A 52,297-nucleotide genomic window follows, 5' to 3' on the forward strand; every position below is an offset into this window, starting at 1 on the left:
CACGCGGGCTGGCCGCTGTAGAGCCGAGCCCATGCTCGGCTTGGGCCCCTGACGGCAGCCGAGCATGGGCTCGGCTCTACAAAGCAGCGCTATCGCAGCGACCTTCGATCAGGGAGAATCGACCGGTCCCTTCCAGCCGACGGGACGTCCTCACAACCCGCCGACTGGAGAGAGCGCGCGTGGAAGCTACCGTACATTTCATCAACAGCATCATCTGGAGCAAGGCGCTGATCTTCATGTGCCTGGCCGCCGGCCTGTTCTTCAGCCTGCGCACCCGCTTCATGCAGATCCGTGGTTTCGTCGAGATGTGCCGCCTCACCGTGTCCGGTGAGAAATCCGACGCCGGCGTGTCCTCGTTCCAGGCCCTGGCCATGTCGATGGCCGGCCGCATGGGCATCGGCAACATCGCCGGCGTGGCCACCGCCATCGCCTTCGGCGGCCCCGGCGCGATCTTCTGGATGTGGGTGATGGGCTTCCTCGGCGCGTCCACGTCGTACGTGGAATGCACCCTGGCGCAGATCTACAAGACCAAGGATGCCGAAGGCCGCTACCGCGGTGGCCCGGCCTACTACATCGAAAAGGCGATGGGCCTGAAGTGGTATGCCATGGCCTTCGCCATCGCCACGATCATCGCCGCCGGTTTCCTGATGCCGGGCGTGCAGGCCAACGCCATCGCCGACAGCATCATCAATGCCTGCCGCGGCACCGCGCTGTGCGGTCCGCTCGATGGCCAGGCCTTCGGCATGGAATCGGTGCAGGCGCTGAAGCTGGGCATCGGCATCGTTGTCGCCCTGCTGCTGGGCGTGGTGATCTTCGGCGGCGTCAAGCGCATCGCCAACTTCGCCGAAGTGGTGGTGCCGTTCATGGCGGCTGGTTTCATCCTGACCGCCATCGTCATCATGATCATCAACTACGACCGCGTGCCGGAAATGTTCGGCATCATCTTCAAGAGCGCCTTCGGTACCCACGCCGCGTTCGGCGCGATGATGGGCCTGGCGGTGGAATGGGGCATCAAGCGCGGCATCTACGCCAACGAGGCCGGGCAGGGCTCGGGTCCGCACGCTGCGGCGGCTTCCGAGGTCTCGCACCCGGCCAAACAGGGTTACGTGCAGGCCTTCGCCATCTACTTCGACACCATGATGGTGTGCACCGCCACGGCCTTCCTGATCCTGGCCAGCGGCACCTACAACGTGTATTCGCCGGTGGCCGGCGCTGAGCCGATCTTCCAGGGCCTGGCCGGCATTCCCGAAGGTGCGGGCTACGCGCAGGCGGGTGTGGAAGCGGTGCTGCCGGGCTGGGGCTCGGCGTTCGTGTCGGTGGCGATCTTCTTCTTCGCCTTCACCACGATCATGGCCTATTACTACATGGCCGAAACCAACCTGACCTACGTCAACCACAACAGGAAGCGGCCGCTGACCGTGCTGCTGCTGCGCCTGGGCATCATCGGCATGGTGGTGTTTGGTGCCTTCCACAACGCCACCCTGGCCTGGGCACTGGGCGACATCGGCGTAGGCCTGATGGCCTGGCTGAACATCATCGCCATCCTCATCGTGCAGAAGCCGGCCATGCTGGCCCTGCGCGATTACGAACGACAGAAGAAGCTCGGCCTGGATCCGATCTTCGACCCCGATGCCCTGGGCATCAAGAACGCCGATTTCTGGCGTCAACGCAAGCTGGAGTTGTCCCGTAGTGAATGATCCCTGGAAGAATGCCCGCCGCCCGTCGTCGCGACCGCCGCGGGCCACCCCGCTGCCACCGCGTGAGGGCGGCACCCCGCCACCACCGGGGCGCGGCAACGACGAACTGCGCCTGTATGGCTGGAACGCGGTGCAGGCCCTGTTCGCCAAGCGTCCGCAGGCGCTGCGCAAGCTGTATCTGGTGGAATCGCTGATTCCGCGCATGCAGCCGGTGCTGAAGTGGTGCGTGGCCAACCGCGTCGGCTATCGCGTGGTGGAAGAGGGTGACCTCAACAAGCTGGCCGCCACCACCCATCACGAAGGCCTGGTGGCCGACGTGCTGCGCGCGCCGGTGGTGCCGCTGGCGCAGTGGCTGGCCGAACTGGGCGAAGGCCCGGCGCTGGCACTGTGGCTGGATGGCGTCGGCAATCCGCACAACTTCGGTGCGATCCTGCGCTCGGCCGCGCACTTCGGGGCCAAGGCGCTGCTGCTGCCTGCCAGCAGCACGCTGGCCCTGTCCGGCGCGGCGGCACGCGTGGCCGAGGGCGGTGCAGAGTCGGTGCCGCTGGTGCAGCTGCCTGAGGACGCAGAAGCGATGGCACAGCTGCGCGCGGCCGGTTTCGGCCTGGCCGCGACGCTGGTCGAGGGTGGGGATGACGTGTTCCGCGCGTCGTTGCCCGCCCGCCTGGTGTACGTGATGGGCGCGGAAAGTGAAGGCATGGATCGCGGCCTGGCCAGCCAGTGCGATCTGCAGGTCTCCATTCCCGGCAGCGGCGCGGTGGAAAGCCTGAACGTGGCCTCGGCCACGGCGGTGCTGCTGGCGCAGTGGGTCAGCCAGCGCGGCTGAGCCCCTGACCGGGGTCAGATCCCTCGCCGCAGGCGAGGGCTCTGACCCCACTGTGTCACCGCATCACTCGTTCGGCGGCGTGGTCGCCTTGGCTTCGCTGCCGAAACTGCCATCGGCTTCGGCGGCCAGATAGGCAAACACGGTGTAGGCCGCCACGTTCTGCGCCAGCGCCTTCGGGTCGATCTTGTCGAGCGTGTCGTCGGCGGTGTGGTGCAGGTGGAAGTAGTCCGAGCCATCCTGCGCCAGCCATGCCCACGCAGCACCCTTGGCGGCCAGCGGGCCGACGTCCGGGCCCGGGCCGCCGTTGTCGGCCTGGTACTCGATGCCCAGCGGCTTCATCACCTCGGCAATCTGCTTGGTCGCCTCACGCGAACCTTCCGGGTTCGGCGAACCGGTGTTGAAGGCGTAGATGCGGCCAGCACCGAAATCGCTCTCGGCGGCCAGCTGGTGCAGGGCCACGTCCTTGGCATGCGCCTCGGCGTAGGCCTTGCCGCCGTATAGACCCTGTTCTTCGTTGGCAAAGGCGATCACGCGGATGGTGCGCTTCGGCGCCTGCTTGAGCTGGCCGATCAGATGACCGGCGGCCATGGTGATGCCCACGCCCGCACCGTCATCGACCGCGCCGGTGCCCAGGTCCCATGAATCCAGATGTCCACCGATCACCACCACTTCCTTCGGCAGCGTGCGGCCGGTGATCTCGCCGATCACGTTGTACGAGGTCGCGGTGCCATCCCAGCCGCAGTCCAGCGCCACCTTCACCGTGGTCGCGCCACGGGCGAGCAGGCGCGCAAGCTGGTCGGCGTCGGGCACCGACAGCGCCGCCGACGGTACCGGCGTCAGGCCGTCATCGAAGCGGGTGATGCCGGTGTGCGGCACGCGGTGAGAATCGGTACCGGCCGAACGCATCAGGAAGCCGACCGCGCCCTTGCGGATGGCCTCGGACGGGCCCTTGCTGCGGATCGCGCCGCCGCGGCCATAGTCGCGGCCATCGCGGAACGGCAGCATCTGGTAATCGACGAAGGCGATCTTGCCCTTCAGCGAACCGGCCGGTGCGGCCTGCAGCGCAGCCAGATCGGCGAAGCGCACCACCTCGGCTTCCACCGTACCGCCCGGGCTGCCACCCAGCGCAGTGATCTGCAGCGGCTGCGGGTTCCTGCCGGTCACCGCAGCGTGTTCACTACGGCGCTCCCACTTCGGGAAGGTCACCGGTTCCTTCCATACCTTGTCAAAGCCCAGAGCCTTGAACTTGGCTTCGGCCCAGGCCACGGCACGGGCGTCGGCCTCGCTGCCGGCGATGCGCGGGCCGATCTCGGTGGTCAGCGATTCGACCACCTTCCAGCCGGTGTCGTCGGCCAGCGCCTGGTCGCGCAGCTGTGCGGCGGTGGCCAGCGAGGCCGGCGGCAGGGTGGTGGCATGCGGCGCCGCGAAGGCCGGCGCGGCCAGCAGGGCGAGGGAGGATGCGATGGCAAGGACGCGGCGACGCATGGACAGCTCCGGGAAGGGTGTAAGCCTTGGAGCTTAACAGTCGTTCAGCGCCGCGCATGGGCGGGAGGTCATGGCCGCTGCGGATGCTGTTTTCCGCCAGATGCAGCAAAGCGAAAGCCCCGCCGGAGCGGGGCTTTCGCGTGTCATGTAGAGCCGAGCCCATGCTCGGCTGCGTTTCCAGATCGGCCGAGCGTGGGCTCGGCTCTACAGGCGGCGGGGGCGCCAATGGCGCCCGACACCTTATTTCTTCAGGCTGTCGCGGATCTCGCGCAGCAGCACCACTTCTTCGGCCGGCGCAGCCGGTGCGGCTTCCTTCTTGCGCGACAGGCGGTTGATCACCTTGATCACCAGGAAAATGGCGAAGGCCACGATCACGAACTGGATCAGCGTGTTGATGAAATCACCGTAGCCGATCACCACCGCCGGAATCTCCTTGCCATCAGGCCCGATGCTGGCTGGCGACAGCGTCCACGCCAAGTGCGAGAAATCCACCCGGCCGATCAGATAGCCCAGCGGCGGCATGATGATCTTCTCCACCAGCGCGGTGACGATCTTGCCGAAGGCCGCGCCGATCACCACGCCGACGGCGAGGTCGATGACGTTGCCGCGCATCGCGAATTCCTTGAACTCGGTGAGCATTCCCATTGTTGTTTTTCTCCTGAGGGCGAGGGGGGACAGCGCGCAGGGTAGCGCAGGTGATGTCAGCCGGCGATCACGCCGTGGCGCTCGGCCACGTTCTCAAGACGTGCGCTGAAACGGTCGCCGGGCTTCAGGGCGGCCACGCCGGACGGCGTACCCATGAACACCAGGTCGCCGGCACGCAGCTGCCAGAGCTTGGACAGCTCATGCAGGATTTCCGGTACGTTCCAGATCATCTGGTCGAGCAGGGACTGCTGGCGTACTTCGCCGTTGATTTCCAGCGACAGGTTGAGCGCAGCCAGGTCGCCGACTTCACCGGCATGCACGATCTCACTGATCGGCGCGGAGGCATCGAAACCCTTGGCCGCATCCCACGGGTGGCCCTTCTCCTTGGCGGCGGCCTGCAGGTCGCGGCGGGTCAGGTCCAGGCCCACGGCATAGCCGTAGACCAGTGCTTCGGCATCGGCCACGGCCAGCTCGCCGGCGGGCGCGTCACGGCCGATCGCCACCACCAGTTCCACCTCGTGGTGCAGGTTGCGGGTGGCAGGCGGGTAGGGGATCACATCATCGTGGCCGACCACGATGGCGTCGGCCGGCTTGGTGAAGAACATCGGGCGGCCGCGATCGTCTGCGGCAGGTACGGCAGCACCCATCTCACGCGCATGGTCGGCGAAGTTGCGGCCGACGCAGTAGATGCGGTGCACAGGAAAACTGCCGCCGCCAACAACCGGTACACGCGGCGTGGCTGCAGCAGGGATCACATCGGAGACATCGGACATGCGGGCATCCAGGAAGGGAGTGCCCGCAGTCTAGAACGCAGCAAGGCCCGCCGTCAGCGGGCAGCGTCGATCAGCGCGAGGCCGGCAGCGCCGACTTGCGCACCACGTGGTACTCACCCTTGACCACGTTCGGGTCGGCCGGGCGGCTCGGGCCGGGCTTGCGCGAAGCCAGCAGCTTCCACGCCAGGCCCACCAGGATCATGGCAGCACCGACGAATACGCCGATGAACACCATCGCGGCCAGGATCGCCAGGCCGAGCAGGCCTACGGCAACGCGCACCAGCGGATGGCGCGGCTTGCGCGGGGCAAACAGGGTACGGAACTGGTTGAAGGCGAAATCGCGATTGAACATGGTGGCTCGATAGGCTGGAAATCAGCGAGCCATGAGTATCGGCAGCTGCCACTGTCATTGAGTGAAAAACTCGTTAAATATAGCCTTGGCTTATTACGGATCAATGACTTGTGTTCATGTCGCAGCTAGTCACATGACCAGGCATGCGACAATGCGCGATTCCGTCCGAGCCTTCGCCATGACTGCCGCTGTCGCCCTGATCACCCTGGATGCCATTGCCGATGGCGCGTTTGCCGAGGTTGAAGCGGTGGTCGATGGCGATGCCGAGTCGCTGCTGCTGTACCGCGACGGTGAGCAGGTGCGCGCGTTCCTGAACATCTGCCCGCACGCGGGCCGCCGCCTGGACTGGGCACCCGGCCAGTTCCTGAAGAGCCGCGAAGGCCACCTGGTCTGCGCCGCCCACGGCGCCTCGTTCGCGCTGGACAGCGGCGACTGCATCGCCGGCCCCTGCAAGGGCGACCGCCTGCGCGCCGTGCCGGTGGATGTGCGAGATGGGCAGGTCTACCTGGCCTGATGCATCGGTGTGCGGACCAACGGTCCGCACCCACCAGATCAACAGGTATCCAGATCCATCCACGCATGGCGTGGATCTACCGTGTCGACCAAGGTCGACACCTACCAAAGCGGTGCACGACGCCGTTCAGGCAGATTGCAGCGATCCGTCGAAGGCGGGGTGGGTCCGATGGCGGGGGCGTGAGCCGCATGGATGCGGCGACCGAGCTTACAGGGACGTACTTGCAGCGTCCCCTGCCACCGGACCCACCCCGCCATCCCACGGATAGCAGGCTGTTGCTGTTGCTTCGGCTGTTGCCGTTGCCGTTGCCTCGGCGGGTGCAGGGCGCAGCCCTGCCGATAAACCCAACCCTCAGAACATCAGGTTGATCATCACCACCACCACGCACGTATAGATCAGCGACAGCGGGCCGCCGACCCGCCACATCTCGCGTGGGGTGTAGTTGGCCGGGCCGGTGATCATCGAAATCACCGGGTTCGACGCCGTCATCAGGTTGTTGGACGCCGACAGCGCCACGATCAGCGCGAACGCCGTGGGATTACCGCCTGCCGCCAGCGCCAGGTTCACCGCGATCGGCACCATCACGATGGTCGCGCCGACATGGCTGATCACCAGCGAGAACACCGTGGTCAGCAGCGCCAGCGCCAGCTCCAGCACCCAGATCGGAATGCCGGTGGGCAGCTTGTCGATGGTATGGCCGGCCACCCACGCCGCGGCACCACTGGAATCCATCGCCCAGCCGAGCGGAATCAGCCCGGCCATCATGAACACCGTCTTCCAGTTGATCGAGGCATAGGCCTCGTCCATGCGCAGCACGCCGGTCAACAGCATGCCGGCCACGCCGGTCATCAGGGTCAGTGCTACCGGCAGCTTGCTGGTCAGCGCGATCAGGATGGTCAGGGCGAAGATCGCCATGGCGATCTTGAACTTGTGCGGGCGCTGCTCGCCGGTCGGGTAGTCGGTGACCACCACGAAGTCGCGGCTCTTGGCGGCCTGCGCCAGGTCGGTCCAGATGCTGTGGAAGACCAGCATGTCGCCGGCGCGCAGCTGCACATCGCGCACATCCTCGCGGATCACCTGCTTGTCGCGGTTGATCGCCAGCAGGCTGATGCCGCGTTCCTTGCGCAGGCGCAGCTCGCCTGCGGTCTTGCCGATGACGCCGGAGGTCGGCGGCACCACCGCCTCGGAAATGCCGGCGCGGCTGGGATTGAACAGGTCGCCCAGGTGTTTCAGGCGCGAGGACATGCGCAGGAACTGGTTCTGCGCGAAATCGTGGATCTGCTGGCGCGGGCCCATCGCGCCGAGCACGCTGCCCACCCAGATGCGCATTTCCGCCGGCGGTGCCAGGCGGGTGTCATTGCCGGTCTTCAGTGCCAGCAGCAGCGGCGCGTCATGCAGGTTCTCCGCTTCGCCCAGGGTCATGCCGACCAGCGGACTCTCGGCGGTGACCACCAGCTCGAACACATCGCCTTCGATGCCGTAGGTCTTGGCGAAGTAGCTTTCGGTGCGGGCCGGCGTGGTGCCGTCGTTGACCAGGCTTTCCTCTTCCACCAGCTTGCGGTCGCCGTAATAGCGGAAATACAGCAGCGAGGCGATCAGCAGGGCGATGCCGATCGGCAGCGGCGCGAACATGCGCAGCGGCTCGATGGTGGCCAGGCCGGAGGGCAGGTTGTTGTTGGCCGAGGCCAGCAGATCGTTCAGCAGGATCAGCGGCGAGTTGCCGACCATGGTCAGCGCGCCACCCATTACGATCGCCGCCGAGATCGGCAGCAGCAGACGCTGCATGGTCAGCCCGGTGCGTGCGGCCAGGCGCGAGGCGACCGGCAGGTACAGCGCCATCACCGAGGGGTTCTGCATGAAGGACGAGTTCAGGCCGGCGATGGCCGTGGTCATCATCAGCAGCCGCTGCTCCACGCCATGCCCGCGCCGCAGCAGCCAGGCCGCGAGGCGGTTCAGCGCACCGGTGCGGTCCAGGCCCGCGCCGAGGATGGTGGTGGCGATGATGCTCATCACCGCGTTGCCGGAGAAGCCGCCGAAGATTTCCTCCGGCGCGATCAGGCCGGTCACGCCCAGCACCACCAGCACCACCAGCGCGACCACGTCGGCGCGGATGCGCTCGAACAGGAACATCGCCATTGTGAAGCCGACCAGCCCGAGCACGAGCTTCATGTCAGTGGTCAGCGTCAGCGCGGTATCCATGTGGGGCGCGGCGTCCTCAGGCGTTCATCAGGTGCGGTCGTACAACAGGTCCCAGACACCATGGCCGAGCTTCTGGCCGCGGGTCTCGAAGTGGGTCTGCGGGCGCCAGTCCGGGCGCGGCACGCTGCCACGCGGGCCGGCACGGTTGACCAGGCCGGGGGTGGCATCCAGCACGTCCCACATCTGCTCGGCGTAATCCTCCCAGTCGGTGGCGCAGTGCAGACGGCCACCGGAGCGCAGCTTGCGCACCAGCAGCTCGGCAAAACCCGGCTGGATAAGGCGACGCTTGTTGTGGCGCTTCTTGTGCCACGGGTCGGGGAAGTAGATGCGCACCTCGTCCAGCGCGCCATCGGCGATTTCCTTTTCCAGTACTTCCACCGCGTCGTGGTGGTACAGGCGCACGTGGTCGACGTTGTCCTCGGCCAGCGCGTTCAGCAGGCGACCGACGCCGGGCGCATGCACTTCCAGGCCGATGTAGTCGCGGCTGGGGTCATGCTGTGCGGCAAAGCGCAGCGCGGCCCCGTTGCCGAAGCCGATTTCCAGCACCTTGCGCGCATCGCGGCCGAAGGTGGCATCCAGATCACGCGGTTCACCGCTGAAATCCAGGCCGAAACGCGGCCAGCGCTCGTCGAACGCGCGCTGCTGGGCGGGGGTGAAACGGCCTTGCCGCAGCACGAAGCTGCGCACTTCACGGCGGCCTTCGTTGACCGTGAACGGCTTGGGCGGCGCCTTCGAACCGGCGCTGTCAAATGGATTGGTCATCAGCCGATCAACCCATCGATCGGCGAGGATGCACTGGCGTAGCGCTTGCGCGGAATGCGGCCGGCCAGGAATGCCTCGCGGCCTGCTTCCACGGCCTTGCGCATCGCGCTGGCCATCAGCACCGGGTGGCGCGCACCGGCGATGGCGGTGTTCATCAGCACGCCGTCGCAGCCGAGCTCCATCGCGATCGCCGCGTCCGAAGCAGTGCCCACGCCGGCGTCGACGATGATCGGCACCTTGGCGTCTTCGATGATCTGCAGCAGGTTGTACTTGTTCTGGATGCCCAGGCCCGAGCCGATCGGCGCGGCCAGCGGCATCACCGCAGCGCAGCCGATCTCTTCCAGGCGCTTGGCCAGGATCGGGTCGTCGGAGGTATAGACCATCACCTCGAAACCGTCCTTGACCAGCTGTTCGGCGGCCTTGAGGGTCTGCACCACGTCCGGGTACAGCGACTTCTGGTCGCCCAGCACTTCCAGCTTGGTCAGGTTGTGGCCGTCCAGCAGTTCGCGGGCCAGGCGGCAGGTGCGCACGGCATCCTCGGCGGTGTAGCAGCCGGCGGTGTTGGGCAGGATGGTGTAACGGTCCGGCGGCAGCACGTCGAGCAGGTTCGGCTCGCCCGGGTTCTGCCCGATGTTGGTACGGCGGATGGCCACGGTGACGATCCGGGCGCCTGCGGCCTCGGTGGCCAGGCGGGTTTCTTCCAGATCCTTGAACTTGCCGGTGCCGGTGAGCAGCCGCGAGCTGTAGGTCTTGCCGGCGATCACCAGCGAATCGGGGGAGACATGAGCGTTCATGACGCGATTATCGCTTATCCGCCTGAAGATGGGGTCGTCGCAGAAGGTGGGGTCGGATCCCTTTGCCACAGGCAACGGGCTCTGACCCCGCTGTCTCAACCACCGCCCAGCGCATGCACGATCTCCACCACATCGCCCTCGGCCAGTACATGCTCGGCATGACGGCTGCGGCTGACGATCTCGCCGTTGACCTCCACCGCCACCCGGCGTTGCAGCAGCTGCTCGGCCGCGAGCAGGTCCAGGAGGGTCGCCGAAGCGGGCAGGGTGCGGGGTTCGCCATTGAGCTGGATGTTCATGAGGCCATTGTCGCTGATCGCCGGTTCGCATCGGAACCATTGCAAGTTGCGCGCTACGCCCGTACCGGCAAAGCCTGCCAGGCCGGGCTCGGGCGACAATCCATGCGGCGGCGCAGCGTGAGCAATTGGCGGCGCAGTGAAACCATTCACCGTGCGCCGGCGTACGTGCGTCGGAACCTCAACGATATCCCCACAGGAGTTTTTACATGCTGCTCAGCAAACGCCCGATCCGCTCCCTCATGGCGGCCGCGATCGCGCTGGCCGCGCTGCCGGCCATGGCAGGCGAATCCCCCTACAGCCATGCGGTCTTCTTCGGTGACAGCCTTACCGACGCCGGCTACTTCCGTCCGCTGCTGCCGGCCGACGTGCGCCCGGTCACCGGCCAGTTCACCACCAATCCGGGCTGGGTGTGGTCGCAGCAGGTCGCCAATTACTACGGCCTCAATGGCGCTGCCAACGGCAATGGCCAGAACGGCGACAACTACGCTGTCGGCGGTGCCCGTGTCGGCGTCGACGTGGCCAGTGCCCTGGGCACCATTCCCTCGTTGAAGAGCCAGGCGGCCCGCTACCTGGCTGCCAACGGCGGCAAGGCTGACGCCAATGCCCTGTACACGGTCTGGGGCGGCGCCAATGACCTGTTCGCCGCAGCGCGTGCGCCGGCCCAGGCGCAGGCCATCATCGGCGCGGCCGTCACCGACCAGGTGGCCCTGGTGGGCGCCCTCAAGCAGGCCGGTGCCGAGTACGTGCTCGTCCCCAACCTGCCGGACGTCGGCATTGCTCCGCAGTTCCGTTCGCTGGGTCCGGCCGGTGCCGCGCAGGCCACCGCGCTGGCGGCCGGTTACAACAAGGCCCTGTATGGCGGCCTGAAGCAGGCCGGCATCGAGTTCATTCCGCTCGATACCTTCACCGTGCTGCGTGAAGTGGCGGCCAACCCGGCCATGTACGGTTTCCGCAACGTCACCGATACTGGTTGCAGGATCAACCCCGCTGACACCACCACCAGCATCCTGACCTGCAACCCGACCAGCTACGTCAGCCCGGATGCGGCCACCGCCTACCTGTTCGCCGACGGCGTGCACCCGACCACCGCCGGTCATGCGTTGCTGGGGCAGTACGCGGTGTCGATCCTCGAAGGTCCGCGCCTGCAGCAGGTGCTGAGCCATTCGGCACAGACCATCGGCCGCTCGCGCGCCGACCAGGTCAGCCTGCACCAGGCGGGTCGCCCGGCTGACGGCCTGTCGTGGTGGGGTGGCGTGCGCGGCGACATGCAGCGCTACGACCACGCCGATCTGTACGACGGTCTGGCCCCGGCCGGCCTGTTCGGTATCGACTGGGCGCGCGACGGCATGGTCTTCGGTGGTTTCGCCGGCTTTGGCCGTCTCAACGCCGACTTCGGCAACAGCCGTGGCGACTTCACCCAGAAGGACACTACCGCAGGTCTGTTCGCTGGCTGGTACGGCGACCGCATCTGGGTCAATGGCCAGGTCAGCTACACCTGGCTGTCCTATGACGTGAACCGCAAGGTCCAGCTCGGCCCGGCAACCCGCGAACACAGCGGCTCGCCGGACGGCAGCAACCTGACCGCTGCCCTGAATGCCGGTTACGAGTTCGGCACCGAAGGCGGCTTCCGCCACGGCCCGATCGCCTCGGTGATCTGGCAGCAGGTCAAGATCGACGGTTACACCGAAAGCGCCGATGCCGGCACCCTGGCTACCGCGCTGGGCTACGGCAAGCAGGATGTCGATTCCACCGTGGGCCGTATCGGTTGGCAGGCCCGCTTCGACGGCGGCACCGTCAAGCCGTACGTGCAGGTGACCTACGACCACGAGTTCGAAGACACCAAGCAGGCCAGCGCCTGGGTGCAGAGTCTGCCGGACGTGGGCATGTACCGCGTGCCGGGCATGGACTTCGACAAGAACTATGCGACCGCCATCCTGGGCGCGCGCATGGAACTGTTCGGCCTGCAGAGCAACATCGGCCTGAGCGCCACCACCCTGCAGAAGCGTGCGCAGGACGCGACGTTGTTTGCCAGCTTCAGCGGCAGCTTCTAAGGGCTGCGGTCCCGGGCGCCGCAGCGTGCCCGGGACCTCCACACGGTAGCGCCGGGCCATGCCCGGCGAGCCGCTGGCAGCGGTTGCCATTGCGCAAACCCGGCGGGTCCGCATAGACTTCAGCCCTGCAACGCGGGCGTAGCTCAATGGTAGAGCTGTAGCTTCCCAAGCTACTGACGAGGGTTCGATTCCCTTCGCCCGCTCCATGTCTCCCAACGGTTTGCGGATTTCTCAGCGCTCCGCAAAATGCAGGCCGCTCCGCAATTCGGGATTGAACTTCATCCTTTGCCGTCAAGCAGTTGCTTAACCAGCATGGCCTGGTCGGCATTAGGGAGGGTCAATATCCAGGTGGGTTCCGGATCGAAGTCGGTGTATGTCGCGACGGTCGGGACGTCGGTTTTGACTTCACCTGGAAAGGCCAACTTGACCAGGGCAGCCTCTGCGTAAGCCCGCCGCGTTTCAGGGCCGCGAACGATGTTGCCTTCGACGGTCACGGTTTTGTCGCTGGATCCCTTGAGCATGTTCTGACCTCCGGTTGGTGTTGCCGGATGATCGCTGGGTTCGCTGTCGCGATCTATAGCGCGTCATAGACCACAACATAACGGCGCTTCTCGCGATTTTCCTTGCGTTTAACTTAGCGCGTTGGGGTCGCCTTCGACCCTCTCTTCTTCCGCACGTAGATTTCGGTCGTTGTGACCGATGAATGCCCCAACTGGGCCTGCGCTTCGCGAATGTCCTTTGCCGAATCGGCCTTGTCCGTACCCGCCTTAGCGCGGAGGTCGCGGAACTGGAACTCTCCCTTTGCAATACCCGCTTCCTCCCTCGCCTTGTCGAACCGGTAGCGCAGGGCGGCGCGGCCCAGGGCCAAGCCGTCGTCGTCTACGATCAGCCGCGTGCTGTAGACCTTCTCTCGCCCATTCGGGCACTTCTCCCCTTTACGCTTAGCAATGCGGTCAAGCAGCGCTGCCAGTTCGCCCGTGATCTCCATGGTGACCCGGTTGCTGGTCTTCGACTGCTGGATGATGAGACCGCGCGCTGTCACCTGGCGCACGTCCATTGACCACACATCGCCTACGCGCTGTCCCGTCAGATAGGCAAGGTCCATGGCATCGCGCAGCGCGGCATCGGCACGCGCGTATACCGCCTTGAAGGCGTCGTCGTCCACGTACACGTCGCGGCCGGTTTCCTTGTTCCGCCGGATGCCCTCGCACGGGTTGGGAAGGTCGGTGATCCCCTTTCCGCGCGCCCAGTTCCAGATATGCGAGAACAGGGAGACCTCACGATTCGCTATCACCTTTGACTTTCGCCAATCCAGATACTGTCTGATGTTTATCGGGCGGATGGCCTCGAACGGTGCTGGGGGCGCATCGAAGTAGCTCAGCAGTGCGGTGATGCATCGGTTGTTGAGCCGCTGAGTGGTTACGGCCTTGGTGGGCACGACTTCGGCGCGATAGCGGTCCGCGACGTGCCGGAACGTTACAACCGCCGCGGCGGGGATCGCGCTGGCATGCTCGATCTCCGCCCAGCGCTTGATGGCAACCCCGTAGTCACTGCCCAATGCGGTCTCGCGCCTGGGCTTACCGCCGTGGTCGTAGTAGTAGTGGATCACGCCAGACTTCTGCTTGCGTGGCCTGAACCGGGGGATAGCCCCCGGCTTGCTCGGTTTCCTTCCCATTTCAAGCGACCTTGCTGGAAGTCCATGTCGGCGGCGCCTTTGGTGCCTGCGCCGTTCCTTCAACGCTGGAGCGCAGCACTACCGGCCAGTCGTGCGCGTCCAGATAGTGCTTAATCCCATTCTTGCGAAGAAACGCAGCCTGGCGCGCGCGCTGGGGCGTACGGCACAGGCCGGCAATCTCGTCCCGCGACAGGTACATATCAGAGAACACTGGCCACCTTTCCTCCGCCTGCCATTACCAGGCGCATCTGGATAACGTTGTCGGCTGCCTCGGGCGCCTTGCGCGCGCTGCGGGCGGGCCGGTTGATCCGCCGCCACTCCACCAGCGCCGACTCGGCGTCGGCCTTCTTGCTGGTCGACCTGCAGCAGCATTCGACCAGGTGGCCACCACCGGCGCTCGCGCGCCGCTCGTCGTGGATGTGGCGCGCGCGATGCCCAGCGGCGCAGTTGGGCAGGCCTTCGGGATGGCTGATCTGCTTCTGAGTCATGGCTTTTCGCACTCCGTAATGTGGGCTTCCAGCTTTTCCAGCAGGAAGGTGGCTTGCTTGGACCGGTGTTCCCGGTCAAAACGGTTCAGGGCAAACGGGCCGGCGTCTCGCAGCCACTGCAGCGGCTGGACCAGCCAGCGCGGATCGAAGGGGAGCCGGGCGCGCGGATCGACCTCCCGCACCAGCGGCACGCAGTCCGGCCCGGCCCAGTCTTCGGGGTCGCCGCACCTGGTGCAGATGCGGTTCTGGAACACGTGCTCCTTCTCCGGCTGCGGCACGCGCGGCTTGTCGAACAGGGCGCGGATCACCAGGCCGCGCTGCGGGCCGTAGTGGACCTGTTCCGCGTTGGCCTCTGCCCAGCAGCCCGGCGCGAAGTCGTCCGCGTGGCGGTACTCCCAGCGGGCCACGTGAGCCGAGTAAAGCTCGGCCATCAGGGTGTCGGCCCAGGCGCGGACCTGGTCGGCAGCAACGGGGCCGCCTTCCGGGTCAATACGACGCATGGCGGCGACCACCTCAGCGACCGGCGATGACGCCTTGGTGGCGTCGACCACTGCGGCCGGCGCCGCCGGGAACTGCATCGCGCTCATGCAGCCACCGCCATGTCGGCCGGCACCCGGTCCAGATTGGCCTCGGCCAAGGCGCGCAGCGGCGGTGGGCTGACGCTGTTGCCCACCATGCGCACGGCCGCGCTGGTGGTGAGCGGCGTTCCGTTGGCCGTGCGATCGATGATGTACCCGGTTGGGAAACCCTGCGCGCGGTACAGCTCGTGCGGCTTGAGCATGCGCAGGCCGATATCCACGATGACGTAGGGCGTGCCTTTGATGTGGACCGTGACCAGCGCCAGACGGTCCTTGGTGGTGACCGTGTCCAGGGAATCGCGCAGATCCACAGCGATGCCGCTGCCGTAGTACTTCACCAAGAAGGCGGCGACGCGCAGGGCGCCGGCTTCCTGCTCGGGCGACAGCTGCGCCAGTTCGGCCTCAGCCATGGCGTGCCCGCCGCTGCCGCTGGCGGTGACCGTGCCGATAGGTGCGCGCGCATCTTTGCTGCCGGCGCCCCAGCGCTGCACACCGTCCGGCTTACCCTCGCCGTGTGCAGCCTGGACCATGAAGGCGCTGGACACTGCGTGATGCTCTGCCTGCGCGGCGACAGTGGCCAGCGGCGTACGCACATCAGCGCCGACCATATTCCGCCGCAGCGTGACCAGCGAAGCCGAAGCGAGGCCCAAGGCGTGCGCTGCGCCTGCTGGGCGCGCGGCACCGGCTCCAGAGGTGATCGTCGGAACCGGCTCCGTCGCGGGCGAGCCAATGCTGTCGCCCCGGAACTTGACCAGGTGGGCAGCTGAGACGGCGTGCTTTACGCCGCCGGCCACCACCGTTCCCAGAGGCTGCTGCAGATCGAGCGCGCGCGGCGCCTGGCCCTCGCGCTCGCCGTAGCCGGTCTGCACCAACGTTGGAGCCACCACGGAGAAGTGCCCGCCCTTCACCTCGGCGCAGAGCGTGCGCAGGGATTCGTCCACAGCCATCGTGCGCTGGGTGCTGGCATTGGCGTGCTCTGTGATGAAGGGTGCCAGTTCCGGCGCTGCCAGCATCAGCTCGCCGCGGTTGGCGGCAGTGATCGTGCGCATCGGCTCCCGCACGTCGTGCACGCGGTCGCCGCCCTGGTGCGTCACCGGGACAATGAACGGATCGGCCGAGTTGATGACGTGGCGCATGACGCCCTTGGCGATGCGGCGCATGGTGGCGTCGGCCAGGTCGCGCTTACGGCCGAAGATCGACGGGCAGGGGATGGAGAAGTCCAGACAGTCGGCAGCGGTGACGCGCGGCGTCTGGCCCGGGTTGGGGCCGTGGCTGGCAGCGGGCCACACGATGGGCTCACCGTCGCGGCGGCCGAGCAAGAACAGGCGTTCGCGGCTGGTGCCGGCGCCATAGTCACTGGCGACCAGCTTGCGCCACTCCACCACGTAGCCGAGCGCACGCAGCGCGGCAACGAACTGGCGCCAGGTGCGGCCGGCATGGCGCTTGTCGGGCACCAGCAGCTGATTCCAGACAGGAACACGCTCGCCCGGCGCGGCCACCTCGGTGCGCACGTGCACGCGCTCCGTTTCGACCTTTCCGCTCTTGCGCGTTACCTCGCGATCTTCGAACACCGCTTTGAACACCCTGCCAGTGTCCTTGCAGCGCTTCGCCACCAGCGGGCCCCAGGTGAGGATCTGCCACACGTTCTCCATGGAGAAGATGCGCGGCGCGGTGTTGGTGCCGTTGAGCCGATCCGCGCGCTGCAGCATGCCGATCCACTTGAGCACGACCCAGGACAGGGCGCGGGTCTTCCTGCTGCGCGGCTGGCCGCCCTTGGCCTGGCTGAAGTGCGTGCAATCCGGGGAGGCATGGAACCAGCCGATGGGGCGGCCGGCAACGTCCACGCGCGGGTCGGCGTGCCAGATATCCTCGCGGTGGTGCTGGGTCAGCGGATGGTTCGCCGCGTGCATGCCGATGGCCAGCTCGTCGTGGTTGTAGGCCAGTGCGGGATCGATGCCCAAGGCCTGCTTGAGGCCTTCCGATGCGCCGCCGCCGCCGGCGAACAGATCCACCACGATTTCGCGCGGGCGCAGGCGGGAGCGCTGCGGAGCGGGGAAGTTGAAGGAGTGGGAGCCGTCAGCCATTGGTGGAATCCTTGGGTGCGATGGGGCCGGTGTGGCGGTAGTCACGCAGCGGGTCGGTCAGGAACTGGCCGCGCTCCTGGCGCTGAACGGTGTACTCGGGGAAGGCCTCGGCGGGCAGGTGGGCGTGCGCTTCATCCATCAGCGCCACGAAGCGCTGCTGCCAGTCCAGCGGCATGGACTGCAGGGTCCGGCGCGGTACGACCAGATAGGCGGAACGGGTGAGCCCGAAGGCGTCCCACACCGGGCCGTGGTAGTACGGGCACAGGCTCGCGGTGTCGTTCGTGATCGTCTTCATCGCCAGCCCCGCAGATACTCGCCGAACGTCACGCCACCGTCGTAGCGCAGGAACTGCTGGTAGCGCTGCTGGGACCTGGTCAGTTTCGGCGGTGGTGGAGTGTGCTCATGCACAGCTGCGCGGCCGGCCGGAGTGACATTGAACAGGTCGCTGCCGCCGGTGATCGCATTCCCAGCGCGCCGGACCATGAAGCCGCGCGCGACCAGTGCCATGCAGTGCTGGTGGTCGGCGCCGCAGGGGCCGGTGACGAAATGATTGCGGTAGCTGCGCTCCCAGCCGTAGTCGCCGACGCCCAAGGCGTGGCGAAGGATCTGCAGCTCGGCTTGCGGCAGAGCGCGGGCGGTCGTGTCGTCAGCCATTGCCCACCGCCTGGCTGTCGATCATGGCCAGCAGCTTCCCGAATTCAAGATCAATGTTCCCGCTCGCAGCGGATTTCTGCCACGCTTTACGGATGGCCTCCCGCAACTCCACAAGGTCCACGGCCTGCGCGGGCGGGGCGGCTCGCATCATCGCGTCAAGGGCGGTGTCCAAACGGTCCGCCCAGAAACCACCCTCGCGGTACGCCTTGCGGAAGGCGGCGCGCATTTCCGGGGTGACCCGGACGGCCACCGGCTGGCGGGCGCCGAGGGTAGCGGCCGCTTTGCGCAACAGGGCTGCGGTTTCCTCTCCACGTTCGGCATCGTGCTGCAGCCCGGCGGCAACATCCGTTGCCTCGTCCGGGGTGTAGCCCTCGCCATCCTCGATGGCCTGTTCAATGCTCAGGCCGGTTTCGCGGTCGTCTGCTGCCATGCGTTCCAGCCCTGCGGCATGTGCCGTCAGTTCGGTGACCAGCGCATCCTGACCACCCGGGGAGGGCTGGGCGGAGAGGGCGGTGGCGGCTTGCCACAGCTCCCACCGTTCTTGTTGCTCGGCTGGACCATAGTTGTCCGCATATACGCCGTTGTGCAGGTCGCGCGTCGGAGCGCCTGTTTGCCAACGCGTCTTGAACTTCTCGCAATGCCACGCCTCAAACCGCGCACGTTCCGAGGCAGCCAACTGCACGCATCCGCCGTGCTTCACGGTCGCCAGGGTGGCGGGGGTCTTGTCGGTGGTCATGCGTGCTGCTCCTTGCGTTCGGTGATGGCGCGCGCGCTGTGCGCGGCGAGGCTTTCCCAGCGCTCGGCTTCGCCGAGGTAGTGCGCTGCGCGGGCCTGCCGCTCGGCTTCGGTGAACTGCACGTCGTGCAGCGCGTGGTCTGCGGCCGCACGATTGGCGGCGGCCATGCGGGCTGGGTCGTGATCGAAGATGTCGAGCTGGTTACGCACGCTGGACTCCTGGGATGGATTGCCGGCTGGTGGAACCCGGCCGGCGCGGGTTCCCTGCGCTACAGGGGGAGAGCGCAGGGCAGGGGATCAGTGGGTGTCGTCGGCCTGCAGCGGCGCGCGCTGTCGTTCGGCCGCGCGCTGTCGCATTTCCTCGCGGAAGGCGGGCCAGTTGCGCACCAGGTCGCGGAGGCCGCACCAGGTGAAGAACACGACGCCTGCGCCGAAGGGCAGGAGGAACGACGCGGCGTCGGTGTAGATGGCGCGCGCGAGCAGCGCCAGCAGCAGTCCGACGATGACGGCGCAGTAGAAGGGCAGGGCCAGGTGGCGCATCACTTCCCCTCCACTTCATTGATGAAGTCGCGCAGTTTTCTGCTGGAGTTGGCGGGCAGCGCCACGTAGGCGCGGTCCACGATGACGTGATGCTGGCCGGCGTTCTCGCTGAAGGTGGGCGCACCGTCGGCGGAAGCGAACATGACCATGACCCTGGCGCCCTTTGTGCGACGCCAGCCCGAGACGCTCCAACCAGCCGGATCCCGCATGGCACGCAGCCGCATGCCGCAGCCGGGGACTTCGATGACGGCGAAGTCTGGAAGGGAGGTGGCGCTCATGCGACACCGCCTTTGACGCGGGCGAGGGCGGCATCGAGTTCCGCAGTGCGTGCGTGGATGATCGACTCTGGTCCACGCATGTGCTGCAGGGACGTGCGTGCTGCCTGAGCAGCTTCGATCAGATCGGCAATCGCGGATTCGGCTTGGCGCAACTCCTCCGTGCCGAATCCTTCCTCTTCCAAATCTGCGATCGCGAGGCGGATGGCATGCAGTGCGTCTACGGGGAAGCTCATGCAGCACCGCCTTGGGCGCGCGCATCGAGGCGCGCAGCGGCAACGGCACCCGCAACGCTCTGGCCGTGCAGAAGGACACCGGCGGCTGCGTGACCGGCCACATAGCGCACCAGCTCGGGGCGCACGCCCCAGCGTCCAGCGGCGCGGCGCACAATGCCGGCGGCGGCTGCCGCGCGCTGTACGGGGGAGTGGTTGGCGATGACGGCGCTCATGCGGCGGCGTCCTGGCTTTCGCCGCGCAGCTGCTGGGCAGCGGCGATCAGATCGCGCGCTGCAGCGGTTGCCTCGTCGGCGGTGTAGTAGATCCGGGCGGCGCCGAAGTTCTGGACGACCTTCCCGCTGACCGTGTCAGCCTTGGCGGTGCCGGGGGCGGTTTCGGTGTTGAAGGCCAGAGTGGCCATGGTTGATCTCCTGCGCCCGGCCCCGGGATGGGGTGGTGTTGGGCGACGGGAGTAAGATCACACATTGTGATTGTTGGTGCAACACGAAACGTGATGTTTATTGGCCGAATTTCTGAACGGGGCTATTTCCGTTCAGAAATTGGGTTTGTGATCAGTCGAACGAGTGGCGGATCAGGCCCGCTTCTTCGAAGGAAACGTCATCGCGAATGCACTCGCGGGCGCGGTCCAGGTCACGATGGAGTGCGATGAGAGCGTCATCGCCGAGGTCTTCAATGCACGCATGGCCCAACGTGGCTTGGTCAATGATGATCTGCACGCCAAAGTGCCGGTAAGCCTTGGCCAAACTGCGAATCATGCGGATGTGGCTTTCACGAGCGACTGCATCGAAATGCGGCGAGCGCTTGCTGGGCACTGCATAGAGCGCAGGCTTTCGATCAGGCGCTGCGTTTATGCGCTCGACCAGCTTGCTTAGCAGCGCTTCCGTTTTGCTCATCTGTTGTCCTTCCCCTGTGTAGATCGCGCTTCTCGCGCCATGCGGCGAAATCCACCAGGTTCCGCTGTTCTGCGGGGCGATCGTCAGAGACGATCCATTCGTACACGTCCGCAAACAGATCAGCCTCCGCTTCAATATCGAAGGCTTTGCCAAGCGTGCCGAATGCCTTGTCGAGGAACCGGTGGGTTTCGGCAAGGATTGCAGGCTCGGGTCGCTGGGACTGAGACGCCGGCGCTTCTCCGAACAGTGAAGCGATGCTGACGCCGAGCGCCTTTGCCAAGCGGGGCACCTCGGAGACCTTCGGTTCGCGCGCGCTGTCCGCTGACGACTCATAGTTCGCAATGCGGCTTTGCCCCGACCAGCCGCAGGCCAAGGCCAAGGCTTCTTGGGTCAAGCCGGCTCGAAGCCGGGCGGCGCGGAGGTTGTCAGAGAAGGCCATGGGCCAATTCTTCACGGTCTGTGATGTGGCGCTAACACGATTTGTGTTGCGCAAAGGATCACGATATGTGATTCTCGCCAGATGGACGCACTCGACAGAGCCGTGAAAGCCGCCGGCGGGGTTACATCCCTTGCCTCCCATCTTGGTGTTCGCCAGAGCGCCGTCAGCAATTGGCGCTCCCGGGGTCGTGTGCCCCCGGCCATGGCCATTCCCATCGAATCCGTCACTGGCGTTTCCCGCCATGACCTTTGCCCCGACATTTTCGGGCCCTTGGGCGGTCTGGCCCCTGTGACCAAGCGGGAGTTGTTGGCAAAGCTCGGCCTCTCCAGCGACGCACACCTGGCCGTCATCTTGGCCCTCCCGGTGGACCGCGTCTCTTCGTGGGATCTGGACGCAGCTGTACCGGCTCTGCCCGGTGTTCTCGCCGTCCTTGGTGCTGCACCCGCCAGCGCTGTTTCGCGCGTCGAAACCGATCCCGACGCGAACCGCATTGCTCCCGTCGATACCGCTTGAAAGGCCATCCATGGCCGTCGTCCCTGAATTGTTGATCTCCATGGCGCCAATCCTGCGCCACCCGAGCACAGCCCGAAACCTTGAAAAACCGTCCCTCCCAAGGTGACCCATGACCTGCCGCACATCCGCTCTCAACTGGCTCGACGTTCTCTACAACTCCGTGCGCAAGACGCCCGGCGGTGTCGTGGACGCGGCCGTATTCCTGGCCGACCGTCGCGGCAAGTCGATGCACCCCGAGACCCTGCGCGCGAAGTTGCGCGGGCTTGAGGGGGAATCGGTGACGATGGAAATCGCCGAACTGCTTACCGAGTGGATGCAGGAGAAGGCCGGCGGCAGCGATTACGCCCTGGACTGGATGCAGGCGCTGGCCGGGCAGTTCGGCATGGCCGTCGCTACGGTTCCGCCGCCGCCGGAGGGAGGCTGGTCGGACGAGATCGGCGCCATCCAGACGAAGCTGCTGGAGATCACCACACGGGTGGGTCGCTTGTCGGGCACGGCGGTGGAGGCGATGGCTGATCGCCACATCGACAGCGACGAAGCCAAGCTGATGGTGGAAGAAGCCAATTCGCTGATCACGATGGCGCATCGGCTGATCCGCAACGTGTCGCGCGCTGCGGCGAAGGGGAGGGCGGTGCGATGAACCATCCCGCTCGCTCCACTGATCCAAGCACCAGCCACGAGGCAGCCAACTACATCGCTGTTACTGGCATCCAAGGCGACCAGCAAGCCGCAGCAGCTTCCGCCGTGCGCCGCCTGCCAGGCCTGACCAGCCTCGAACTGGCGAAGGAAACAGGCATCTGCCGCTACGTGCTCGCCCGACGCCTTCCCGAGCTGGCCGAAGTCGGCAGCGTGTGGCGGGGCCCGAAGAAGCCTTGCCCCGTGTCTGGCCGCAGTGCCTGCACCTGGTGGCCGGTGCCCCCGGGTCAGAACATGCTGCTGGGGCTCTGACATGTCGACCATCATCATGTCGCAGTGCTGGCCGCTGCAGGGCCTGAGCGTCACGCAGAAGGCGGTATTGATCTCGCTGGCTGACCAAGCCAACGACGACGGCGTGTGCTGGCCGGCGGTGGGCACCATCGCCGCGCGCTGCTGCATGTCGCCGCGCGCTGTCCGCACCGCCATGGATCATCTGGAAGTCGTGGGCCTACTGACCCGCGACCGCAGGTTCAACAGCAGCACTGTCTACAACGTCACCCCGGCCAAGTTCGACAAGGCCGCAGCGCCATCGAAGGGCACTCGCAAGACCGGAAAAGCCGGTACTGCATCGGGCGCAGGTGCTGCGCCCCGTGCAGGGGGTGTGCCCGATGCAGGTGGGGATGCGCCCCGTGCAGGTGGGGATGCAGCGGGCGCAGGTCTGGAGGTGCGCCCCGTGCCGCCTAACCGTCATATAACCACCAATGAACCGTCAGAAGAACCGTCATCTCCGGCGGGCCTGTCGGCCGCGCCGCCGGTGGTGGATCCGGAAACGGAGTTGCAGGCCGCATGCAGGGCGACATGGGCGGCATACGCCAGCGCCTACCGCGAGCGCCATGGCGTGGCACCGGTCCGCAACGCGAAGGTCAACGCCAACGTGAAGCAGCTGGTGCAGCGGCTCGGGCATGCCGAAGCACCGGCCGTCGCCGGGTGGTTCCTGACCGTCAACGAGCGCTACGTGGTGCAGAACATGCACGACCTGGGCTCGCTGCTGGCGAAGTGCGAGGCCTACCGCACGCAATGGGTCACCGGCAGGCAGATGACCGCGACCAGCGCCCAGCAGCAGGACCAGACCCAGAGCAACGCCAACGCCGCGGACGAGGCCAAGGCAAAGCTGCGCCAGCTGAGGGGGGCGACCAATGCTCACTGACGCCGAGCAGGATCAGCTGGTGGACATGCTGGCCTCTACTGCCGAGGTCATGGGCGAGAAGATCAGCCCCAACGCCGCGACGTACATGGTGCTGGATCTGGCCACCTATCCGCTGCGCGTGCTGGCCGAGGCGCTGACCGCCTGCCGCCGCGAGGTAAAGGGCCGGCTGAGCCTGGCCGCGATCATGGAACGCATTGACGACGGGCACCCGGCACCGAACGAAGCGTGGGCTGTGGCGATCCGGGCCGCTGACGAGGCGGTGACCGTGGTATGGACCGAGCAGACCAGGGACGCATGGACGGCGGCGCTGCCGCTGGTCGAGGAGGGCGACAAGATCGCAGCCCGGCAGGCGTTTCTGGAGGTGTACGCCCGGTTGGTGAAGAGTGCGCGCGCTGTGGGTGGCTGCGCCGTCTATCAGCCGTCGCTGGGCCATGACGCGAGTGCCCGCGCCGCAGCGCTGCAGCTGGCGGTGGACGCTGGCCGCTTGGCGCACGAGCAGGTAGCCGATCACCTGGCGCTGCCGCCGGCCACGCCCGCGTTCAATCCGCTGGCCCTGCTCGCCGGCCGAGTCGAGGCGAGCCCGGAAGCGACCGAGCGCACCCGGAAGCACCTCGCGGAAATCGCCGAGTTGTTCGGTTCCGATCAGGACGCGGCGGCATGAGGCAGGACCACGTCGAACTGGAAGTGCGCCCGGTATCCGAGCCGGTGGCAGTGGCCGGCTGGTATCTGGCCTATGGCTATGGGGTCAAGCCGCTGGTGCTGTACGCCACCCGTGGGGCCACCGTTTGGCGCGATGGCTGCCGGCAGATCCCGATCACCCGGTATGCCGGCCCGATTCCGGAGCTGCGCTGATGTGGTCGAACGGCCCGGCTCCTACGCGCGCAGAGGAAGAGCGCATCCGGGTGGCAAAGAGGGGGCCTTGCATGGTGTGCCTGCTGCTCTACATGCGGAACCTGCTGCCGAAGGACAGGGTGATTCAAGGGTGCGAGTACCACCACTGCAAGTCAGGAAACATCCGGCGCGGCCATGCATTCGGTTTCGCCATGTGCCAGTGGCACCACGAGCTTAAACCGTTGCAAGGCAGGTCATTCAAGTGGATGACCCGGACATACGGGCACAGCCTGAAGGATGGCTCCCGGACCTTCCACGAAATCTACGGCTCGGACGACGAGCTGATCGACCAACAGACCTACATCAACGAACTGAGGTTGAAGCATGACCGAATCCAAGCAATCTATGGCTGACAGGGCTCGCGCGCTGTTCGCTTCCAACCCGGGCATTGAGGTCACTGCCGTGCAGGCAAGCGATGCCGCTGGTGTTCAAGGCTGGAAGAACCGGCAGGCCATGCGCCGCACACTGCACGACCTGGTCGATGCGGGTTACCTGTCCAAGACGCCTGGCGTGGCGCCGACGTTCACGGCGACAGGCCAAGGCATGCGGCGCAAGGCGATGGCGCCAGACGAGCGAGCCGAGCGGCGGAGGGAAATCAGCCGTGCGTCGAAGGCGAAGAGGCGCGCTGCCCGGGCAGCAGCACAACCAGCCTCGCCTCGCGTGGACAGGATGACCATCAACCGGTCGCGTGTGGCGCAGCTGTCTGGCTTGGCCCCGGCCAAGCCATGGGGCAAAGAGAAGGGGAAGGGGCACCCGGCCGAGACGGTGGAGCAGTTCGAGGCCCGTGGCGGCCAGGTGCAGCGCCTTCCGGCCAGCTGGGAGCAGGCAGCATGACTGCGCTCGATCTTAAGCCGTGCCCGTTCTGCGGCTCCAAGCGGGTCCGAATCGTTGAGTTCGTGGACGGTGATGGTGATCGAGTGTTCGCTGTCGGCTGCGAAGGCTGCGGCTGCAACGGAACCCCGCACATACCGCTAATGGACGATGCCCGACCGGCAGCGATAGCTTCATGGCAGACGCGCACGGGCACCTCTATTCCGTGGCTACCGATCGATCTGGCGCCGCAGAGCAGCCGGCGTCTGATGCTATGGGACTCGGTGAGCAAGCGGCCGGTGTTTGGCAGCTGGCGCGGGGACAACCCGGCGATCACGCACTATGCGGCCGAGCCGGCCGGTCCGGACGCGGCCTGATGAACGCAATCAAGAAGCCGGCGCGATCACGCGCTGCACAAGCAAACCACCAAGGGGAAGGCGCATGCGAATGAACGATGCACGGGAACTGCTGTCCAGCCGGACGGGCCCAAAGACCATGAGCTTTGATGGGAGTGCGGGCGGCCCGACCACCCAAGAGACCGTGGCCGCACTGGCGTACGTGCCGCACGGGCTGGGGCATGAGCTGCTGCAGACAATGTGGTGGCCCGAGAGTGGTCAGCGCCGCCGTGAACAGCTGCGCCAGGCCGTAATCGCTTTGGTGGCACCTGAGTTCACCCGCCAGATGCACGAACTGGCCGACGCTCGCACGCACTTCGGCATCGCCAAGGCCAGCATGGGCTGGTGCGGCGGGATGGTCACCGATGCGCAGCGGGGTGAGCTGCGCCGAGCAGAGAAGGCTCTGGATGACGCGCGCGCTGCGGCATGGCCGAACAACACGATGGAGCAGCTTGGGGTGCTGGCCGGGGCCGTGATCGCTGAGATGGTCGGTGCATGCGAGTGCGAGCGTTGCGGCGGCAGAAAGGTCGTTCCCGATCCTGCGGGCGCAGGTGTCGTGAACTGCGGGGACTGCGGCGGAAGTGGTTGGGAGGCGCTGAGCGGCCGAAAGCGTGCAGGCGCCATTGGCGCGGATTGGTCTGCGTATAGCCGGTTCTGGCGACCGGTCTACGAGTGGATGCTCGCCAACTTCCGCGCAGCTGAAGCGCGCGCTGCAAGGCAGTTCAGCAAGGCACTCACGATGGGGATTTAGCGATGACTTCCTAGGTCATCGAAAAAGGCAGCAATCTTGCCACCATCCAATCGCAAGCCCCGGCCCAGCCGGGGCTTTTTCTTTCCGGAGAAGCTATGGCGCAAATCACTCCCCAACAGGCTGGCGGCGTGAACGTCGTGGCCTTCCTCGACATGCTGGGGTGGTCCGAAGGGACCGACAACGGCAAGCAGCCGACCAAAGACCGTGGCTATGACGTGATCGTCGGTGGTCAGTGCTTCAAGGGCTATGCCGATCATCCGCGAGTCCTCGTGCCTCTGCCGAAGCTCGGTATCCAGTCCACCGCCGCAGGCCGCTACCAGCTGCTGCGCCGCTACTACGACGCCTACCGGAAGACGCTGGGCTTGAAGGACTTCTCGCCGCTGAGTCAGGACTTGATCGCGCTGCAGCAGATCCGCGAACGCCGCGGACTCCCGCTGATACAGGCGGGCAGGATTCCGGAGGCCATCAAGGCGGTAAGCAACATATGGGCGAGCCTCCCGGGGGCAGGCTACGGGCAGCACGAACACAAGCTTGCGGACCTGCTGGCGGTGTACCGAAAGGCCGGCGGGACGGTGGCGCCGTGACCGAGCCCGTGAGCACCATGAAAATCATCGTCGGGACTTTCACCGCGGCTGTAGTGGCGCCCGCGACTGCTGATGCGCTGCGGGAGGCAGAGCGAGTCATCCTCGGCGTGCCCCAGTCTGTGCTGCTGGTGGCCATGGCCGGCGCGCTGATCGGCGTCCTGCTGTTGCCGGAGAAGGACGCGGAGCGGGTTGCGGCCGACGCGAGCCGCCGGCGCGGGCATCGGTTGTTGCAGACCGCCGCGCGTTGGGCCGCCCTCGCTGTCGCGGTAGTGGCCTACGCCATCGTGGCCGCGTGGGTCATCGCTGTTGCCGCGTCCGTTTGGCCAGCACTGGCGGGCGCCCCCCAGCTGCCGTTGGCCGGCCTGTCCGGCGTTCTGATCCGCCGGCTGCTGCCCGGCTACGTGCGCATGGTGGAGAAAGCCACCGGCGCCATCGGAGGCGATAAGCCATGAACGTACTGATTCGATTCCTAGGCGCAGCCTGGAGCCTGGTCATCGGGGCCGGAGCCGACGCCCTTCAATGGCTGAGTAAGCCAGGCAGCAAGGTGAAGCTGGTGTGTGCCGTGCTGGCCTTCGGCTGTGCGGTGTCCGGGCTGACCGCTTGGGAGAAAGAACAGAAGATCCGCGACCTGAGCGCTCAGGTGGTCAAGGTCCGGTCCGACTGGAAAGCCGACGCCGCCCGATTGCAGGCGGACGTGGACACCCGCGACCAGCGCTTGGCCGAGGTCGCCACCGCACTGAGGGCCGAGGCCGAGAAGCTGGAAGCTCTCAAGGCAGAGAGCGCGGCGGCGTTGCAGGCCCTGGCCGGCAAGATCGAAGCGTCCGAGAAGGAGGCTTCCACCTGGCGCGGCCGCTACGAGCAGCGGCCCGACACCTGCAAGGCGGCCCTGGAGCTGCTTGATTCCGCCTGCCCAGCATTGAAGGGGTACTGACATGCGCGTCATCGTGGTTGTCACAGCTGCGCTACTGGCCGCATGCCAGGCCGCACCCACCAAGCCGAACCCACCGCCGCCGGCCTTGATCAAGGTTCCGGTGGCCACCTACGTTCCCATCGATGCCGCGCTGACCAAGCGTTGCAGCTGGGTGCGGGATGGGAAGCCATCGGCGGTGTTCGACGTGAGCAATGGCCGGAAGCGCTGCCTGATGCAGTATGAGGCGCAGTTCGAGGCCATTGGCCAGGTGCAGGGCCGGCCAGTCCCGGAGAGCGGCCTGTGAGCTGGGTTGAGGGAGTGGTGTGCATAGCGGCCATCATCGGTTTCTGCGTCGTCACCGACACCATCTGTGGCGTGGTGCGCTTTCGGCATTGGGAGCGGGTGAAGTCGCGCGGCCATGGGTACACGCCCTTGCCGCCAGAGAGAAATCCTGGTCCTCCACCGGGACCGGAATGATGAGGCGGGGAAACTCTTCGGCGCGGGTACTGGCGCTGGGCCGGCTTAAGACCGGCGAGATGAACAAGACCGAAGCCGCGTATGCCGAACGGCTGCGCGCGCTGCAGGCTGCCGGCGAGATCCAGTGGCACCGGTTCGAAGGCCTGAAGCTGCGTCTGGCGGACAACACCTTCTACACGCCGGACTTTGCCGTGTTGGAGGCCGACGGTGTCATGGCTTGCCACGAGGTGAAGGGCCACTGGCAGGACGACGCAAGGGCCAAGATCAAGATCGCCGCGGCCATGTACCCGTTCCGCTTCATTGCGGTGAAGGTCAAGCCCAAGCGCGACGGTGGCGGCTGGGCTGTGGAGGAGTTCTGATGGCTGGAGCGGTGATGACTTCCGTCCGCATGCGCTGGTGGCTGCGCTGCTACTTGGCCGCAGTGGTGTGGTTCGCCAGGGCTACGGGCATGGAGCCGGACTGGGATCAGGTCGAGCGGTGGATACGCCGCGGCCTGTTCCTGCGAACAACGAGGGTTGCTGATGGACGTTGCACGGATTGAAGCACTGGCAACGGCGCTAACCGCCGAACAGGCTGCGCGCGCTGGTGCTGACGCGGCCCTGGCCGCACGCATCGACGGAAGCGCAGACGCTCGCATCGATCGCCTGGTCGGGATCATCGAGCAGCAGGGACTGCAGATCGCCGAGCTTGCCACGCACGTCGGCATGCTCGTGCAGTCAGTGGCTCAGCTGCTGGGTGAGGAGATGGGATCGCCGGCCCAGGACGAAGGCGCCGAGCCAGAACGCGTGGATCTGGACGGGAAACCGTACTGATGGGCGGACTGGCAGGCAATCGCCAAGCAAAGCGCGCGTTGCCAACGAACAGCAGGGCATGGCGTGCGCTGCGGGAAACGATCCTGCTGCGCGACCTGTATCGGTGCCAGGAGCAGGCCTGTGGCGTGCTGTGCGCCGGTAAGGGGCAAGCCCACGTCGATCACGTGGATGGCAATCCGAACAACAACACTCCGGAGAACCTTCGGACGCTGTGCGTCAGCTGCCATAGCAGGAAAACGGCGCGCGAGGATGGCGGCTTCGGCAACACAGAGCGCGTCCTGGTCGGTTGCGACGCCGATGGATGGCCACTGCAGGCGTCACGACCGGGCATCGCGCGGCCGAAGTTATCCACAGAAACCTGAACGGGGGGCGAAAAAGTTTGGGTCGATTCGCCAGCGATACGTGCGCCCCCCCAAACGCACGCATCCACAGTTGGAAAGACGACCCCCATTCCTGAACAAGCATTGCCTTGTTCAGTGAGCGATTCAGACGGTGAACCATGGCGAATCCCCGCACTCCAGCAGCGAAAGCGGCCGTGTCCGGTGCTGCGGCAAAGAACCCGCAGCGGCATCGAAATCGAAAGACGCCGAAGGGGCCAAAAGCCATCGGCGCTCCCTACAGGGGAATGACCAAAGAACAGGTCGCCGTCTGGAAAGAACAGGTCGAGAACATGCCTTGGCTGCACGCCGGTCACCGGCTGCTGCTGCGCCAGGTGTGCATCCTCGCCGCGCGAATGGCGACCGACCCGGAGATGGGTGTTTCGGCGATGCAGGCACTGGGCTCGCTCCTGTCGAAGCTCGGTGCCACGCCGGTGGATGAGACGAAAGTGAATCATGGCCCAGGCGAAGACGAAGACCCGGACGACAAGCATTTCTGACTGCCGGACCAGCGAGTATCCGCTGGCAGTGGTGGAAGGCCGGACCGTTGCAGGCCCGCACGTGCGCAACGCCTGCCGGCGACACCTGAAAGACCTTGAGGACGCTCACGAGAGAGGCCTGTACTTCGACCGCGAAGCGGCGGACAAGAAGATCGCTTTCTTCGAAGACGTGCTGCGGCTGAGTGAGGGGCAGTTCGAAGGGAAGCCGTTCAAGCTGCACCCCAGCCAGGCGTTCAAGATCGGCAGCCTGTTCGGTTGGAAACAGGCGGATGGCACGCGCCGCTTTCGGCGTGCGTACATCGAGGAAGGCAAGGGCAACGGCAAGTCGCCTATGGCGGGCGGTATCGCGCTGATCGGGCTCTGCGCCGATCAGGAGGCCGGCGCCCAGGTGTACGCGGTGGCCTCGCATAAGGATCAGGCGGGCATCCTGTTCCGCGATGCGGTCAAGATGGTCAAGGCTTCCCCGGCGCTGAAGAAACGGCTGGAGTTCTCAGGCGGTGAGGGCAAGGAATACAACATCGCCCACCACAAGTCGCAGAGCTACTTCCGGCCAGCGTCCCGCGACGTTGGCAAGACGGGTTCCGGCTACCGCCCGCACTTTGTCCTGGCCGACGAAGTGCACGAGATGGCGGACGGCAAGATCATCGAAATGATGGAGAACGGGTTTAAGTTCCGCCGTTCGCCGCTGCTGTTCATGATCACCAACTCGGGCAGTGACCGGAACAGCGTTGCATGGGCCGAACACGAGCACGCGGTAAAGGTCGCAGCCGGCCATACGGAGGCCGTGAACGATCCGACTTTCATCGGTGAACCCATCGATGACCGCACGTTCTCGTTTGTCTGCGGGCTGGATGAGGGTGATGACCCGCTGGAGGATCCGCGTTGTTGGTTGAAGGCCAACCCGATGCTTGGCATCACGATCACGGAAGAGTACCTAAAGGCCCGGGTAGACCTGGCCAAGCAGATCCCCAGCAAGCTCAACGAGATCCTGCGGCTCAACTTCTGCATGTGGACAGACGCGGACCAGGCCTGGCTCAGCCGCGACACGCTCGAGCCGGCCCTGCAGCCGTTTGAGATCTCGCAGCACCACGGCAAGCGCATGCACTTGGGGCTGGACCTGTCGCAGAACCGCGACATTACGGCGCTGGGCGCGGTAGTGGAGACTGGTTCGAAGGAAGTGCTGGTAGAGGTCGAGGGCAAGAAAACGCTGGTCAGCAAGCCGACGTTTGATGCGTGGGTAGAGGCATGGACTCCGGGCGATACGGTCAAGGCCCGCGAGCTACGCGACAAGCTTCCGTACAGCACGTGGATTGCCAAGGGCCACCTGCACGCGCCACAGGGCCAGACGATCAGCTACCGGCACGTCGCGCAAACGGTGGCCGAGTATGACCGAGACTTCGAAATCGCTCAGGTTGCCTACGACCGGTACGCGTTCCGCCAGTTCGAAGAGGAAGTCAAAGAACTGGGCCTCTCGGTTTCGTTCGTTGAGCACCCGCAGGGTGGCCTGAAGAAGGGCAAGCCCACAGAGGCGGCAGTAAAGGCCGCCGCCGCCGCAGGTAAGCCGGCGCCGGAAGGCCTGTGGATGCCTGGATCCCTCCGATTGTTCGAAGAAGCACTGCTGGAAGGTCGCGTCCGCTTGCTCGGGAACCCCGTGCTGGTGTCGGCAATCATGTCGGCCGTCATCGAAAGCGATAAGTGGGAAAACCGTTGGCTGTCCAAGGCACGGTCCGTCAACAAGATCGACGCCGCGGTAGCGGTCGTGATGGCTTTCGGCTCCGCACATTCATCGGTCGCGCCTGCCTCTGTCTATGAGCAGCGGGGCATCCGATTCCTATAGGAAATGCAATGTCCAGGTTCAACGAAGAAGATATCAAGTCGCTGGACCGGATCTGGAATCCGCCGCCGGCGGCGCCCCAAGGCGCACGGGCTGAGGCTGGCCAGTTCACGGGGATGGATGACCCGGCGCTGCTGGAGTTCATCCGGGCGCAGAGCGGGCAGGGCGGTGGTGGCTACCAGCTGCGCAACATGGCGGTGCTCCGCTGCCTGTCTCTGATCTGCGGGACCATCGGCATGCTGCCGCTGAACCTGATCGAGTCTGGCGGGAAAAAACGGATAGCCACCGAGCACCCTGCGCACCGCCTGCTCAAGGTCAAGCCGAACCCGTGGCAAACGCCGTTGGAGTTCAAGCGGCAGATGGAGCTGGCCCGGCAGCGCCACGGTGACGCCTACGCACGGATCGTGTGGTCAGCAGGCCGACCCATCCATCTCATCCCGTTGGACTCGCCCGCGGTGCGCGCCGAGCTTGGCGACGACTGGCGGATGATCTACCGCTTCAACAGCAAAAAGCGCGGCGAGGTGGTGCTCAAGCAGGAAGAGGTCCTGCACATCCGCGATATCTCCGTGGACGGTGTCACCAGCTTGTCGAGGATGAAACTGGCCGACCGGGCAATTCGCCTGGCGCTGGATGCGGAGCGAGCTGCGAGCCGCATCTTCGAAACCGGCAACATGGCCGGTGGTGCTATCGAAGTGCCGAACGCGCTAAGCGAGATCGCCTACGGCCGCATGCGCGGATCGCTGGAGACCGAGTATGCCGGCGCTGCAGCAGCACAGAAATGGATGCTGTTGGAAGAGGGAGCCAAGGCCAACAAGTTCGGCAGCACGGCGCAGGAAGCGCAGCACGTCGAGAACCGGAATGCCCAGGTGGAGGAAGTGGCCAGGCTCTACGGCGTTCCCCGGCCGCTGCTGTTCCTGAGTGATACCAGCTGGGGCACCGGCATCGAGCAGTTGGGCATCTTCTTCCTGCAGTACACGATGCTGGAGCACTTTACCAACTGGGAACAGGCGGTGGCGCGGTCGCTTATTCCAGAGCGCGACCTGGAGCGTTTCCAGCCGAAGTTCAACGTGCGGGCGCTGATGCGCGGAACGCTCAAGGATCAGGCCGAATTCTTCAAGGCCGCCCTCGGCTCTGGTGGCACCAAGCCGTTCCACACGCAGAACGAGATCCGCGACCTGCTGGATTACCCCGAATCGGACCAGCCAGGCGCCAACGACCTGATCAACCCCATGACACAGAAGGGAAAGAGCGATGAGCCTCCGGCAGCTGCCTGAAATCCGTGCCGAGCGACGGCTCGGCGCCGCCCAGTTCGATATGCGGCCCGACGCGCTGGAACGCTGGGAGCCGGAAGTCCGCGCTGCCGGCAACGACGCAAACAGCATCTCCATCTACGATTCGATCGGCGAGAACTGGGAGGGCACGGGCGTTACCGCCAAGCGGATCAGCGCCGCCCTTCGTGCGATTGGCAGCAAGGATGTGGTGGTAAACGTCAACTCCCCCGGCGGTGACTTCTTCGAGGGCGTGGCGATCTACAACCTGCTGCGCGAGCACCAGGGACGCGTGACGGTCCAGGTGATGGGGCTGGCTGCGTCGGCCGCATCGGTTATCGCCATGGCCGGCGATGAGATCCTGATGGGCGACGGGGCGTTCCTGATGATCCACAACGCGTGGGCGGTGGCCATCGGCAACCGGCACGACATGGCGGACGCGGCAAAGCTGCTGGAGCCCTTCGACGCTGCCATGGCAAAGGTCTACGCCGCTCGCTCGGGTATCACCGAGGCGGAAGCGGCTCGCATGATGGACGAGGAAACGTGGATCAGCGCCGCCCAGGCCGTGGAAGATGGCTTTGCCGATGGCCTGCTCGACGGGGCCGCCGCCACGAAGGATGCCAAGCAGGCATCGGGCGGCCGCAAGGCGCTCGCCCTGGTGGAAGCCGCCATGGCCAAGGCTGGCCACTCCCGATCCATGCGACGCGACACCCTCAAATCGCTGTTCAACGGCAAGCCGAGCGCTGCCGACCCTGCCATGCCGAGCGCTGGCGGAAACGAAACCACGGCCCTGTTGCAGGGCCTTCTCGACAACATCAAAGCCTAAGAGGCCAACAAATGAACAAGATGACCCACGGCCGCGTTCCGCGTGGCCTCGTTTCCGTGCACGCCGATGGTGGCAGCCAGCCCGAGGTGAAGGCGCTGGTGGAGAGCCTGAACAAGGCATTCGCTGACTTCAAGGCCGAGCACAACAAGCAGTTGGACGAGATCAAGAAGGGCAATGCCGATGCACTGCAGGCCCTGAAGGTCGACAACATCAACGCCGATATCACGCGTCTGCAGGCTGCGGTCGACCAGGCCAACACCCAGATGGCCGCGTTCCAGATGGGCGGCGGTGGCGCCGCCAGCGACGTGGCCGATGCCGAGTACACCGAGTCGTTCCGTGCTCACTTCCGCAAGGGTGAAGTGCAGGCTGCCCTCAACAAGGGCGCGGCCGACGAAGGCGGCTACCTGGCACCGGTCGAATGGGACCGCTCGATCACCGACCGCCTGGTCATCGTCTCGGACATGCGACAGCTGGCCAACGTGCAGCCCTGCTCGGGTGCCGGCTTGACCAAGCTCTACAACACCGGCGGCACGTCCTCGGGCTGGGTCGGCGAAGAAGACGCCCGCCCGGAGACCGCGACCTCAAAGCTGCGCCCGCTCAGCTTTGGCTGGGGCGAGATCTACGCCAATCCGGCCGCAACCCAGCAGCTGCTGGACGATTCCGAGATCGACCTGGAGGCATGGCTGGCCGGCGAGGTCGAGCTGGAGTTCGCCAGGCAGGAAGGTGATGCGTTCTTCTCCGGCAATGGCGTCAACAAGCCGTTCGGCATCCTGACCTACGTGGAAGGTGGCGCCAACGCCGCCAAGCACCCGTTCGGCGCCATCAAGGCCGTGAACAGCGGTGTTGCAGCCGGCATCAATGGCGACAGCATCCTGGATCTGGTCTACGACCTGCCGTCCGCCTTCACCGCTGGCGCCAAGTTCGCGATGAACCGCAAGACCCAGGGCGTGGTGCGCAAGCTGAAGGACGCGCAGGGCAACTACCTGTGGCAGCCGTCGCTGGTAGCCGGTCAGCCGTCCACCCTGGCCGGCTTCGCCGTGCAGGACGTGGCGGCCACGCCGGACGTTGCGGCAAACGCGATTGCCGCGCTGTTCGGTGACTTCAAGCAGACCTACACCGTGTACGACCGCAAGGGCGTGCGTGTGCTGCGCGACCCGTACACCAACAAGCCCTACGTCATGTTCTACACGACCAAGCGTGTGGGCGGCGGTGTGCACAACCCGGAGCCGATGCGCGCCCTCAAGATCGCGGCTGCGGCCTGATCACCCACCCGTCGGGCGGCCTCGCGCCGCCCGGCTTCAATCCCGTGTTCGAGGAGCCGCAATGGCAAAGTTCATCAAGCCCTTCCGTGGGGTTCCGGAAGGCCAGATCTATCCCATCCAGTTCACTGCCGGCGATGACTGTCCGCCCGAGCTGGAGGCCGGTGCACTGTCGGTGGGCGCGCTGAGCCTGATCGCTGACGCCCCGCCGCCGCTGACGCTGTTGGGGTCCAGCCTGCAGCCGTCGCGTTTTGAGTTCGCCGACGGAAGCGAACTGTCGCTCGGCGATGTGGTCAGCAAGGCGCATGCGGCTTCGGGCCTGACGGTTGAAGCCTGGAACGAGCAGAGCGAAGAAGCCCGCGAGATGGCAATCGCTGAGACGGTGCAGGGCCTGATTGCCGAGACCGACGAGACCGCCAACAAGCAGCAGGCAGGCGGCGACAAGGCGGCCCTGATCGTCCAGCTGGAGGCGGCAGGGATTCCGTTCGATAAGCGCTGGGGTGCCGAAAAGCTGGCCGCAGCACTGGCCGAAGGGAAGAAGGACTGACATGCCCATCGTCTCGCTCGCACAGGCCCGCTCGCATGTGCGAGTCGAGGCCGACTACCCCGAAGAGCAGTTGCAGGCTGCGGTTTGCGGTGCTGTGGACGCAGCGCAGGCATACCTCAATCGTAGGATCTACGAGAGCTCGGACACGCTGGCTCAGGCGCGAGCCGGCTACCCAGCGGCGGTAAGGGCAGCGGCAATAGCGCGTGACCAGGCGCTGGCTGACGCAGTGTTCATCGAGAACCGAGAGGAGCGAACCGCGGCGATCCGCCTTGCCAACGTTGCTTTCGGCGAGGCCAGTGCAGAGGCGGAGGCCTGCATCCATGGCGTGGTCGTCAATCCCAGCATCGTCACGGCCGTACTGCTGACGATTGGTCATCTCTACGCGAACCGCTCCGACGTGGTTGTGGGCGCCCAAGCGGTAGAGCTTCCCAACGGCGCCAAGAGCCTCCTGCGCCCATATCGAAGGGTGATGATGCCATGACGCTTCAGGACGGCGATCTGCAGAATCGCATCCGCTTCGAGCGGAAGACCCCTGTGCGCGATCCGCTTGGCGGCCAAGACAAGCCGGTATGGGCTGAGGTTGTGTCCGTGTGGGCCAAGGCCACCAACAACCTTGCGGCCACCACCGAGGCTGTGGCTGCCGGCGCCGACCGCTACCGCGAGCAAGTCAGGTTCGATATTCGCCCGCGGCAAGTCGACCCTCAATGGCGGATCGTGTTCCGTGGTCGCGTGTTCGATATCAAGAGCATCGCGCCCAGTAACGACCGTAGCGAGATGGCAATCATCGCCGTAGCGGGGTTGACCAATGGCTGAGCAGGTATCGATTCAAGGCTTGGCCGGCTTGCTGCGATCGCTGCGGGAGGCGCCCAGGGCAGTGCAGGGAAGTGCGGTCCGAGCTGGTATGCGCAAGGGCGGCAATGTGATCCGGGACGATGCGAGGCGCCGTGCGCCGAAGGCGTCGGGGTTCTTGGCCAGCCAGATCATCACGCGACGAGCCAACGCGCAAAGCAGGTCCCGCGCAGGCGTGGGCAAGGACGGAGAGTACTTCACGGTGGGGGTAAAGTCCGGCCGCCGCCGCAAGTACGCCAACACCAAGCGCAACAAGCAACGAGGCCGGGCAGGGAAATCCTACGTTGACCGCGGCTGGGCCTACTACTGGCGGTTCCTCGAGTTCGGCACGAAGAAGCAGCGGGCTTCGCCGTTCTTGACTCCTGCCGGCGAAGCGAAGGGGCCCGAGGCGGCGCAGGTGATCATCGATGAGACCCGTGCTGCGCTCGACAAGCAGCTGAGGAAGGAGGGCTGGCGATGATGGTTCCCCTGATCCAATCGCTGCTGGAAGACGATGCGACGGTCCGGCAGGTGCTCGGCGACCCCGCCCGCTTGTTCCTGGGCAGCGCGCCCCAGGACACGCCGCTCCCGTACGCGACGTGGGAAGTTGTCGGTGGCTCGCCCACCGCGATGCTTTCTGAGCCGCCGCCGGCGGACGGCTGGCGGGTCCGCTTGACCGTTTGGGGCGAGAGCCTCAGCCAGGCCAACGGCGTTGCCGTCGCCATCCGGGATGTGATCGAGCGCGTGGGCAGCATCGAGTCGCACAACCCCACGCCCGACAGCGATGACACCGACGCAATGGGCATTTCATTCGACGTGCGGCTGCTGCAGCTGCGCTGATCCAGACAACGGCAATCCACCGGCCCCGCAAGGGGCTTTTTTCATGCCCGGCGACGGGCACAACGCAAGGAAACCCTTATGGGACAGGTACTCAAGTCGAAGCACACCCAGCTGTTCATCGCCATCGGCGCGGCGGAGGTCATCAAGGTGACCCGTGTCCGTTCGGTCGGCTTCCCTGATGGCCAAGCGTCGGAAATCGATATCTCGGACTTCGATGACGACTGGGATCAGTTCGTCGCTGGCCGCAAGGCGACCGGCAGCACGAGCATCGAGGTGATCTATGACTCCGTCGATTCCGAGGCGCTGGAGGAACTGCACCGCACTGGCGCGGTGGTCAACTTCCTGGTCACCGCGCCGGCCAGCGAAACGGCGGGCGCGGCCAAGCCGGTGGCGGTCGATGGTGTCATCACCCCGCCGACGACGGTTGTGTCGAAGCAGTTCAACGGCTTCGTGCAGAACTTCGCGGTGACGGTGGCCGACAACGATGTGTGGAAGGCCACGCTGACCATCCGTGGCTCCGGCGCAGTCGAAACGCACCGCCCGACGCCCTGACCGCAACAACGGCGCTCTCTCTTTCGGCCCGCTTCGGTGGGCCTTCTCTTTGGCAGGGCGCGCGGATCCTCCGCGTGTTAGCCGTGCGCGGCCCGCGCGCCCTGTCGCCATTCAAGGAAACGGCCAATGAGCAAGACCAACGACACTCCCGAAAACCAGCCGCAGCAGCGCTTGAGCATCCTGCAGTCGTTCACCAGCCTGGGCATGTTCGCTTCGAAGGATGTGCACGCCGACACGATCACCCTGCCCAATGGTGATAAGGCGCAGTTCCACGTGCGCGAGCTGCCGGATGTGGAGTTCCGCAAGCTGTGGAGTGAAGGCGACCGCGCCAAGCTGATCGCGGCGGCCATCTGCGACGAAGACGGCAAGCCCGTGATGAACGTGACCCAGGCCGCACAGCTGAAACCGCTGGTGGCGGCAGAGCTGCAGCGCGTTGCCATGAAGCATTCTGGCTTCGGCGAAGAGGCCGCTCAGGCCCAGGTCGACGCGGGAAACGACTAAGGCAGCGTGGCGAGGACTGGTTCTGGAAGGTCCTCGCCGGCCACCTGCACCGGCCGGTGTCGGAACTGCGGGCGACAATGTCGCGTCGCGAGTTCCTGGAATGGTGGGAGTTCCACAAGCGCAACCCCATCGACCCGGTCAGCCTGCACCTGAAGCCCGCTGCCTTCATCGCCTACATCACCGCTGCACACAGCCAAGGCGGCACCAAGCGTGGCATGCAGCACTACCTGGACGCCCTTGCGCCACGATCCGACGAGGACGAGGCAGAGGACTGGTTTGATTCTCTTGGATGACCCATGGCCGACACCTTCGGGCGCTTCGCTGCGCTTCCCATCGGACCGTTGCTCGCCGCCCGAGATGGGGGGCTCACCCTCGCAACGACGGCCGCGGCCGATCTCAACCGGTGCGCGCGATCAGACTTCGCTCTGATTGCCGGCGTTGTGGGCGTTGAATTCGCCTTGTGGGGCGATGACGACCTTTCCGCTGTGGTCGGGTTCGTCACGCCGGCTGCGCCACTGAACCAGGCACCGGGCACAAACGGGGAGGGCATCGGCTGGGAGCTGGCAACAGGCCGGCTGATCCAAGGCATCGGCGCCATCGCCACGGGCCTCCCGCTGGTGCAGCACGGCGATATCGTCGGGATGCGGGTGTCCTTCGGGAGCCCGTCCCGGCTGCACCTCTATCTCAACGGCTCGCTGGTCCACCAGCGCGACCTGCTGCTGGCCGGTCCGCTGCACTTTGCTGCATCCCTGGCTGCAACCAAGGCCGGCGGGCTGTGCCTGGCGGTGAACGCAGGACAGTGGGGGGCGAGGAGCGATGCGGCGGTCGCGGGGTGGAGGCTGGATCAGGCCCAGCCCACGGCGACACGGCTGGCCGATGCCGACTGGCTTTCTGCGCCTGGCGATAGCCCGGCAAACGCCCGCTATGAAGGGTTGGTCGCAGAGGGCGTGAACCTGGTGCAGGAACTGAGTTTCTGGCCGTGGGGCGGCGACCCCGTCTCGCAATCGGCAGCGGCAGAGTGCGTCGTGGCAGATGCCGAGGGCATGCTTGATGGGCTCGCGCTCTCAGGCGGCTCCGGTGCCTCGGTCCAGATCCTGATGGTTGACGAGACCGCCATGCTCGCCGATGCGGTTCCGGTGTTTCGTTGTGCCATCGACCAGATCGAGATCAACGACGACGGCAGCAAGAGCCTCCACCTGCGGGACGCGCACGACTATCTGGCCCAGCCCATCAACCGTGGCGTATTCCTGCCCAATGTCGCGTCACTGGCATGGAAGCCGCAGCCTGTAGTGATCGGCGCCGTCGCTAGCGTGCCGGCTGCCGGCGGCAATTCGGATGCCACCTCCATGTTCCTGGCCGATGGCCCGGTCTATGTCGATGCGGTCATGGACCGCGGCGACCTGATGGAGCCGGGGACGTTTGAAGTTGCGCCGGATCACCAGCAGCTGCTGATGAAGTCTCCACCGGTGATGCCCGTGGTGGTGGACCTGTCCAGCGTGGGTGCCGGCATGGCGCCCGCAACGCTGTCTGTGGCCGTCGCCGAGATCATGGGGCGTCTGGGCATGGGGGCGTGGTCGGCAGCGGACTGTGCGGCCGTGGACGCGGCCTCGGGTTACGCCGGGGTCGGGTACTACGCAGGAACCTCGATCACGGGCCGCGACGCGCTCAACGCGATCCTGCCCAGCTATGGAGCCGGGTGCTACCAGGATGCGACGGGGGTGCTGCGGTTCGTCCGGGTAGTGGCGCCGGAGAGCTACGAGGGCCTGCCGGCGTTCGAGCTTACCGACGACCATATGGCCAGCGACTTGGTGGGCGTACCGGATGAAGCGCCCAACCTGACCCGCCGCATGGCGTACAGGCCGAATGCCCAGGCCTTGGGTGCGTCGGACCTGGTCACAGACGTGGTCGACGTTCCGCAGGCGCGGCGTGATGAGCTGACTGCCTTGTATCGCGGCCAGGTGTTCGCGGCTGGGCCGCTGGACGCTCACTACCGCCGAGCCGAGGCGGCAGATCCCGTGATCTCGCTGTTCTGGCGAGCCGCCGACGCTCAGGCCGAAATCGACCGGGTGGTAGCCATCTACCAGCGGCAGCGCTTCTTCTACCAGGTAACCGTCCGCGGTGATCAGCAGCTTGCGCCGCTGCCCGGGCAGATCGGCCGGTTGTACTACGGCCGGTACGGCCTGGCCGACGGCAAACCGGTGCTGGTGCGCCGAGTTGAGAGAAACCCAGCCACGGGTGATGTGGTGCTGACCTTGTGGGGGTGAGAGAGTGCTTATCGGATATGGAATGCCGGCAGCGGTGACCGTGACGCTGGCCGGTGGAACATGGCTCAGCAGCGATCAGGGCGCCGCGCTGTTCGACGGCAAGCCGGGGCGCGCCAGCCGGATTCGACGGACGGGGGCCCTGTCCGTCACTGTGACGCTTGCCCAGGCTGTCGTGCCGGGAATAGTGGCGGTGCTGGGGCTGAACGTCCCGGCGGGCGTGGCGGTGCGCGCTGCGGGCGCCCTTGGCACAACCACGCGGCTCCCTGACGGAAGCGTGTGCGCATGGCTCTTTCCGCAGGCTTCGATGCCCGTTGCAACTGTGTCCGTGGAAATCGACACCACCGTGACCAACGTCGATATCGGCGAGATTGCCATCTTCCAAGCCGTGGACGTGGGTATCAGCGACGGCTGGGGTGTTGCCACGATCGACACCAGTACCCACACCAGGACGAAGGGCGGGCAGGTCAATACCGTGCCTGGCGCGCTCTACCGCAGGCTGACCTGCAACCTGTCCGGCCGGGCCACGGACGTTGTGCGCGGCGGCGGCTTGAACGGAACGGACTGGGAGACGATCGGCGCGGCGCTGGCTGGCCGTCGCCGCTCCTGCGTTGTGCCGCAGTACCGGGATATGGCGACCAAGGCATTTGATCCGCAGCTCGCGGCACGGTCTGCGCTCTACGGCTACCCGACGCAGTTGCCCACTTCCGAGAACATTAGCCGGCAGTACTTCTCGGGGTACATCGAGTTTGAGGAGGTTCCGGCATAGCCGTTTGTTGGGACCGAGGGAGAGTGCGAGAATCCGCAGGGAACACTGATGCGAGGATCGCAATGAGAAACCCAATGGCCCTTGCAACGGCCACCATCTTGCTGGCCTCCGGGATGCTCGTCGTGTCATGCGGCGGGATTTCGCCCGAGCAGCGTGCTTTCCGCGAGGCGAGCAAGAACTGTCAGCAATGGATCAAGGAGTCTGTCAAGAATCCATCATCTGCGAAGATCCCTGATCCAACTTCAGTCGGCCAGGCGAACGGTCAGATTGTCGTCCAGTGGACGCATGGAGATGGGTTAACGCTCATGAACGGATTCGGAGCAAACATCGACGCCAATGCGCGATGCACTATGTCACTGGATGGTCACTTCCTGAAGGAGCTGATGATCAATGACGAAGTGATTCGAAGACCCGCAAGCGAATGATCGATTGCTACTAGGAGCCGCCCACAAGGGCGGTTTTTTTTATCTCGGCCCGCCATGTGCGGGCTTTTTTTATGGACGACGGGATGAGCCTTTACACCCTTACCGTAGACCTGCTGCTGAAGTCCGGCTCCTTCGAACGAGACAGTGGGAAGGCCGCGCGTGTAGTTAAGCGCGACATGGAGTCCATTCAGTCGTCCATGTCGGAAGCTACCCGTCGTGGTGCCGATGAGGTCTCTGCGGGCTTTCGCCGTGTGGCGTTTGAAGCCGTAGGAATGACTTCGGCGCTGGCCGCTGTAAAGGCAGTTATCGGCAAAGCTGACGAATGGACCAACCTGAACAACCGACTTCGCCTGGTGACCAAGGACCAGGCGTCATTCGTTGCAGCGCAACAAGACGTTATCCAAGTCGCGAAAGCAACACGTCAGCCGTTGGGGGCAACTGCCGAGCTCTGCCAGCGCATCGCAATGAACCAGGACGCGCTGGGGCTGTCCGGCGCTGGCTTGGCGCGCGTCGTTGAGACGATCAGCAAGACACTTGTTATCAGTGGCAGCAGCGCCTCTGCTGCGGAGGGGGCTCTAGTTCAACTTGGCCAGGCGTTCGCATCTGGCGCATTGCGCGGCGAGGAGCTGAACTCGGTCCTGGAAGGCGCCCCAGCTCTCGCCCAGGAAATCGCCAGGGGGCTGAACGTCCCAATGGGCAAACTGCGCGAACTGGGGCAGGCTGGGAAGCTGACTGCGGATCAGGTCATTAATGCCCTTCAGCGCCAGGCGGGCGCCGTTGACGAAGCGTTCGGAAAGATGGACGCGACCGTGGGGCAGTCGCTGACGCTGCTCAATACCAACCTTTCGGAGATGATCGGCCGCGCGGATGACGCCACTGGCGCGTCCCAGGCTCTTGCTGCAGGCATTGGCATCCTCGGAAATAATCTCCAGACGGTAGCCGTTGCGTCCGCCGCACTTGCCTCTGGCCCCCTGGTGAAGGCGCTTCTCGCGCGAGTCGCGGCCGCCAACGCGGCGATGATCGCGGACAAGGCAGCTGCGGCTCAGAATCTTGCTGCTGCTCAGCAGCTTGAATTGCGCGCGCGGGCGGCCATGCTCGATGCGCAGGCCGAAGTCCGCCGAATGGAGGTAATCGGCGGCAGCGTATCTGTCAGCTCCAAGGCTGCAGCCGCGACGCTCGAGCACCGGCAGGCAACGCTGCTGCTCGCCCAGGCGCAGACCCAGTCGGCGGCTGCAAGCGCAAGCTGGGCCGCGAGGGCGGGAGCGTCCACCTTGGCAATGCTGGGTGGTCCTGCCGGCATCGTCACGATGCTGGCAACCGCTGCCGCTGGCTGGCTGATCTTCCGGGACAACACCAACACCGCTGCTGCAGCGTTGATCGACTTTGGTGGCGCTGCTGATACGGCCATCGAGAAATTCCGGGAGCTTAATCGACAGCAGCAGGCCGGCGAGATCCTGCGCTTGCAGAAGGAGATTGACGCCAACTATCGGACCATCACCGATTCGATCACCGAGATGGTGGCCGCCGCCACCAACTTTTCCACCGTCGCTCAAGCCTCTGATTTCATCAAGGAAACGGAGCGGCTGGACGCAGCGTTCAAGACAGGCAAGATTTCTGCCGATGACTTCGCTAGCGGGCTGGATGCCGCCTGGAAGGCAATGATCGACGGCTCGCCTGCCGCAGCCGCGGTGGCAAAGAGCCTGACGGAGGAAACCGCCGCCGCGGCCACCGCTGGCCGGGAGGTAGATCGTAAGCGGGCGATCTTGGAGGCGTTCACCGGGAGCAGCACCCAGGCCAAGAGCGCGACCGACGCCCTGTCGGGTTCGTTCAACGTTCTGGGCGATTCGGCCGGGGCTGCCGGCAAGCGCATCGCATCGGCGATGCAGTCGCTGCCTGGCCAGCTCGCGCGCGTAGGCAAGAGCGCGGGCGAAGTCGCAAAGCTGGATGTGTCCGACTGGTTCAAGGAAGCCCAGGCCGGCGGCGTGGACTTCTCCAAGCGCGACGACCCGAAGGTAAAGCAGTACATCGAACAGGGCGCGCAGTACATCCGGTTGCAGACCGAGCTGGCCGCCGCGCAGAAGAACTTCACCGAATCGCGTAAGGGTTCGGCTGCTGCTGAGCGTGCAGGCGCCAAGGACCGCAAGGCCGACGCGGAGGCGACCAAGCGTTACAACGAGCAGGCGGCGATGGCCGCCGCGACGATGGCTGGGCCGCTGGCTGAAGCCACCGAGCGCCAGAAGCAACTGGAGGACAAGCTCAAGGAGGCACTGAAGGAGGGGCGCATCGAGCGCGCGGCGTACAACACCCTGGTGCTGGAGTCGCAGAAGGCGCTGGAACTCTCAAGTGCTGAGGTCAACAAGGCACTGTCCAGCCCCGAAGCGCTGCTGGCGACCATGGACGCAGAGGTGGCCATGCTGGGCAAGGTCGGCCGCGCTCGCGAGCTGTCGCGCCGGCAGATGATGAACGAGCGCGACATGCGGCAGGAGCTGCAGAAGGCCGTGGAGGCCGCCGGGGGCAAGGAAGCACTCGCCCTTGCGAAGGGCGCGGAAAGCTATGAGGCCTACGAACGGTCAATGCTTGCCGCTGCCGACGCGTCCGCTGCGCTGTCGATCCAGGTGGAGGAAGCAGCGGCCAATGCCGAGGCTTGGGCGAATGTGGTCCTGGACGGCGTGGATGGTGTTGCCGATGCAATGGCCGATTTCGTGGCCAGTGGCTTGCGCGATTTCAACGGTCTGTGGGACGACCTGAAGGACGTAGCCAAGCAGGGACTGCGGGACATTGCCCGGGAGCTGCTGCAGCAGAAGCTGGTGATCCCCATCCAGACGAAGATCATGGAGGGGATCAGCGGCTGGGGCGGGCAGGGTGGTGGCTTCAGCCTGGACAGCCTCATGGGTCTATTCGGCGGCAACGGATCGGCCGCCGGTGGCAAGAACCTGAGCAACATCGCCGGCCTGCTGTCGAAGGGGCAGGGGTTGTTCAGCGCTGGCGCCGGTGCGGCTGGCGGTGGCATCAGCGCGGGGAGCCTCGCAGGGTTCGGCAACAACGTCGCAGCCTTTGCCGGTGGCGGCGCCTCTGCAGCGGGCGGAACCGCGGCAGCGGGTGCTGGTGCCGCTTCGACTGCTGCGGCAGCGGTGCCGATCATCGGCTGGATCGTTGCCGGCATGATGAAGAACGCCGAGTTGTTCGATCAGGGCTGGGACATTGCCAACGGCGAAAGCTGGGCCGGCAAGATCGCCACGGCCGGCGCCGTCGGACTGGCGGATAAGGGCTTCCGCGGCCTGGGCTTCAACGACAAGACGGCGTCCATCCTGTCGGGTTCCAGCATCCACGCCAAGTTGTTCGGCCGCAGCGCGCCCAAGGTGACCGGTCAGGGCATCACAGGCGATTACGGGTTCGGTGGCTTCAACGGTCAGTCCTATGCCGATATCAAGGCCAAGGGCGGCCTGTTCCGCTCGGACAAGAAGTGGACGCAGTACGGGGCGCTGGATCCGGGCATCGATCGCACTTTCGACATGGCGGCTCGCCAGGTGCGTGGCGCGGCCACTGACCTGGCCAAGCAGCTGGGCGTGGATCTCTCCGGCCAGCTGGCCGGGGTGAAGGTGTCGCTGGGCAAGCTGCAGCTGTCGGCGGATTCGGCAGAAGCGAAGTCGCAGCTGGAGGCCTATTTGGCCGACATGACGGATCGCCTGTTTACCGAGGCAGTGCGGGCGGCAGGGTTCGGGGGCCAGCTGGATGGCTACTTCGAAGCGTCGGATGTGTTCTCGGCCCTCAGTGCTTCCATTGCACTGGCCGTGGGCAATGCCGACGAGCTGGGCCGCGCCCTCAGCGGCATGGAGGTGGAGAAGGTCAACAAGGCCGTTGATTACTTCCAGGACCTGGCCAGCGTCGCCGGCACCGACTTGGCCACGCAGGTGCAGAAGGTGACGGGGCTGCTGGGCAACTACGCCACGCTGATGGCAGACGTTTCCACGCAGCTGATGACCGGCGACCTGTCGAGCTACCAGCAGCAGGCGCTGACCATTGAGCGCACCTACCGCCAGCAGGTGAAGTCGGCCAACGATTACGCCAAGGCGCTGGGCCTGTCCGGTGCGCGCGCTGAGGACTTGGCCAAGATCGAAGCCCTGCGGGCCATGAACATGGGCAAGTTGCAGGCGCAGATCGACAAGGACAAAAAGGCCATGCAGTACGGCCTGTCGATCAGTGACCTGTCGCCGCTGACGGATCAGGAGAAGCTGGGCGAGGCGATGAAGGAGCTGCAGCGGGCGGTGGCCGGTGGCGACACAAGCGCCGCGCAGTCGGCGGCCCAGGCGGCGCTGGGCTTCGGTCGGAACCTCTATGCCAGCGGTAAGGACTACAACGGCCTGTATGACCAGGTAACCGGCCTTATCGACGGCATGAAGGTGGGCGACCTGGGCAAGGAGGACGGCACGAGCATGGGCCAACTGGCCGATGCAATCGAAGCGCTGCCGGACAACTTCAGCCGGGCCGTGTTCGACCTGGTGGTGAACAAGGACGCGCAATCGCAGACCACCACAGCAGTGCAGCAGGGCAATGCGCTGCTCACCGAGCAGAACCAGCTGCTGCGGGATCTGCTTGCCACCACCACCCAAGGCGTCCGCACGTCCAGCAGCAGCGCGCTGCGCAACTCTCTCAACGCTGTATACGCGAGGTAATCCGCAATGCTGGCAAGGAAACTCACGCTGGTTGAAATCGGCGTGGGCGCGCTGCCGTCCCCGTCTCCGGCGGCACCGCGCTACTCGACCTGGTTCCCGGTGGCCTATCGGCCGCCGGAGGTGCCGCCGGTGGACGGGGTTGTCCCCAACCCCGTGGCCGATGGTGTGCTGATCGAATGGAACCCGGTCGACCAGGCCGGGGTGATCTACGTGATCGAACGCGGGCCGAGCCCGCAGGGGCCTTGGACGGAGATTTACCGCACCGTCGAAACCCGCTACCTCTACAGCGACGGCAGCGGCACGAAGTGGTGGTTTCGGATCACCCCGACAGTGCGCGGCAAGCCGGGCTCGGGTTCGGTGGTGGAGGCTACGCCATCGCCGACCACGAGCGACCTGATCGAGCAGCAGCAGCGGTTGACCAAGGAGATTGCCGACCGCATCGAGGCGGATGCAATGGAGGCCGCCGCCCGGGCCGATGGCCTGGCCGACGCTGCGCGCGATCTGATGGCCGAGGCAGCGCTGCGGCAGCAGGGCGTATCGGACGCCATGGAAGCAATCACCCAGGAGGCGCAACACCGAGCAGACGGCGACCTCAACGAGCGACTGGCGCGCGAGGCCGCCATCACGTTGGAGGCCGAGACCCGACAGAGCGACGTTGAATCGCTGTCGCGCGCGCTGTCGGAGATCGTGGCCGGCAGCGGCACGCAGTTCGATAGCCGGAAAATCTGGTACTTCGACACGACGGCCGAGGGCTGGACCGGCAACGGGTCCGATCCCACTGTGATCGACGGCTGGCTGCGGCCGGCCAATGGCACCGAGGCGCCATGGGTGCAGTCGCCGCCGGCGCTGGAGATCGACGGCAGCGCCTATCGCTTCGCCAAGCTGCGTGTAAAGCGAGTAGGCACGCCGGTGTGGAATGGCTACCTGCAGTGGATCACGGCCGAGGACCAGAACTGGGACGTGGACAAGCGGGCGCAGATCCCCCAGCCCCTGTGGGATGACCATGGCGTGGCCACGGTCGACGTGGCGGACATTGCCTGGTGGCCGGGCGAGGTGGATGCGGTCCGCCTGCAGTTCGGCGATGAGCAGGCGGTGGCCAACTACTTCCTGGTGGATTGGGTGGCAATCGGCCGGCCGACACCGGGTGCCGGCGTGGCGCTGGTACAGGAGGAGGCGCGGGCGCGGGTTGCGGGCGATGTTGCCGAGGCCAGCAAGCGGGAGACGTTGGCCGCCCAGCTTCGTGGTGACTATGAAGGGACGGATCTGTCCCAGGTTGCAACCGGCCTGTTTGCGGCCGAGCGGGACGCGCGCGTAAGTGCCGATGAGGCCTCGGCAACGGCTATCGAGATCCTGCAGGCGCGCATGCCGATGGGTGATGGGCCGCTGGCCACCGAGGCGAGCGTAACGGAGGAGCGCCAGGCGCGCGCTGATGGTGATAGCGCCAACGCTGAGGCCATCGGCCGGGTATCGGCGAGGATGCCCGCAGGAGACGGCGCCGTGGCTTCTGCGGAGGCGCTGGATGCCGTCTCCGCGCGGGTGGAGGACACAGAGGACGGTGTCCGGGCTGTCGGCGACAGAACGTCATCGCTCGAAGCCCAGATGACGTACAAGCACGCCGGCGACCGCGACTGGAATGCGGGAGACCGGAAGGTATACGCGGGCGTCAAGACCTGGCAGTCGGTCATCGCGCAAGGCGATAGGGCCAATGCCAAGCAGGTGGAATCGGTGCGCGCCGAGTTGGGCGAATTCGAGGCCAGTGCAACCAGGTCAATCGAGGTCATCGCCACCGAGCAGGCGGCCCAGGCGGTACAGGTCCAGCACCTCGGGGTCGAGCTGGATGGCAAGGCCTCAGCCGATTACGTCGAGGAGATCAGCGCCAGGGTCGAGGTGACCGAGCAGGGCATCGAAGCGGTCACCGGCCAGCTGACTTCAGTCAAGGCCGAGGTGGACGGCAAGGCCAGCGCACAAGTAGTTCAAGGCATGGAAGCCAGGGTGGTGCAGACCGAGGGTGGTCTGGCGCAAGTGATGGCCAAGGCGTTCCTGCACCTGATCGCGGACGCCGGCGGTGGTCCGCTGGTGGGCGGCATGGAGCTGGGCAACGACGGCAATGTGGTCAGTCTGCGATTCCTGACCAACAGCATGGAGATCGTCGCGCCCAATGGCGCCTCCGAAGGCATGGAGTGGCGCAACGGCTACCTGCGCGTCTGGAAGGGGGCGGCGCAGCGAATCATCGGCCCTGGCTTCGGTGCCAACGGTGACAACCTGATCGACTACTTCGGCCCGAACGTTGGCGCCGCCGCCGCATCGAAGACCAACGCCATGATGTGGATGGACGCGAACGGCAGTGCCTACTTCGGCGGCCAGTTGTCGGCCGGCATTTTGCGCAACGCGGTTCAGACCACGACCACGCAGACCATCGGTACTGAGCTGGTCAACGGTCCATTCGCAACCAACGGCCGCGTGCGCACGGTGACTGTCAGTTTCACCCGGCGTCATGAGCGGGTTCAGACCACGCTGGGGCCGTCGGGCTTCGTGGCCGGAGCCGGGCAGAACACGGCACGCGTCGATATCTACCGCAAGATCGGCAACAACGCCGAAACGCTGTGGCAGGTGCTGAACGTTGGGGGCTCGGTGAACATCATGAACGAGCCGGATGGGGCTGATCGCGCTGTGTCCAACTGGGGTGGTTCGTTCACCGTCAATGACACCAGCCCCAGCTCGGAAACGATGCAGTACCGCGCCGTTATCTCCGGGTTCACCGCCCAGGACGTGACCCACACATCCGGCACCTTCCAGCAGCAAACCATCACTCAAAGTCTCGCGGTGATCTCGGTCGAGAACTGAAACAGCCCATTGCGCAGGCCGGCGGGTCCGGCCTGCTTTGCCGTGGGCAATTCCAACAGGAAACACACATGCCGCAGAAAATCATCGATCAAACGACCATCCAGCCAGATGGTAGTCCAGGCGACGACGCCTTTACCGCGTTCGCGATCTGCAACGACAACTTTGAGGATACCGAGGCACGCCTGGTGTTGCTGGAGTCCGGCGGCGGGGAGATAGGCGGGCGCCTGGACGACGAAATCGCCGCGCGCACAGCAGCAGATGCCGCACTCGGTGCCCGCATTGATGCAGACCATTCCCTTATCACGCAGGAAACCGCTGATCGCATCGCGGCAGTGCAGGCTGAGACAACAGCGCGTACCAATGCTGATACTGCGCTGTCGGCGCGCATCCTCGGCAAGAATCGCATCATCAATGGCAACTTCGACATTTACCAGCGCGGCAACCCTGGCACCATCACCAATACCGCTGCATACACGGCTGACCGCTGGATCTGTTCGTCGGCAGGCGCCGGGGTTACAAGCAATTGGGGACTCGGCGGGACCACCCCGGGTGAGATCCCTGATTCCGTTCGATTCCTCGGCTTCAATGTGGTGTCGGGCGTCACGTCAGCGTGGGTGGGCCAATGGATTGAAGGGGTGCATACGTTCGCAGGCGAAAAGGCCACGGTATCTTTTTGGATGCGTAGTGGTGTGGCTGGCAAGAAAGTGGGTCTGCTGATCCAACAGCATTTTGGCGTTGGCGGTTCTACGATGGTCGAGGTGCAAGCTAGCTCCGTCATCACCCTCACGACGAAGTTCACAAAGTACACGGTCACCTTTGACGTGCCTTCAATTGCCGGTAAGTCTGTGGGTGGCAACAACGCTTTGCTGCTGACGTTCTTCTACGCTGATGACAGGCCCGCTCTGTTTGGCGGTCAGCTTGTCGGACAAACCGGACTGTTTGAATTGGCGCAGGTGCAAATGGAAAAAGGTGACAAGGCGACCGATTTTGAATGGCGTCCAGTAGGGCACGAACTGCAACTGTGTCAGCGTTACTATTGCAAGTCTTACGCTTTGCCGACCAAGGCAGGAACGCCCAACAGCGACTCGGGACGGATTGCTACGGGGCTTCAAATCAGCGGGACCAACTCGCCAAGTTTTAGCGCATATGCGTTGCGATTCCCGGTTGGCATGCGAACGTCTCCGGCTGTCACCGTGTATGGCGCTGTATCCGGCAACCCGAACAAGGTCACAATGTCAGACAACGCAGACAGCAGCGGCGTGCCCACTGTTCGTGGGTTGAGTGAGGGCGGCTGCGAAATCAATTGGGTGAACAACCCTGGCACGTTCGGCGGCTGGTTCCACTTCACTGCAGACGCGGAGATCTAACGTGTACCAACTGACCGAAAATCCTGACGTGATCTTGTGCGTTGACACGGGTGCAAACATCCCGCGCGGCCACTGGATGTGGGTCGACTACCAGCGCTGGCTGGACGATGGCAACACGCCGCTGCCGTTGGTGCCGCTCAAGTCGCTGACCGAAGTCAAAGAGGATCTGCTGGCGGCTGCCACTGCAGAACGCTGGAACCGCGAGACTGGCGGTATCGTTCTGGGCGGCGTGCAGGTTGGCACCACGCTTGACGACCAGAACCGCCTGAGCGGCGTTCTGTCGGCCATCCAGCTGGGTGGGCTGGAATCGGTGGACTTCAAGGCGCAAAGCGGCTGGGTGCAGCTGACGGCGGCCGAACTGCAAGGTATCGCTCTGGCGATCAGCGCCCACGTGCAGGCCTGCTTCACCGCCGAGCGCGCGCACCATGAGGCAATCGAGCAGCTGCAGACGCAGGCTGACGTGGACGCCTACGACGTGATGGCGGGCTGGCCGCCGGGATCCGGCCTCGGACACGAAAGCCCCCCTGTCGCTGGATTGGGCACGGACTGACTCCTGCCGCACCCATCACGCTGCCACAACGCGGCCTGCGGCCAGATTGCGGCCATGTGCTATTCCGCCCAGATCGAAGCCGCCTACCAGAAGCTGGTCCGCATGACCGGCGCCACCGTGTCGCTGCAGGAGTTCGCCGCGCTCTACGCGCACGACCCGGGCAAGAAGCGGCCTAAGACCCCGAAGGCGATGGATGATGCGTTCCGCGCCGGCACTAGCGCGGCAGAGCGGGCGGTGTGGGCAGAGATCCAGCAGTGGAACCAGGCCGAAGCCGCCATCCTTGAGCAGGAGCTTTTCGCCAATCGGAAGCGCCTGGCTGATGCGGAGCGATCGCTGCAGGCCAAGGAGACGAAGAAGGCCCGGGAAGACGTGCGCATCGCCGGCAACAAGATCGAACGCGCCATGGGCAAGCTGGGCGACCTGAAGCGGTCCGAAGGCAAGGACCGGGACAGCAGGATCTTCCCTGGCGTGTATGCTCCGGTCATCGTCTCCGAGGGCGGCAAGCTGACGATCAAGCCGATGCGCTATCAGTGCCGCCTGGCGGGGAAGCCGGCCAACTACGATCAGCGCTTCCCGGGCACGTACAACGCCAGGCGCGACAGCCTGGAGAAGTTCTGGGCGCCGGCCTTCGGCCATACCCACGGCTTGATGGTGGTCGACACCTTCTACGAGAACGTTGAGGGGCCGGACGGCAAGAACCAGGTGGTGCAGTTCACCCCGCGCACGCGCGAGCCGATGCTGGTGGCCTGCCTGTGGTCGCATTGGGTGGATCCGGCGGGGAAGGAGCCGGATCTACTGTCGTTCGCGGCCATCACCGACGACCCGGAACCCGAGGTGGCCGCAGCCGGCCACGACCGGACGATCATCAACATCAAGCCCGAGCACGTCGACAGCTGGCTGAACCCGGATTCTGCCGACCTGGCTGCGCTGTACCGGATCTTTGACGACAAGCGGCACCCGTTCTACGAGCACCGGCTGGCCGCCTAGGCGAAACCTGAGCGAGCGTCGCGCGGTTCCCTGATGGCGTTGGCGGGGTAGGGCGGCGATGCTGGTCTCGCCGGATCCGGGGCCGCAGGCCGCTCAACCCGGAGGCGCCTGA

67 protein-coding genes and 1 tRNA gene are annotated in these 52,297 nt (G+C 65.5%); 43 read left to right on the top strand and 25 right to left on the bottom strand.

Annotated features, from left to right (window positions below):
- Positions 1-179 precede the first annotated feature (179 nt).
- Both ACFX4F_RS00180 and ACFX4F_RS00185 read left to right on the top strand, forming a co-directional pair.
- A complete protein-coding gene (locus ACFX4F_RS00180) occupies positions 180-1,697 on the top strand; it encodes an alanine/glycine:cation symporter family protein (RefSeq protein WP_380651013.1) in 1,518 nt (505 codons plus the stop codon).
- Positions 1,690-2,523, top strand: coding sequence for a TrmH family RNA methyltransferase (locus tag ACFX4F_RS00185; RefSeq protein WP_380651016.1), 834 nt, complete (start codon positions 1,690-1,692; stop codon positions 2,521-2,523). Before ACFX4F_RS00180 ends, ACFX4F_RS00185 begins: the two co-directional genes overlap by 8 nt.
- Before the next feature lie 63 nt (positions 2,524-2,586).
- On the opposite strand, the gene ACFX4F_RS00190 is transcribed toward ACFX4F_RS00185, so the two are convergent.
- The 4 genes from ACFX4F_RS00190 to ACFX4F_RS00205 form a co-directional block, all read right to left on the bottom strand.
- Positions 2,587-4,008, bottom strand: coding sequence for a M28 family peptidase (locus tag ACFX4F_RS00190; protein WP_380651019.1), 1,422 nt, complete (start codon positions 4,006-4,008; stop codon positions 2,587-2,589).
- Between the two features lie 240 nt (positions 4,009-4,248).
- Positions 4,249-4,653, bottom strand: coding sequence for a large-conductance mechanosensitive channel protein MscL (gene mscL / locus ACFX4F_RS00195; protein ID WP_033831860.1), 405 nt, complete (start codon positions 4,651-4,653; stop codon positions 4,249-4,251).
- Positions 4,654-4,709: 56 nt separating this feature from the next.
- Positions 4,710-5,426, bottom strand: a complete 717-nt coding sequence (locus tag ACFX4F_RS00200; protein WP_380651022.1) for a fumarylacetoacetate hydrolase family protein — start codon at positions 5,424-5,426, stop codon at positions 4,710-4,712.
- A 70-nt stretch (positions 5,427-5,496) separates the two neighbouring features.
- Complete coding sequence (locus ACFX4F_RS00205; RefSeq protein WP_380651025.1) at positions 5,497-5,778, bottom strand: hypothetical protein; 282 nt, start codon at positions 5,776-5,778, stop codon at positions 5,497-5,499.
- A 178-nt stretch (positions 5,779-5,956) separates the two neighbouring features.
- Here ACFX4F_RS00205 and ACFX4F_RS00210 point away from each other — a divergent pair, with 178 nt between their 5' ends.
- Positions 5,957-6,292, top strand: coding sequence for a Rieske (2Fe-2S) protein (locus ACFX4F_RS00210; RefSeq protein ID WP_049469607.1), 336 nt, complete (start codon positions 5,957-5,959; stop codon positions 6,290-6,292).
- 351 nt (positions 6,293-6,643) lie between these two features.
- On the opposite strand, the gene ACFX4F_RS00215 is transcribed toward ACFX4F_RS00210, so the two are convergent.
- From ACFX4F_RS00215 to thiS, 4 genes are all read right to left on the bottom strand, one after another.
- Positions 6,644-8,491 (bottom strand): SLC13 family permease, encoded by a 1,848-nt coding sequence (locus ACFX4F_RS00215; RefSeq protein WP_025874276.1) that lies wholly within the window; start codon positions 8,489-8,491, stop codon positions 6,644-6,646.
- 27 nt (positions 8,492-8,518) lie between these two features.
- Positions 8,519-9,253 (bottom strand): tRNA (guanosine(46)-N7)-methyltransferase TrmB, encoded by a 735-nt coding sequence (gene trmB, locus ACFX4F_RS00220; RefSeq protein ID WP_099820863.1) that lies wholly within the window; start codon positions 9,251-9,253, stop codon positions 8,519-8,521.
- A complete protein-coding gene (locus ACFX4F_RS00225) occupies positions 9,253-10,047 on the bottom strand; it encodes a thiazole synthase (protein WP_089236612.1) in 795 nt (264 codons plus the stop codon). Before ACFX4F_RS00225 ends, trmB begins: the two co-directional genes overlap by 1 nt.
- Positions 10,048-10,142: 95 nt before the next feature.
- Complete coding sequence (thiS, locus tag ACFX4F_RS00230; RefSeq protein ID WP_025874279.1) at positions 10,143-10,343, bottom strand: sulfur carrier protein ThiS; 201 nt, start codon at positions 10,341-10,343, stop codon at positions 10,143-10,145.
- Positions 10,344-10,549: 206 nt separating this feature from the next.
- Between thiS and ACFX4F_RS00235 the strand changes: the two genes are divergently transcribed.
- The gene (locus ACFX4F_RS00235; RefSeq protein WP_099820864.1) at positions 10,550-12,394 is read left to right on the top strand and encodes an autotransporter outer membrane beta-barrel domain-containing protein; all 1,845 of its coding nucleotides are present in this window, start codon (positions 10,550-10,552) and stop codon (positions 12,392-12,394) included.
- A 132-nt stretch (positions 12,395-12,526) separates the two neighbouring features.
- A tRNA-Gly gene (locus ACFX4F_RS00240) sits at positions 12,527-12,600 on the top strand.
- Positions 12,601-12,672: 72 nt separating this feature from the next.
- Here ACFX4F_RS00240 and ACFX4F_RS00245 read toward each other — a convergent pair.
- From ACFX4F_RS00245 to ACFX4F_RS00325, 17 genes are all read right to left on the bottom strand, one after another.
- Positions 12,673-12,915 (bottom strand): hypothetical protein, encoded by a 243-nt coding sequence (locus ACFX4F_RS00245; protein ID WP_380651033.1) that lies wholly within the window; start codon positions 12,913-12,915, stop codon positions 12,673-12,675.
- A 113-nt stretch (positions 12,916-13,028) separates the two neighbouring features.
- Positions 13,029-14,069 (bottom strand): tyrosine-type recombinase/integrase, encoded by a 1,041-nt coding sequence (locus tag ACFX4F_RS00250; protein ID WP_380651036.1) that lies wholly within the window; start codon positions 14,067-14,069, stop codon positions 13,029-13,031.
- 1 nt (position 14,070) lies between these two features.
- Entirely contained in the window at positions 14,071-14,268 is a 198-nt protein-coding gene (locus ACFX4F_RS00255; protein ID WP_380651215.1) for a DUF4224 domain-containing protein, read from the bottom strand.
- Between the two features lies 1 nt (position 14,269).
- Positions 14,270-14,557, bottom strand: a complete 288-nt coding sequence (locus ACFX4F_RS00260) for a hypothetical protein (RefSeq protein WP_380651039.1) — start codon at positions 14,555-14,557, stop codon at positions 14,270-14,272.
- Positions 14,554-15,144 (bottom strand): hypothetical protein, encoded by a 591-nt coding sequence (locus tag ACFX4F_RS00265; protein WP_380651041.1) that lies wholly within the window; start codon positions 15,142-15,144, stop codon positions 14,554-14,556. The genes ACFX4F_RS00260 and ACFX4F_RS00265 overlap by 4 nt, the downstream gene beginning before the upstream one ends.
- Complete coding sequence (locus ACFX4F_RS00270; protein ID WP_380651044.1) at positions 15,141-17,219, bottom strand: DNA cytosine methyltransferase; 2,079 nt, start codon at positions 17,217-17,219, stop codon at positions 15,141-15,143. The genes ACFX4F_RS00265 and ACFX4F_RS00270 overlap by 4 nt, the downstream gene beginning before the upstream one ends.
- On the bottom strand, positions 17,212-17,514 hold the full coding sequence (locus ACFX4F_RS00275; RefSeq protein ID WP_380651047.1) for a hypothetical protein: 303 nt from the start codon (positions 17,512-17,514) through the stop codon (positions 17,212-17,214). Before ACFX4F_RS00275 ends, ACFX4F_RS00270 begins: the two co-directional genes overlap by 8 nt.
- The gene (locus tag ACFX4F_RS00280; RefSeq protein WP_380651050.1) at positions 17,511-17,873 is read right to left on the bottom strand and encodes a hypothetical protein; all 363 of its coding nucleotides are present in this window, start codon (positions 17,871-17,873) and stop codon (positions 17,511-17,513) included. Before ACFX4F_RS00280 ends, ACFX4F_RS00275 begins: the two co-directional genes overlap by 4 nt.
- Positions 17,866-18,609 (bottom strand): hypothetical protein, encoded by a 744-nt coding sequence (locus ACFX4F_RS00285; RefSeq protein ID WP_380651052.1) that lies wholly within the window; start codon positions 18,607-18,609, stop codon positions 17,866-17,868. The genes ACFX4F_RS00280 and ACFX4F_RS00285 overlap by 8 nt, the downstream gene beginning before the upstream one ends.
- Entirely contained in the window at positions 18,606-18,818 is a 213-nt protein-coding gene (locus ACFX4F_RS00290) for a hypothetical protein (RefSeq protein ID WP_380651055.1), read from the bottom strand. The genes ACFX4F_RS00285 and ACFX4F_RS00290 overlap by 4 nt, the downstream gene beginning before the upstream one ends.
- 87 nt (positions 18,819-18,905) lie before the next feature.
- A complete protein-coding gene (locus ACFX4F_RS00295; protein WP_380651058.1) occupies positions 18,906-19,148 on the bottom strand; it encodes a hypothetical protein in 243 nt (80 codons plus the stop codon).
- Positions 19,148-19,426, bottom strand: coding sequence for a hypothetical protein (locus ACFX4F_RS00300; RefSeq protein WP_380651060.1), 279 nt, complete (start codon positions 19,424-19,426; stop codon positions 19,148-19,150). Before ACFX4F_RS00300 ends, ACFX4F_RS00295 begins: the two co-directional genes overlap by 1 nt.
- The gene (locus ACFX4F_RS00305; RefSeq protein WP_380651063.1) at positions 19,423-19,659 is read right to left on the bottom strand and encodes a hypothetical protein; all 237 of its coding nucleotides are present in this window, start codon (positions 19,657-19,659) and stop codon (positions 19,423-19,425) included. The genes ACFX4F_RS00300 and ACFX4F_RS00305 overlap by 4 nt, the downstream gene beginning before the upstream one ends.
- The gene (locus tag ACFX4F_RS00310; RefSeq protein WP_100436535.1) at positions 19,656-19,871 is read right to left on the bottom strand and encodes a hypothetical protein; all 216 of its coding nucleotides are present in this window, start codon (positions 19,869-19,871) and stop codon (positions 19,656-19,658) included. Before ACFX4F_RS00310 ends, ACFX4F_RS00305 begins: the two co-directional genes overlap by 4 nt.
- Entirely contained in the window at positions 19,868-20,059 is a 192-nt protein-coding gene (locus ACFX4F_RS00315) for a hypothetical protein (protein ID WP_380651065.1), read from the bottom strand. The genes ACFX4F_RS00310 and ACFX4F_RS00315 overlap by 4 nt, the downstream gene beginning before the upstream one ends.
- A 151-nt stretch (positions 20,060-20,210) precedes the next feature.
- A complete protein-coding gene (locus ACFX4F_RS00320; protein ID WP_380651067.1) occupies positions 20,211-20,552 on the bottom strand; it encodes a hypothetical protein in 342 nt (113 codons plus the stop codon).
- A complete protein-coding gene (locus ACFX4F_RS00325) occupies positions 20,494-21,132 on the bottom strand; it encodes a helix-turn-helix domain-containing protein (RefSeq protein WP_380651070.1) in 639 nt (212 codons plus the stop codon). The genes ACFX4F_RS00320 and ACFX4F_RS00325 overlap by 59 nt, the downstream gene beginning before the upstream one ends.
- Between ACFX4F_RS00325 and ACFX4F_RS00330 the strand changes: the two genes are divergently transcribed.
- The 38 genes from ACFX4F_RS00330 (at position 21,073) to ACFX4F_RS00515 (ending at position 52,185) form a co-directional block, all read left to right on the top strand.
- Positions 21,073-21,504: a transcriptional regulator gene (locus ACFX4F_RS00330; RefSeq protein ID WP_380651073.1), complete on the top strand. Its 432-nt coding sequence runs from the start codon at positions 21,073-21,075 to the stop codon at positions 21,502-21,504. The genes ACFX4F_RS00325 and ACFX4F_RS00330 overlap by 60 nt on opposite strands.
- Positions 21,505-21,613: 109 nt before the next feature.
- The gene (locus tag ACFX4F_RS00335) at positions 21,614-22,144 is read left to right on the top strand and encodes a phage regulatory CII family protein (RefSeq protein WP_380651076.1); all 531 of its coding nucleotides are present in this window, start codon (positions 21,614-21,616) and stop codon (positions 22,142-22,144) included.
- Complete coding sequence (locus ACFX4F_RS00340; RefSeq protein WP_380651079.1) at positions 22,141-22,452, top strand: winged helix-turn-helix domain-containing protein; 312 nt, start codon at positions 22,141-22,143, stop codon at positions 22,450-22,452. Before ACFX4F_RS00335 ends, ACFX4F_RS00340 begins: the two co-directional genes overlap by 4 nt.
- A gap of 1 nt (position 22,453) precedes the next feature.
- Complete coding sequence (locus tag ACFX4F_RS00345; RefSeq protein ID WP_380651082.1) at positions 22,454-23,347, top strand: helix-turn-helix domain-containing protein; 894 nt, start codon at positions 22,454-22,456, stop codon at positions 23,345-23,347.
- A complete protein-coding gene (locus ACFX4F_RS00350) occupies positions 23,337-24,008 on the top strand; it encodes a hypothetical protein (RefSeq protein WP_380651085.1) in 672 nt (223 codons plus the stop codon). Before ACFX4F_RS00345 ends, ACFX4F_RS00350 begins: the two co-directional genes overlap by 11 nt.
- Positions 24,005-24,199, top strand: a complete 195-nt coding sequence (locus ACFX4F_RS00355) for a hypothetical protein (protein WP_117310023.1) — start codon at positions 24,005-24,007, stop codon at positions 24,197-24,199. Before ACFX4F_RS00350 ends, ACFX4F_RS00355 begins: the two co-directional genes overlap by 4 nt.
- A complete protein-coding gene (locus ACFX4F_RS00360) occupies positions 24,199-24,591 on the top strand; it encodes a Ref family recombination enhancement nuclease (RefSeq protein WP_380651088.1) in 393 nt (130 codons plus the stop codon). The genes ACFX4F_RS00355 and ACFX4F_RS00360 overlap by 1 nt, the downstream gene beginning before the upstream one ends.
- Positions 24,563-25,072, top strand: coding sequence for a hypothetical protein (locus ACFX4F_RS00365; RefSeq protein WP_380651091.1), 510 nt, complete (start codon positions 24,563-24,565; stop codon positions 25,070-25,072). The genes ACFX4F_RS00360 and ACFX4F_RS00365 overlap by 29 nt, the downstream gene beginning before the upstream one ends.
- Entirely contained in the window at positions 25,069-25,425 is a 357-nt protein-coding gene (locus tag ACFX4F_RS00370; protein ID WP_380651094.1) for a Lar family restriction alleviation protein, read from the top strand. The genes ACFX4F_RS00365 and ACFX4F_RS00370 overlap by 4 nt, the downstream gene beginning before the upstream one ends.
- Positions 25,426-25,495: 70 nt before the next feature.
- Positions 25,496-26,194, top strand: coding sequence for a hypothetical protein (locus tag ACFX4F_RS00375; RefSeq protein WP_380651097.1), 699 nt, complete (start codon positions 25,496-25,498; stop codon positions 26,192-26,194).
- A 95-nt stretch (positions 26,195-26,289) separates the two neighbouring features.
- Positions 26,290-26,778 carry a lysozyme gene (locus tag ACFX4F_RS00380; RefSeq protein WP_380651100.1) on the top strand — a complete coding sequence of 163 codons (489 nt, stop codon included), beginning with the start codon at positions 26,290-26,292 and terminating at the stop codon, positions 26,776-26,778.
- Between the two features lie 17 nt (positions 26,779-26,795).
- The gene (locus tag ACFX4F_RS00385) at positions 26,796-27,230 is read left to right on the top strand and encodes a hypothetical protein (protein ID WP_380651103.1); all 435 of its coding nucleotides are present in this window, start codon (positions 26,796-26,798) and stop codon (positions 27,228-27,230) included.
- Positions 27,227-27,709, top strand: a complete 483-nt coding sequence (locus ACFX4F_RS00390; RefSeq protein WP_380651106.1) for a hypothetical protein — start codon at positions 27,227-27,229, stop codon at positions 27,707-27,709. Before ACFX4F_RS00385 ends, ACFX4F_RS00390 begins: the two co-directional genes overlap by 4 nt.
- 1 nt (position 27,710) lies before the next feature.
- Entirely contained in the window at positions 27,711-27,992 is a 282-nt protein-coding gene (locus ACFX4F_RS00395; RefSeq protein ID WP_380651108.1) for a hypothetical protein, read from the top strand.
- A 232-nt stretch (positions 27,993-28,224) separates the two neighbouring features.
- A complete protein-coding gene (locus ACFX4F_RS00400) occupies positions 28,225-28,524 on the top strand; it encodes a DUF1064 domain-containing protein (protein ID WP_312704273.1) in 300 nt (99 codons plus the stop codon).
- Between the two features lie 162 nt (positions 28,525-28,686).
- Positions 28,687-28,977, top strand: coding sequence for a hypothetical protein (locus ACFX4F_RS00405; protein ID WP_380651112.1), 291 nt, complete (start codon positions 28,687-28,689; stop codon positions 28,975-28,977).
- The gene (locus tag ACFX4F_RS00410) at positions 28,977-29,339 is read left to right on the top strand and encodes an HNH endonuclease (RefSeq protein WP_380651115.1); all 363 of its coding nucleotides are present in this window, start codon (positions 28,977-28,979) and stop codon (positions 29,337-29,339) included. The genes ACFX4F_RS00405 and ACFX4F_RS00410 overlap by 1 nt, the downstream gene beginning before the upstream one ends.
- 137 nt (positions 29,340-29,476) lie before the next feature.
- Positions 29,477-29,854 (top strand): hypothetical protein, encoded by a 378-nt coding sequence (locus ACFX4F_RS00415; RefSeq protein WP_380651118.1) that lies wholly within the window; start codon positions 29,477-29,479, stop codon positions 29,852-29,854.
- Complete coding sequence (locus tag ACFX4F_RS00420) at positions 29,811-31,691, top strand: terminase large subunit (RefSeq protein ID WP_380651121.1); 1,881 nt, start codon at positions 29,811-29,813, stop codon at positions 31,689-31,691. Before ACFX4F_RS00415 ends, ACFX4F_RS00420 begins: the two co-directional genes overlap by 44 nt.
- Positions 31,692-31,699: 8 nt before the next feature.
- On the top strand, positions 31,700-32,962 hold the full coding sequence (locus ACFX4F_RS00425; RefSeq protein WP_380651124.1) for a phage portal protein: 1,263 nt from the start codon (positions 31,700-31,702) through the stop codon (positions 32,960-32,962).
- Entirely contained in the window at positions 32,940-33,782 is an 843-nt protein-coding gene (locus ACFX4F_RS00430; RefSeq protein WP_380651127.1) for a head maturation protease, ClpP-related, read from the top strand. Before ACFX4F_RS00425 ends, ACFX4F_RS00430 begins: the two co-directional genes overlap by 23 nt.
- Before the next feature lie 11 nt (positions 33,783-33,793).
- Positions 33,794-35,044, top strand: coding sequence for a phage major capsid protein (locus ACFX4F_RS00435; protein ID WP_380651130.1), 1,251 nt, complete (start codon positions 33,794-33,796; stop codon positions 35,042-35,044).
- 61 nt (positions 35,045-35,105) lie between these two features.
- The gene (locus ACFX4F_RS00440; protein WP_380651133.1) at positions 35,106-35,588 is read left to right on the top strand and encodes a hypothetical protein; all 483 of its coding nucleotides are present in this window, start codon (positions 35,106-35,108) and stop codon (positions 35,586-35,588) included.
- Position 35,589: 1 nt separating this feature from the next.
- Positions 35,590-36,069, top strand: a complete 480-nt coding sequence (locus tag ACFX4F_RS00445) for a head-tail connector protein (protein WP_380651136.1) — start codon at positions 35,590-35,592, stop codon at positions 36,067-36,069.
- Complete coding sequence (locus ACFX4F_RS00450) at positions 36,066-36,401, top strand: phage head closure protein (RefSeq protein ID WP_117310041.1); 336 nt, start codon at positions 36,066-36,068, stop codon at positions 36,399-36,401. The genes ACFX4F_RS00445 and ACFX4F_RS00450 overlap by 4 nt, the downstream gene beginning before the upstream one ends.
- Positions 36,394-36,897: an HK97-gp10 family putative phage morphogenesis protein gene (locus ACFX4F_RS00455; protein ID WP_380651139.1), complete on the top strand. Its 504-nt coding sequence runs from the start codon at positions 36,394-36,396 to the stop codon at positions 36,895-36,897. The genes ACFX4F_RS00450 and ACFX4F_RS00455 overlap by 8 nt, the downstream gene beginning before the upstream one ends.
- Complete coding sequence (locus tag ACFX4F_RS00460) at positions 36,894-37,256, top strand: DUF3168 domain-containing protein (protein ID WP_380651142.1); 363 nt, start codon at positions 36,894-36,896, stop codon at positions 37,254-37,256. Before ACFX4F_RS00455 ends, ACFX4F_RS00460 begins: the two co-directional genes overlap by 4 nt.
- A gap of 78 nt (positions 37,257-37,334) precedes the next feature.
- A complete protein-coding gene (locus tag ACFX4F_RS00465; protein ID WP_312400987.1) occupies positions 37,335-37,808 on the top strand; it encodes a hypothetical protein in 474 nt (157 codons plus the stop codon).
- 126 nt (positions 37,809-37,934) lie between these two features.
- Positions 37,935-38,309 (top strand): hypothetical protein, encoded by a 375-nt coding sequence (locus ACFX4F_RS00470; RefSeq protein WP_380651145.1) that lies wholly within the window; start codon positions 37,935-37,937, stop codon positions 38,307-38,309.
- Between the two features lie 77 nt (positions 38,310-38,386).
- Positions 38,387-38,602, top strand: coding sequence for a hypothetical protein (locus ACFX4F_RS00475; RefSeq protein WP_197649754.1), 216 nt, complete (start codon positions 38,387-38,389; stop codon positions 38,600-38,602).
- A 3-nt stretch (positions 38,603-38,605) separates the two neighbouring features.
- Positions 38,606-40,573 (top strand): hypothetical protein, encoded by a 1,968-nt coding sequence (locus ACFX4F_RS00480; RefSeq protein ID WP_380651148.1) that lies wholly within the window; start codon positions 38,606-38,608, stop codon positions 40,571-40,573.
- 34 nt (positions 40,574-40,607) lie between these two features.
- Entirely contained in the window at positions 40,608-41,339 is a 732-nt protein-coding gene (locus ACFX4F_RS00485; protein WP_380651151.1) for a hypothetical protein, read from the top strand.
- A 74-nt stretch (positions 41,340-41,413) separates the two neighbouring features.
- Positions 41,414-41,764 (top strand): hypothetical protein, encoded by a 351-nt coding sequence (locus ACFX4F_RS00490; RefSeq protein WP_380651154.1) that lies wholly within the window; start codon positions 41,414-41,416, stop codon positions 41,762-41,764.
- 83 nt (positions 41,765-41,847) lie between these two features.
- Positions 41,848-46,437 (top strand): tape measure protein, encoded by a 4,590-nt coding sequence (locus ACFX4F_RS00495; protein ID WP_380651157.1) that lies wholly within the window; start codon positions 41,848-41,850, stop codon positions 46,435-46,437.
- A gap of 6 nt (positions 46,438-46,443) precedes the next feature.
- Positions 46,444-49,281 (top strand): hypothetical protein, encoded by a 2,838-nt coding sequence (locus ACFX4F_RS00500; protein ID WP_380651160.1) that lies wholly within the window; start codon positions 46,444-46,446, stop codon positions 49,279-49,281.
- Positions 49,282-49,349: 68 nt separating this feature from the next.
- Positions 49,350-50,648 (top strand): hypothetical protein, encoded by a 1,299-nt coding sequence (locus tag ACFX4F_RS00505; RefSeq protein ID WP_380651163.1) that lies wholly within the window; start codon positions 49,350-49,352, stop codon positions 50,646-50,648.
- 28 nt (positions 50,649-50,676) lie between these two features.
- Entirely contained in the window at positions 50,677-51,198 is a 522-nt protein-coding gene (locus ACFX4F_RS00510; protein WP_380651165.1) for a DUF4376 domain-containing protein, read from the top strand.
- Between the two features lie 54 nt (positions 51,199-51,252).
- Entirely contained in the window at positions 51,253-52,185 is a 933-nt protein-coding gene (locus ACFX4F_RS00515; protein WP_380651168.1) for an SOS response-associated peptidase family protein, read from the top strand.
- Positions 52,186-52,297: the final 112 nt, after the last annotated feature.

Origin of the sequence: Stenotrophomonas sp. YIM B13575 (assembly GCF_042787595.1) — a bacterium.
GTDB classification, from domain to species: domain Bacteria; phylum Pseudomonadota; class Gammaproteobacteria; order Xanthomonadales; family Xanthomonadaceae; genus Stenotrophomonas; species Stenotrophomonas lactitubi_B.

Excerpts from the sequence above, each read along its gene's own strand:
- ACFX4F_RS00190 (WP_380651019.1), bottom strand. The coding sequence starts at position 4,008 with ATGCGTCGCCGCGTCCTTGCCATCGCATCCTCCCTCGCCCTGCTGGCC.
- mscL (WP_033831860.1), bottom strand. The coding sequence starts at position 4,653 with ATGGGAATGCTCACCGAGTTCAAGGAATTCGCGATGCGCGGCAACGTC.
- ACFX4F_RS00200 (WP_380651022.1), bottom strand. The coding sequence starts at position 5,426 with ATGTCCGATGTCTCCGATGTGATCCCTGCTGCAGCCACGCCGCGTGTA.
- ACFX4F_RS00205 (WP_380651025.1), bottom strand. The coding sequence starts at position 5,778 with ATGTTCAATCGCGATTTCGCCTTCAACCAGTTCCGTACCCTGTTTGCC.
- ACFX4F_RS00210 (WP_049469607.1), top strand. The coding sequence starts at position 5,957 with ATGACTGCCGCTGTCGCCCTGATCACCCTGGATGCCATTGCCGATGGC.
- ACFX4F_RS00215 (WP_025874276.1), bottom strand. The coding sequence starts at position 8,491 with ATGGATACCGCGCTGACGCTGACCACTGACATGAAGCTCGTGCTCGGG.
- trmB (WP_099820863.1), bottom strand. The coding sequence starts at position 9,253 with ATGACCAATCCATTTGACAGCGCCGGTTCGAAGGCGCCGCCCAAGCCG.
- ACFX4F_RS00225 (WP_089236612.1), bottom strand. The coding sequence starts at position 10,047 with ATGAACGCTCATGTCTCCCCCGATTCGCTGGTGATCGCCGGCAAGACC.
- thiS (WP_025874279.1), bottom strand. The coding sequence starts at position 10,343 with ATGAACATCCAGCTCAATGGCGAACCCCGCACCCTGCCCGCTTCGGCG.
- ACFX4F_RS00235 (WP_099820864.1), top strand. The coding sequence starts at position 10,550 with ATGCTGCTCAGCAAACGCCCGATCCGCTCCCTCATGGCGGCCGCGATC.
- ACFX4F_RS00245 (WP_380651033.1), bottom strand. The coding sequence starts at position 12,915 with ATGCTCAAGGGATCCAGCGACAAAACCGTGACCGTCGAAGGCAACATC.
- ACFX4F_RS00250 (WP_380651036.1), bottom strand. The coding sequence starts at position 14,069 with ATGGGAAGGAAACCGAGCAAGCCGGGGGCTATCCCCCGGTTCAGGCCA.
- ACFX4F_RS00255 (WP_380651215.1), bottom strand. The coding sequence starts at position 14,268 with ATGTACCTGTCGCGGGACGAGATTGCCGGCCTGTGCCGTACGCCCCAG.
- ACFX4F_RS00260 (WP_380651039.1), bottom strand. The coding sequence starts at position 14,557 with ATGACTCAGAAGCAGATCAGCCATCCCGAAGGCCTGCCCAACTGCGCC.
- ACFX4F_RS00265 (WP_380651041.1), bottom strand. The coding sequence starts at position 15,144 with ATGAGCGCGATGCAGTTCCCGGCGGCGCCGGCCGCAGTGGTCGACGCC.
- ACFX4F_RS00270 (WP_380651044.1), bottom strand. The coding sequence starts at position 17,219 with ATGGCTGACGGCTCCCACTCCTTCAACTTCCCCGCTCCGCAGCGCTCC.
- ACFX4F_RS00275 (WP_380651047.1), bottom strand. The coding sequence starts at position 17,514 with ATGAAGACGATCACGAACGACACCGCGAGCCTGTGCCCGTACTACCAC.
- ACFX4F_RS00280 (WP_380651050.1), bottom strand. The coding sequence starts at position 17,873 with ATGGCTGACGACACGACCGCCCGCGCTCTGCCGCAAGCCGAGCTGCAG.
- ACFX4F_RS00285 (WP_380651052.1), bottom strand. The coding sequence starts at position 18,609 with ATGACCACCGACAAGACCCCCGCCACCCTGGCGACCGTGAAGCACGGC.
- ACFX4F_RS00295 (WP_380651058.1), bottom strand. The coding sequence starts at position 19,148 with ATGCGCCACCTGGCCCTGCCCTTCTACTGCGCCGTCATCGTCGGACTG.
- ACFX4F_RS00300 (WP_380651060.1), bottom strand. The coding sequence starts at position 19,426 with ATGAGCGCCACCTCCCTTCCAGACTTCGCCGTCATCGAAGTCCCCGGC.
- ACFX4F_RS00305 (WP_380651063.1), bottom strand. The coding sequence starts at position 19,659 with ATGAGCTTCCCCGTAGACGCACTGCATGCCATCCGCCTCGCGATCGCA.
- ACFX4F_RS00310 (WP_100436535.1), bottom strand. The coding sequence starts at position 19,871 with ATGAGCGCCGTCATCGCCAACCACTCCCCCGTACAGCGCGCGGCAGCC.
- ACFX4F_RS00315 (WP_380651065.1), bottom strand. The coding sequence starts at position 20,059 with ATGGCCACTCTGGCCTTCAACACCGAAACCGCCCCCGGCACCGCCAAG.
- ACFX4F_RS00320 (WP_380651067.1), bottom strand. The coding sequence starts at position 20,552 with ATGAGCAAAACGGAAGCGCTGCTAAGCAAGCTGGTCGAGCGCATAAAC.
- ACFX4F_RS00330 (WP_380651073.1), top strand. The coding sequence starts at position 21,073 with ATGGACGCACTCGACAGAGCCGTGAAAGCCGCCGGCGGGGTTACATCC.
- ACFX4F_RS00325 (WP_380651070.1), bottom strand. The coding sequence starts at position 21,132 with ATGGGAGGCAAGGGATGTAACCCCGCCGGCGGCTTTCACGGCTCTGTC.
- ACFX4F_RS00335 (WP_380651076.1), top strand. The coding sequence starts at position 21,614 with ATGACCTGCCGCACATCCGCTCTCAACTGGCTCGACGTTCTCTACAAC.
- ACFX4F_RS00340 (WP_380651079.1), top strand. The coding sequence starts at position 22,141 with ATGAACCATCCCGCTCGCTCCACTGATCCAAGCACCAGCCACGAGGCA.
- ACFX4F_RS00345 (WP_380651082.1), top strand. The coding sequence starts at position 22,454 with ATGTCGACCATCATCATGTCGCAGTGCTGGCCGCTGCAGGGCCTGAGC.
- ACFX4F_RS00350 (WP_380651085.1), top strand. The coding sequence starts at position 23,337 with ATGCTCACTGACGCCGAGCAGGATCAGCTGGTGGACATGCTGGCCTCT.
- ACFX4F_RS00355 (WP_117310023.1), top strand. The coding sequence starts at position 24,005 with ATGAGGCAGGACCACGTCGAACTGGAAGTGCGCCCGGTATCCGAGCCG.
- ACFX4F_RS00360 (WP_380651088.1), top strand. The coding sequence starts at position 24,199 with ATGTGGTCGAACGGCCCGGCTCCTACGCGCGCAGAGGAAGAGCGCATC.
- ACFX4F_RS00365 (WP_380651091.1), top strand. The coding sequence starts at position 24,563 with ATGACCGAATCCAAGCAATCTATGGCTGACAGGGCTCGCGCGCTGTTC.
- ACFX4F_RS00370 (WP_380651094.1), top strand. The coding sequence starts at position 25,069 with ATGACTGCGCTCGATCTTAAGCCGTGCCCGTTCTGCGGCTCCAAGCGG.
- ACFX4F_RS00375 (WP_380651097.1), top strand. The coding sequence starts at position 25,496 with ATGAACGATGCACGGGAACTGCTGTCCAGCCGGACGGGCCCAAAGACC.
- ACFX4F_RS00380 (WP_380651100.1), top strand. The coding sequence starts at position 26,290 with ATGGCGCAAATCACTCCCCAACAGGCTGGCGGCGTGAACGTCGTGGCC.
- ACFX4F_RS00385 (WP_380651103.1), top strand. The coding sequence starts at position 26,796 with ATGAAAATCATCGTCGGGACTTTCACCGCGGCTGTAGTGGCGCCCGCG.
- ACFX4F_RS00390 (WP_380651106.1), top strand. The coding sequence starts at position 27,227 with ATGAACGTACTGATTCGATTCCTAGGCGCAGCCTGGAGCCTGGTCATC.
- ACFX4F_RS00395 (WP_380651108.1), top strand. The coding sequence starts at position 27,711 with ATGCGCGTCATCGTGGTTGTCACAGCTGCGCTACTGGCCGCATGCCAG.
- ACFX4F_RS00400 (WP_312704273.1), top strand. The coding sequence starts at position 28,225 with ATGAACAAGACCGAAGCCGCGTATGCCGAACGGCTGCGCGCGCTGCAG.
- ACFX4F_RS00405 (WP_380651112.1), top strand. The coding sequence starts at position 28,687 with ATGGACGTTGCACGGATTGAAGCACTGGCAACGGCGCTAACCGCCGAA.
- ACFX4F_RS00410 (WP_380651115.1), top strand. The coding sequence starts at position 28,977 with ATGGGCGGACTGGCAGGCAATCGCCAAGCAAAGCGCGCGTTGCCAACG.
- ACFX4F_RS00415 (WP_380651118.1), top strand. The coding sequence starts at position 29,477 with ATGGCGAATCCCCGCACTCCAGCAGCGAAAGCGGCCGTGTCCGGTGCT.
- ACFX4F_RS00420 (WP_380651121.1), top strand. The coding sequence starts at position 29,811 with ATGGCCCAGGCGAAGACGAAGACCCGGACGACAAGCATTTCTGACTGC.
- ACFX4F_RS00425 (WP_380651124.1), top strand. The coding sequence starts at position 31,700 with ATGTCCAGGTTCAACGAAGAAGATATCAAGTCGCTGGACCGGATCTGG.
- ACFX4F_RS00430 (WP_380651127.1), top strand. The coding sequence starts at position 32,940 with ATGAGCCTCCGGCAGCTGCCTGAAATCCGTGCCGAGCGACGGCTCGGC.
- ACFX4F_RS00435 (WP_380651130.1), top strand. The coding sequence starts at position 33,794 with ATGAACAAGATGACCCACGGCCGCGTTCCGCGTGGCCTCGTTTCCGTG.
- ACFX4F_RS00440 (WP_380651133.1), top strand. The coding sequence starts at position 35,106 with ATGGCAAAGTTCATCAAGCCCTTCCGTGGGGTTCCGGAAGGCCAGATC.
- ACFX4F_RS00445 (WP_380651136.1), top strand. The coding sequence starts at position 35,590 with ATGCCCATCGTCTCGCTCGCACAGGCCCGCTCGCATGTGCGAGTCGAG.
- ACFX4F_RS00450 (WP_117310041.1), top strand. The coding sequence starts at position 36,066 with ATGACGCTTCAGGACGGCGATCTGCAGAATCGCATCCGCTTCGAGCGG.
- ACFX4F_RS00455 (WP_380651139.1), top strand. The coding sequence starts at position 36,394 with ATGGCTGAGCAGGTATCGATTCAAGGCTTGGCCGGCTTGCTGCGATCG.
- ACFX4F_RS00460 (WP_380651142.1), top strand. The coding sequence starts at position 36,894 with ATGATGGTTCCCCTGATCCAATCGCTGCTGGAAGACGATGCGACGGTC.
- ACFX4F_RS00465 (WP_312400987.1), top strand. The coding sequence starts at position 37,335 with ATGGGACAGGTACTCAAGTCGAAGCACACCCAGCTGTTCATCGCCATC.
- ACFX4F_RS00470 (WP_380651145.1), top strand. The coding sequence starts at position 37,935 with ATGAGCAAGACCAACGACACTCCCGAAAACCAGCCGCAGCAGCGCTTG.
- ACFX4F_RS00475 (WP_197649754.1), top strand. The coding sequence starts at position 38,387 with ATGTCGCGTCGCGAGTTCCTGGAATGGTGGGAGTTCCACAAGCGCAAC.
- ACFX4F_RS00480 (WP_380651148.1), top strand. The coding sequence starts at position 38,606 with ATGGCCGACACCTTCGGGCGCTTCGCTGCGCTTCCCATCGGACCGTTG.
- ACFX4F_RS00490 (WP_380651154.1), top strand. The coding sequence starts at position 41,414 with ATGGCCCTTGCAACGGCCACCATCTTGCTGGCCTCCGGGATGCTCGTC.
- ACFX4F_RS00495 (WP_380651157.1), top strand. The coding sequence starts at position 41,848 with ATGAGCCTTTACACCCTTACCGTAGACCTGCTGCTGAAGTCCGGCTCC.
- ACFX4F_RS00500 (WP_380651160.1), top strand. The coding sequence starts at position 46,444 with ATGCTGGCAAGGAAACTCACGCTGGTTGAAATCGGCGTGGGCGCGCTG.
- ACFX4F_RS00505 (WP_380651163.1), top strand. The coding sequence starts at position 49,350 with ATGCCGCAGAAAATCATCGATCAAACGACCATCCAGCCAGATGGTAGT.
- ACFX4F_RS00515 (WP_380651168.1), top strand. The coding sequence starts at position 51,253 with ATGTGCTATTCCGCCCAGATCGAAGCCGCCTACCAGAAGCTGGTCCGC.